General features: G+C 69.6%; 58 protein-coding genes (2 of these 58 cut by a window edge). 27 read left to right on the top strand and 31 right to left on the bottom strand.

Annotation, left to right across the window (positions count from 1 at the left end; translation table 11 throughout):
* On the top strand, window positions 1-407 hold the 3' end of the coding sequence (locus WG923_RS21200; protein ID WP_340352985.1) for an ABC transporter permease. Its footprint begins 427 nt before the window's first position; 407 of the gene's 834 nt are visible here — the last part of the coding sequence; its start codon lies beyond the left edge, outside the window; its stop codon occupies window positions 405-407.
* Here WG923_RS21200 and WG923_RS21195 read toward each other — a convergent pair.
* The 4 genes from WG923_RS21195 to gloB form a co-directional block, all read right to left on the bottom strand.
* A complete protein-coding gene (locus WG923_RS21195) occupies window positions 404-853 on the bottom strand; it encodes a thrombospondin type 3 repeat-containing protein (RefSeq protein WP_340352984.1) in 450 nt (149 codons plus the stop codon). The genes WG923_RS21200 and WG923_RS21195 overlap by 4 nt on opposite strands.
* A 155-nt stretch (window positions 854-1,008) precedes the next feature.
* Window positions 1,009-1,467 carry a thrombospondin type 3 repeat-containing protein gene (locus WG923_RS21190; protein ID WP_340352983.1) on the bottom strand — a complete coding sequence of 153 codons (459 nt, stop codon included), beginning with the start codon at window positions 1,465-1,467 and terminating at the stop codon, window positions 1,009-1,011.
* Window positions 1,468-1,622: 155 nt separating this feature from the next.
* Window positions 1,623-3,188 (bottom strand): transglycosylase SLT domain-containing protein, encoded by a 1,566-nt coding sequence (locus WG923_RS21185; protein WP_340352982.1) that lies wholly within the window; start codon window positions 3,186-3,188, stop codon window positions 1,623-1,625.
* Window positions 3,185-3,958: a hydroxyacylglutathione hydrolase gene (gene gloB, locus WG923_RS21180; protein ID WP_340352981.1), complete on the bottom strand. Its 774-nt coding sequence runs from the start codon at window positions 3,956-3,958 to the stop codon at window positions 3,185-3,187. Before gloB ends, WG923_RS21185 begins: the two co-directional genes overlap by 4 nt.
* Between gloB and WG923_RS21175 the strand changes: the two genes are divergently transcribed.
* The 6 genes from WG923_RS21175 (at window position 3,957) to WG923_RS21150 (ending at window position 11,441) form a co-directional block, all read left to right on the top strand.
* Window positions 3,957-4,745 carry a class I SAM-dependent methyltransferase gene (locus WG923_RS21175; RefSeq protein ID WP_340352980.1) on the top strand — a complete coding sequence of 263 codons (789 nt, stop codon included), beginning with the start codon at window positions 3,957-3,959 and terminating at the stop codon, window positions 4,743-4,745. The two genes, gloB and WG923_RS21175, sit on opposite strands and share 2 nt — an antisense overlap.
* A complete protein-coding gene (gene rnhA / locus WG923_RS21170) occupies window positions 4,742-5,188 on the top strand; it encodes a ribonuclease HI (RefSeq protein WP_340352979.1) in 447 nt (148 codons plus the stop codon). Before WG923_RS21175 ends, rnhA begins: the two co-directional genes overlap by 4 nt.
* A gap of 174 nt (window positions 5,189-5,362) precedes the next feature.
* Window positions 5,363-6,724 (top strand): efflux RND transporter periplasmic adaptor subunit, encoded by a 1,362-nt coding sequence (locus tag WG923_RS21165; RefSeq protein WP_340352978.1) that lies wholly within the window; start codon window positions 5,363-5,365, stop codon window positions 6,722-6,724.
* A gap of 16 nt (window positions 6,725-6,740) precedes the next feature.
* Window positions 6,741-9,893 (top strand): efflux RND transporter permease subunit, encoded by a 3,153-nt coding sequence (locus WG923_RS21160; protein ID WP_340352977.1) that lies wholly within the window; start codon window positions 6,741-6,743, stop codon window positions 9,891-9,893.
* 179 nt (window positions 9,894-10,072) lie between these two features.
* Window positions 10,073-10,357: a MoaD/ThiS family protein gene (locus WG923_RS21155; protein WP_340352976.1), complete on the top strand. Its 285-nt coding sequence runs from the start codon at window positions 10,073-10,075 to the stop codon at window positions 10,355-10,357.
* Window position 10,358: 1 nt separating this feature from the next.
* Complete coding sequence (locus WG923_RS21150) at window positions 10,359-11,441, top strand: WD40/YVTN/BNR-like repeat-containing protein (protein WP_340352975.1); 1,083 nt, start codon at window positions 10,359-10,361, stop codon at window positions 11,439-11,441.
* 29 nt (window positions 11,442-11,470) lie between these two features.
* Here the strand turns inward: WG923_RS21150 and WG923_RS21145 are convergent, their stop codons facing one another.
* The 4 genes from WG923_RS21145 to moaA all read right to left on the bottom strand — a co-directional run bounded on the left by WG923_RS21145 (window position 11,471) and on the right by moaA (window position 15,014).
* Window positions 11,471-11,833, bottom strand: coding sequence for a hypothetical protein (locus tag WG923_RS21145; protein ID WP_340352974.1), 363 nt, complete (start codon window positions 11,831-11,833; stop codon window positions 11,471-11,473).
* A gap of 142 nt (window positions 11,834-11,975) precedes the next feature.
* Window positions 11,976-13,244: a molybdopterin molybdotransferase MoeA gene (moeA, locus tag WG923_RS21140; RefSeq protein ID WP_340352973.1), complete on the bottom strand. Its 1,269-nt coding sequence runs from the start codon at window positions 13,242-13,244 to the stop codon at window positions 11,976-11,978.
* Window positions 13,241-13,855: a molybdenum cofactor guanylyltransferase MobA gene (gene mobA / locus WG923_RS21135; protein ID WP_340352972.1), complete on the bottom strand. Its 615-nt coding sequence runs from the start codon at window positions 13,853-13,855 to the stop codon at window positions 13,241-13,243. Before mobA ends, moeA begins: the two co-directional genes overlap by 4 nt.
* Before the next feature lie 43 nt (window positions 13,856-13,898).
* Window positions 13,899-15,014: a GTP 3',8-cyclase MoaA gene (moaA, locus tag WG923_RS21130; protein ID WP_340352971.1), complete on the bottom strand. Its 1,116-nt coding sequence runs from the start codon at window positions 15,012-15,014 to the stop codon at window positions 13,899-13,901.
* Between the two features lie 246 nt (window positions 15,015-15,260).
* On the opposite strand from moaA, the gene WG923_RS21125 reads away from it, so the two are divergent.
* From WG923_RS21125 to WG923_RS21115, 3 genes are read left to right on the top strand one after another with little or no spacing between them, the layout of a single operon-like run.
* Window positions 15,261-15,971 carry a hypothetical protein gene (locus WG923_RS21125; RefSeq protein WP_340352970.1) on the top strand — a complete coding sequence of 237 codons (711 nt, stop codon included), beginning with the start codon at window positions 15,261-15,263 and terminating at the stop codon, window positions 15,969-15,971.
* A gap of 2 nt (window positions 15,972-15,973) precedes the next feature.
* The gene (locus WG923_RS21120) at window positions 15,974-17,146 is read left to right on the top strand and encodes a M48 family metalloprotease (protein ID WP_340352969.1); all 1,173 of its coding nucleotides are present in this window, start codon (window positions 15,974-15,976) and stop codon (window positions 17,144-17,146) included.
* On the top strand, window positions 17,143-17,763 hold the full coding sequence (locus WG923_RS21115) for a hypothetical protein (RefSeq protein WP_340352968.1): 621 nt from the start codon (window positions 17,143-17,145) through the stop codon (window positions 17,761-17,763). The genes WG923_RS21120 and WG923_RS21115 overlap by 4 nt, the downstream gene beginning before the upstream one ends.
* Before the next feature lie 15 nt (window positions 17,764-17,778).
* Here WG923_RS21115 and WG923_RS21110 read toward each other — a convergent pair whose 3' ends face one another.
* The 5 genes from WG923_RS21110 to WG923_RS21090 form a co-directional block, all read right to left on the bottom strand.
* Entirely contained in the window at window positions 17,779-18,357 is a 579-nt protein-coding gene (locus WG923_RS21110; RefSeq protein ID WP_340352967.1) for a hypothetical protein, read from the bottom strand.
* Between the two features lie 2 nt (window positions 18,358-18,359).
* Complete coding sequence (locus WG923_RS21105) at window positions 18,360-19,544, bottom strand: M48 family metalloprotease (protein ID WP_340352966.1); 1,185 nt, start codon at window positions 19,542-19,544, stop codon at window positions 18,360-18,362.
* Window positions 19,541-20,272, bottom strand: coding sequence for a hypothetical protein (locus WG923_RS21100; protein ID WP_340352965.1), 732 nt, complete (start codon window positions 20,270-20,272; stop codon window positions 19,541-19,543). The genes WG923_RS21105 and WG923_RS21100 overlap by 4 nt, the downstream gene beginning before the upstream one ends.
* Window positions 20,273-20,389: 117 nt before the next feature.
* Window positions 20,390-21,823 (bottom strand): aldehyde dehydrogenase family protein, encoded by a 1,434-nt coding sequence (locus WG923_RS21095; protein ID WP_340352964.1) that lies wholly within the window; start codon window positions 21,821-21,823, stop codon window positions 20,390-20,392.
* Window positions 21,824-21,863: 40 nt separating this feature from the next.
* Entirely contained in the window at window positions 21,864-22,682 is an 819-nt protein-coding gene (locus WG923_RS21090; protein WP_340352963.1) for a metal-dependent hydrolase, read from the bottom strand.
* Between the two features lie 66 nt (window positions 22,683-22,748).
* Between WG923_RS21090 and WG923_RS21085 the strand changes: the two genes are divergently transcribed.
* Window positions 22,749-23,333 (top strand): TetR/AcrR family transcriptional regulator, encoded by a 585-nt coding sequence (locus WG923_RS21085; protein ID WP_340352962.1) that lies wholly within the window; start codon window positions 22,749-22,751, stop codon window positions 23,331-23,333.
* A gap of 103 nt (window positions 23,334-23,436) precedes the next feature.
* Here the strand turns inward: WG923_RS21085 and WG923_RS21080 are convergent, their stop codons facing one another.
* Window positions 23,437-25,503 carry a sodium-translocating pyrophosphatase gene (locus tag WG923_RS21080; RefSeq protein WP_340352961.1) on the bottom strand — a complete coding sequence of 689 codons (2,067 nt, stop codon included), beginning with the start codon at window positions 25,501-25,503 and terminating at the stop codon, window positions 23,437-23,439.
* A gap of 232 nt (window positions 25,504-25,735) precedes the next feature.
* On the opposite strand from WG923_RS21080, the gene ppa reads away from it, so the two are divergent.
* Window positions 25,736-26,278 carry an inorganic diphosphatase gene (gene ppa, locus WG923_RS21075; protein ID WP_340352960.1) on the top strand — a complete coding sequence of 181 codons (543 nt, stop codon included), beginning with the start codon at window positions 25,736-25,738 and terminating at the stop codon, window positions 26,276-26,278.
* A gap of 128 nt (window positions 26,279-26,406) precedes the next feature.
* Here the strand turns inward: ppa and WG923_RS21070 are convergent, their stop codons facing one another.
* A complete protein-coding gene (locus WG923_RS21070; RefSeq protein ID WP_340352959.1) occupies window positions 26,407-27,687 on the bottom strand; it encodes a GNAT family N-acetyltransferase in 1,281 nt (426 codons plus the stop codon).
* Between WG923_RS21070 and WG923_RS21065 the strand changes: the two genes are divergently transcribed.
* From WG923_RS21065 to WG923_RS21055, 3 genes are read left to right on the top strand one after another with little or no spacing between them, the layout of a single operon-like run.
* On the top strand, window positions 27,674-29,338 hold the full coding sequence (locus tag WG923_RS21065) for an NAD+ synthase (protein WP_340352958.1): 1,665 nt from the start codon (window positions 27,674-27,676) through the stop codon (window positions 29,336-29,338). The two genes, WG923_RS21070 and WG923_RS21065, sit on opposite strands and share 14 nt — an antisense overlap.
* A 15-nt stretch (window positions 29,339-29,353) precedes the next feature.
* Window positions 29,354-29,692, top strand: a complete 339-nt coding sequence (locus WG923_RS21060) for a P-II family nitrogen regulator (RefSeq protein ID WP_340352957.1) — start codon at window positions 29,354-29,356, stop codon at window positions 29,690-29,692.
* Between the two features lie 13 nt (window positions 29,693-29,705).
* Window positions 29,706-30,206: a hypothetical protein gene (locus tag WG923_RS21055; RefSeq protein WP_340352956.1), complete on the top strand. Its 501-nt coding sequence runs from the start codon at window positions 29,706-29,708 to the stop codon at window positions 30,204-30,206.
* A gap of 4 nt (window positions 30,207-30,210) precedes the next feature.
* Here WG923_RS21055 and WG923_RS21050 read toward each other — a convergent pair whose 3' ends face one another.
* The 6 genes from WG923_RS21050 to WG923_RS21025 are packed head-to-tail and all read right to left on the bottom strand — an operon-like array spanning window position 30,211 to window position 33,485.
* The gene (locus WG923_RS21050) at window positions 30,211-30,798 is read right to left on the bottom strand and encodes an LOG family protein (RefSeq protein WP_340352955.1); all 588 of its coding nucleotides are present in this window, start codon (window positions 30,796-30,798) and stop codon (window positions 30,211-30,213) included.
* Window positions 30,795-31,199 (bottom strand): diacylglycerol kinase, encoded by a 405-nt coding sequence (locus tag WG923_RS21045; protein ID WP_340352954.1) that lies wholly within the window; start codon window positions 31,197-31,199, stop codon window positions 30,795-30,797. The genes WG923_RS21050 and WG923_RS21045 overlap by 4 nt, the downstream gene beginning before the upstream one ends.
* A gap of 34 nt (window positions 31,200-31,233) precedes the next feature.
* Entirely contained in the window at window positions 31,234-31,728 is a 495-nt protein-coding gene (locus WG923_RS21040) for an RDD family protein (protein ID WP_340352953.1), read from the bottom strand.
* The gene (locus tag WG923_RS21035) at window positions 31,725-32,489 is read right to left on the bottom strand and encodes a DUF3106 domain-containing protein (RefSeq protein ID WP_340352952.1); all 765 of its coding nucleotides are present in this window, start codon (window positions 32,487-32,489) and stop codon (window positions 31,725-31,727) included. The genes WG923_RS21040 and WG923_RS21035 overlap by 4 nt, the downstream gene beginning before the upstream one ends.
* Window positions 32,490-32,502: 13 nt before the next feature.
* Window positions 32,503-32,922 (bottom strand): DUF3619 family protein, encoded by a 420-nt coding sequence (locus WG923_RS21030; protein WP_340352951.1) that lies wholly within the window; start codon window positions 32,920-32,922, stop codon window positions 32,503-32,505.
* Window positions 32,919-33,485 (bottom strand): RNA polymerase sigma factor, encoded by a 567-nt coding sequence (locus WG923_RS21025; RefSeq protein ID WP_340352950.1) that lies wholly within the window; start codon window positions 33,483-33,485, stop codon window positions 32,919-32,921. Before WG923_RS21025 ends, WG923_RS21030 begins: the two co-directional genes overlap by 4 nt.
* A gap of 278 nt (window positions 33,486-33,763) precedes the next feature.
* Between WG923_RS21025 and WG923_RS21020 the strand changes: the two genes are divergently transcribed.
* From WG923_RS21020 to pbpG, 7 genes are all read left to right on the top strand, one after another.
* A complete protein-coding gene (locus WG923_RS21020; RefSeq protein WP_340352949.1) occupies window positions 33,764-35,539 on the top strand; it encodes an acetolactate synthase 3 catalytic subunit in 1,776 nt (591 codons plus the stop codon).
* 218 nt (window positions 35,540-35,757) lie between these two features.
* Window positions 35,758-36,249, top strand: a complete 492-nt coding sequence (gene ilvN / locus WG923_RS21015) for an acetolactate synthase small subunit (protein ID WP_201687909.1) — start codon at window positions 35,758-35,760, stop codon at window positions 36,247-36,249.
* A gap of 42 nt (window positions 36,250-36,291) precedes the next feature.
* Complete coding sequence (ilvC, locus tag WG923_RS21010) at window positions 36,292-37,308, top strand: ketol-acid reductoisomerase (protein WP_340352948.1); 1,017 nt, start codon at window positions 36,292-36,294, stop codon at window positions 37,306-37,308.
* A 225-nt stretch (window positions 37,309-37,533) separates the two neighbouring features.
* Window positions 37,534-38,346, top strand: a complete 813-nt coding sequence (gene pssA / locus WG923_RS21005) for a CDP-diacylglycerol--serine O-phosphatidyltransferase (protein ID WP_340352947.1) — start codon at window positions 37,534-37,536, stop codon at window positions 38,344-38,346.
* Between the two features lie 207 nt (window positions 38,347-38,553).
* A complete protein-coding gene (gene leuA, locus WG923_RS21000) occupies window positions 38,554-40,245 on the top strand; it encodes a 2-isopropylmalate synthase (RefSeq protein WP_340353011.1) in 1,692 nt (563 codons plus the stop codon).
* Complete coding sequence (locus tag WG923_RS20995; protein WP_340352946.1) at window positions 40,230-41,780, top strand: 2-isopropylmalate synthase; 1,551 nt, start codon at window positions 40,230-40,232, stop codon at window positions 41,778-41,780. The genes leuA and WG923_RS20995 overlap by 16 nt, the downstream gene beginning before the upstream one ends.
* Before the next feature lie 348 nt (window positions 41,781-42,128).
* On the top strand, window positions 42,129-43,175 hold the full coding sequence (gene pbpG / locus WG923_RS20990) for a D-alanyl-D-alanine endopeptidase (RefSeq protein WP_340353010.1): 1,047 nt from the start codon (window positions 42,129-42,131) through the stop codon (window positions 43,173-43,175).
* Between the two features lie 138 nt (window positions 43,176-43,313).
* On the opposite strand, the gene WG923_RS20985 is transcribed toward pbpG, so the two are convergent.
* The 3 genes from WG923_RS20985 to aat are packed head-to-tail and all read right to left on the bottom strand — an operon-like array spanning window position 43,314 to window position 45,727.
* Window positions 43,314-44,111, bottom strand: coding sequence for an IclR family transcriptional regulator (locus tag WG923_RS20985; protein ID WP_340352945.1), 798 nt, complete (start codon window positions 44,109-44,111; stop codon window positions 43,314-43,316).
* Between the two features lie 51 nt (window positions 44,112-44,162).
* Window positions 44,163-44,984 carry an arginyltransferase gene (locus tag WG923_RS20980; protein ID WP_340352944.1) on the bottom strand — a complete coding sequence of 274 codons (822 nt, stop codon included), beginning with the start codon at window positions 44,982-44,984 and terminating at the stop codon, window positions 44,163-44,165.
* Complete coding sequence (aat, locus tag WG923_RS20975; RefSeq protein ID WP_340353009.1) at window positions 44,981-45,727, bottom strand: leucyl/phenylalanyl-tRNA--protein transferase; 747 nt, start codon at window positions 45,725-45,727, stop codon at window positions 44,981-44,983. Before aat ends, WG923_RS20980 begins: the two co-directional genes overlap by 4 nt.
* A 167-nt stretch (window positions 45,728-45,894) precedes the next feature.
* On the opposite strand from aat, the gene WG923_RS20970 reads away from it, so the two are divergent.
* The gene (locus WG923_RS20970; protein ID WP_340352943.1) at window positions 45,895-46,203 is read left to right on the top strand and encodes a PilZ domain-containing protein; all 309 of its coding nucleotides are present in this window, start codon (window positions 45,895-45,897) and stop codon (window positions 46,201-46,203) included.
* Between the two features lie 15 nt (window positions 46,204-46,218).
* Here WG923_RS20970 and WG923_RS20965 read toward each other — a convergent pair whose 3' ends face one another.
* The gene (locus tag WG923_RS20965; RefSeq protein ID WP_340352942.1) at window positions 46,219-46,605 is read right to left on the bottom strand and encodes a PilZ domain-containing protein; all 387 of its coding nucleotides are present in this window, start codon (window positions 46,603-46,605) and stop codon (window positions 46,219-46,221) included.
* Window positions 46,606-46,801: 196 nt separating this feature from the next.
* Between WG923_RS20965 and WG923_RS20960 the strand changes: the two genes are divergently transcribed.
* From WG923_RS20960 to WG923_RS20945, 4 genes are all read left to right on the top strand, one after another.
* Complete coding sequence (locus WG923_RS20960) at window positions 46,802-46,972, top strand: hypothetical protein (protein WP_340352941.1); 171 nt, start codon at window positions 46,802-46,804, stop codon at window positions 46,970-46,972.
* A gap of 171 nt (window positions 46,973-47,143) precedes the next feature.
* Complete coding sequence (locus tag WG923_RS20955) at window positions 47,144-47,344, top strand: hypothetical protein (RefSeq protein WP_340352940.1); 201 nt, start codon at window positions 47,144-47,146, stop codon at window positions 47,342-47,344.
* Between the two features lie 139 nt (window positions 47,345-47,483).
* On the top strand, window positions 47,484-48,716 hold the full coding sequence (locus WG923_RS20950; RefSeq protein WP_340352939.1) for an ABC transporter substrate-binding protein: 1,233 nt from the start codon (window positions 47,484-47,486) through the stop codon (window positions 48,714-48,716).
* Between the two features lie 89 nt (window positions 48,717-48,805).
* On the top strand, window positions 48,806-49,195 hold the full coding sequence (locus WG923_RS20945; RefSeq protein ID WP_340352938.1) for a 4a-hydroxytetrahydrobiopterin dehydratase: 390 nt from the start codon (window positions 48,806-48,808) through the stop codon (window positions 49,193-49,195).
* On the opposite strand, the gene WG923_RS20940 is transcribed toward WG923_RS20945, so the two are convergent.
* The 6 genes in view from WG923_RS20940 to WG923_RS20915 are tightly spaced (at most 23 nt apart) and all read right to left on the bottom strand, a layout consistent with a single transcriptional unit that may run on beyond the window.
* The gene (locus tag WG923_RS20940) at window positions 49,173-50,081 is read right to left on the bottom strand and encodes an MxaL protein (RefSeq protein WP_340352937.1); all 909 of its coding nucleotides are present in this window, start codon (window positions 50,079-50,081) and stop codon (window positions 49,173-49,175) included. The genes WG923_RS20945 and WG923_RS20940 overlap by 23 nt on opposite strands.
* The gene (locus WG923_RS20935) at window positions 50,078-50,617 is read right to left on the bottom strand and encodes an MxaK protein (protein WP_340352936.1); all 540 of its coding nucleotides are present in this window, start codon (window positions 50,615-50,617) and stop codon (window positions 50,078-50,080) included. The genes WG923_RS20940 and WG923_RS20935 overlap by 4 nt, the downstream gene beginning before the upstream one ends.
* Window positions 50,614-51,630: a vWA domain-containing protein gene (locus tag WG923_RS20930; RefSeq protein WP_340352935.1), complete on the bottom strand. Its 1,017-nt coding sequence runs from the start codon at window positions 51,628-51,630 to the stop codon at window positions 50,614-50,616. Before WG923_RS20930 ends, WG923_RS20935 begins: the two co-directional genes overlap by 4 nt.
* Window positions 51,627-52,484, bottom strand: a complete 858-nt coding sequence (locus tag WG923_RS20925) for a calcium incorporation protein MxaA (RefSeq protein ID WP_340352934.1) — start codon at window positions 52,482-52,484, stop codon at window positions 51,627-51,629. Before WG923_RS20925 ends, WG923_RS20930 begins: the two co-directional genes overlap by 4 nt.
* A complete protein-coding gene (locus tag WG923_RS20920) occupies window positions 52,481-53,332 on the bottom strand; it encodes a DUF58 domain-containing protein (protein WP_340352933.1) in 852 nt (283 codons plus the stop codon). The genes WG923_RS20925 and WG923_RS20920 overlap by 4 nt, the downstream gene beginning before the upstream one ends.
* 23 nt (window positions 53,333-53,355) lie before the next feature.
* Window positions 53,356-54,081, bottom strand: the 3' portion of a protein-coding gene (locus WG923_RS20915; RefSeq protein WP_340352932.1) for an AAA family ATPase. 300 nt of this gene lie beyond the right edge of the window; 726 of the gene's 1,026 nt are visible here — the last part of the coding sequence; its start codon lies beyond the right edge, outside the window — the gene reads right to left on this strand; its stop codon occupies window positions 53,356-53,358.

Raw genomic sequence — 54,081 nt, 5'->3', positions numbered from 1 at the left:
TGGCGCTGGCGGTCACGCTGGTGTTCTTCATCGTGTTCTTCAACGTGTACCAGGGCGTGCGGGAAGTCAGCCCGGTGGTGCTGGCGAACGCGCGCATGCTGGGGGCCAGCCGCAGGCAGTTGCTGCGCACGGTCTACCTGCCCAGCGCGACGAGCTGGGTCTTCTCCAGCCTGCACACCTCGGTGGGGCTGGCCTTCGTCGGTGCGGTGGTGGGGGAATACCTCGGTTCGGCGCGCGGCGTGGGCTACCTGATCCTGCAGGCCGAGGGAACGTTCGACGTCAACACGGTGTTCGCCGGGATCGTGGTGCTCACGGCCTTCGCCCTGCTGCTCGATGCGCTGGTGGGGCGCATCGAGCGGCGGCTGATGAAGTGGCAGCCGCGTCAGGGCGAGACCGAAAGGCTCTAGGACCGCAGCGGGTTGTTCGGGAAACGGTCGCGGTTGTTGCGGATGCCGTCGCCGTCGCGATCGCGGTCGTTGCGGTTGCGGATGCCGTCGCGATCCAGGTCGCCGTTGGGGCCCATGCGGGCGACGTGCCGTACGTTCGGCACGTTCGGGTTCGGGTCGCGCGCGTTCGGGATGCCGTCGCCGTCGCGGTCGCGGTCGCTGCGGTCCGCGATGCCGTCATGGTCCATGTCGTGGCCGCGCACCCAGCGCGTCTGGTTGAACACGTTCGGATTCGGGTCGCTCCGGTTGGCGAAGCCGTCGCCGTCGCGGTCGTTGTCGTAGCGGTTCTGGATGCCGTCGCGGTCCAGGTCGCCCCTGGGGCTCAGGGACTGCGCCGCGTGGGAGGCGGCACCGAAGGTCATCAGCGAAGCGGCCACGAGGGCGCCCATCAAGGTCTTGTTGCGCATGCGAAAACTCCTTCTTTCGATGACTCCACATTGCGCCCTCCGGCGCCCGCGTCCAAGGGGCAAGGTCCCGTTAAGTGCGTGGGAGCCGTCCTAAGCAAAAGGTGTGACCCCAACGAAAAGAGGCCCCTGGGGGCCTCTCGACGGGGGACCGAGCCTCAGCTGCGGCGCGGGTTGTACGGGCGACGATCACGGCGGTTCGGCACGCCGTCGCCGTCGATGTCGCGGTCGTAGCGGTTCGCGATCCCGTCGCGGTCGAAGTCGCCCTCCGGATGGTTGCGCGCGTACTGCCGGTTCTCGCGTTCGACCATGCGGCGTTCCCAGCTGTTGCCCACCAGCACCCAGCTGCCGTCGGCGCGCTGCACCCAGCGCGGCTCGCGGTACTCGTAGCCCGCGCGGTCGCGGACCCAGTGGCCCTCCATCCAGGCGTATTCGTTGCCGCGCCACTCGTAGTGGCCGGGCGCCCACACCCAGCCTTCGCGCGCGGCGGGAACGACTTCGTGGCGCGGCGGTGGCGGGGCGACGGACACGACGGCGCTGTACTGCGCCTGCGCCGCGGCGCCGAAGCCCATGAGCGCGGCGGCGAAGGCCGCGGCAAGAAGCGACTTGCTTTGCATGTGGAGACTCCCTTGGTTGATGGAATCCCCACACTGTCGCGGCGGTGCGGCGGCCGCGGCATCAGAGCGCGGCGGCAACAACCGTCGGAGTCGTCCTGCGAGAGGACAGGGCGGTTACATCGTGACGCGGGCGCTTTACCCGCGTCGCACCTGGCTCAGCGGCGCTTCTTCTTCGCCACCGCCGGCCGATGGGCCGCCCCGCGCGTGCTTGCCTTCACGGGCGCGCCGCGGGTGGAGGTCCGCACGACGGCCTTGCCCGGAACGCGCACCGCGGCGCGCGCCACCGCGCGCACGGGCAGGTGCAGCACCACCGGCTGGCCCGGCTTGAAGGCGGCCGAGGCAGCGATGTGGTTCCACTCCGCGACCTGCGCGGGGCTGAGCTTGTAGCGGCGCGCCATGGTGGCGACGGAATCGCGCCGGCCGGCCTTCACCACCGTGCGGCGGGTGACGATCTCGGGCGCGAGGCTCAGCTGCGCGTTGTCGGCCACGTGCACGGCCACGTCCTTCTGGCTGGCGCTGCCGCGCGGCACGATCAGCACCGAGCCGGCCTTGATCAACATGCGCGGCGGGATGCTGTTGACGGCGCGCAGGTCGCCTTCGTTCATGCCCACGCGGCGCGAGGCTTCGGCGGCGCTCATCGTCGCGGGCGCCGTCCAGGCCGTCCAGGTGGCGTACTTGCCTTCGCTGTGGGCTTCGAAGTTGCGCTTGAAGACGGTGGCGTTGTCCCAGGGCAGCAGGATCTGCGGCGTGCCGGCCGCGAGGATCACCGGCCGATTGAGCTGCGGGTTGAGCGCCTTGAAGTCCTCCAGTTTCACGTCGGCCAGGCGCGCGGCCAGTTCGACGTCCATGTCCCGCTGCAGCGTGACGGTCTGGAAGTAGGGGTGGTTGTTGATCAGGGGCAGTTCGGCGCTGAACCGCTCCGGGCTGGCGACGATGTTCTTGACCGCCTGCAGCTTCGGGACGTAGTTGCGCGTCTCGTCCGGCATCTTCAGGTCGGTGTAGGCGGTGCCGAGGCCCGCACGCTGGTTGCGCTGGATGGCGCGGCTCACGTTGCCTTCGCCCCAGTTGTACGCGGCCAGCGCCAGGTGCCAGTCGCCGAACATGCCGTGCAGCTTCTGCAGGTAGTCCAGCGCGGCGCGGGTGGACTCCAGCACCGAGCGGCGGTCGTCGCGGAACACGTTCTGCTTCAGGTCGAAGTTCTTGCCGGTGGCGGGCATGAACTGCCACATGCCGGCGGCGCGCGCGCTGGAGACGGCCTGCGGGTTGAAGGCGCTCTCGATGAAGGGCAGCAGCGCCAGCTCGGTGGGCATGTTGCGGCGCTCGAGTTCCTCGACGATGTGGAACAGGTACTTGCGCGAGCGGTCCGTCATGCGCTGCAGGTAGTCCGGCCGGGTCGAATACCACTGCTCCTGCTGCCGCACGAGGTCGCTTTCGAGGTTCGGCATCTTGAAGCCGGCGCGGATGCGCGACCACAGTTCCGGGGGCGGCTCGAGCGAGGCCACGGGCAGCGAGCTCAGGTCCGAGCCCTTGAGCGCCGACAGGTCCCCGGAGGGGATTACCGCCGGCAGCGGCGGCGCGGCCTCGGTCGCCTTGGCGACTCGGGCGGGCTGTTCCTTCTTCGCCGCGCCGGCGTCGAGGGTGTCGACTGGCGCCGGTCCGTTCGTGGTGGCGCAGCCGGCAAGAGCCAGCATGGCGGTGAGGGCGAGCAGCTTGTACGTCATCTGAACCCGTTCTTCCATTGGCGCAGGGTCGCGAACACCGCGACCTGGTCTGCTTCGTCCGCCCCGTCGTGATCGTGGGCGGCCCGCGCGACGGCCGGAATGCCGGTGCGCAGGAAAGGATTGATGCTGCGCTCCAGCGCGATGGTCGAAGGCAGCGTGGGCTCGCCATGCGAGCGCCGTTGCTCGCATTGTTGCCGGTAATGGTCCAGCTGCGCGTTTCCAGGCTCGACCGCTGTGGCAAATTTCAGGTTTGAGAGGGTGTATTCGTGTGTACAACACACGCGGGTGGCCCCGGGCAGGGCCGCGAGCTTGTCCAGGGAGTCCAGCATCTGCGCCGGCGTGCCTTCGAACAGGCGCCCGCAGCCGCCGGAAAAGAGCGTGTCGCCGCAGAACAGGAGCGGCGCGCCGTCCATGTCTTTACAGAAGTACGCGATGTGGCCGGCCGTGTGGCCGGGGACATCGAGCACCTCGAACACGAGCCCCAGCGCCTCGATGCGGTCGCCTTGCGCGAGGCGCTGCAGCGGCTGCGGGATGCGCTCGCGCGCCGGGCCGAACACCCGCGCGCCGGTGGCATCGCGCAGGGCGTCGAGGCCGCCGATGTGATCCGGGTGGTGATGCGTGACTAGAATCGCCTCCAGTTGCAGGCCGCTCGCCGTGAGGAATTCCCGCACGGGGTCGGCGTCGCCCGGGTCGACGACCAGCGCCCGCTGTCCGTCGTGCAGCAGCCACAGGTAGTTGTCCTGGAAGGCGGGCAGCGGAATCAAGTTCATGAGCGACGCGATTATAGGAATGCACGAGTGGTTCGAAACCCCGCCCGGCAGGTATCTGCTGGCGTGGGAGCGGGCCGAGTTCGACCGCGCCGTGGCGGACATCTTCGGCTACCACGCGCTGCAGGTCGGGCTGCCCGAGCTCGATGCGCTGCAGGCCAATCGCATGCCGCACAAGTGGCTGGCGCTCAGCGAAGCGCAGGCCGTGAAGGCCCCGGTGAAGCCGGACATCGTCACCAGCTTCAGCGCGCTGCCGTTCGAGGCGAACAGCCTCGACCTCGTGGTGCTGCCGCATTCGCTGGAACTGAACGTCGATCCGCACGCCACCCTGCGCGAGGTGGAGCGCGTGCTGGTGCCGGAGGGCAAGGTCGTGATCTGCTGCATCAATCCCGCCAGCCTCTGGGGCCTGCGCCAGCGGCGCGCGCACGTCTACCGGCGCCTGGGCTTCGGCGAGCTGTACCTGCCCGACGCGGGCGACTTCATCGGCTACTGGCGCCTGCGCGACTGGCTGCGCCTCCTGAGTTTCGAGGTCGAGACCAGCAGCTTCGGCTGCTGGCGCCCGGCGTTCTCCAGCGAGAAATGGCTGGAGCGCTTTTCCTGGCTGGACGCGGTGGGGGAGCGCTCGTGGCCGATCTTCGGCGCGGTGTACTTCATCGTCGCCGTCAAGCGCGTGCGCGGCGTGACGCTCATCTCCCCGGCGTGGAAGCGCGCCAAGCGCCCGGCGACGGCGCCGGTGCCCGTCGCCAACCGCAGCCGGCGCGAGCGGCAGGAACCGACCCTCATCGAATGAACCAGATCGAGATCTACACGGACGGGGCCTGCAAGGGCAACCCCGGGCCGGGCGGCTGGGGCGTGCTCCTGCGCTCCGGGGACAACCAGAAGGAGCTGTACGGCGGCGAGCCCAGCACCACCAACAACCGGATGGAGCTGATGGCGGTGATCCAGGCGCTCGAAGCGCTGAAGCGGCCGTGCGCGGTGACGCTCTACCTGGACAGCCAGTACGTGCTGAAAGGCATCACCGAGTGGCTTCCGGGCTGGAAGGCCAAGGGCTGGAAGACCGCCAGCAAGCAGCCGGTGAAGAACCAGGAGCTGTGGCAGCGCCTCGATGAACTGGTCACCAAGAGCGGCCACAAGGTCGATTGGCGCTGGGTGCGCGGCCACAACGGCCATCCGGGCAACGAGCGCGCCGATGCGCTGGCGAACCTCGGCGTGCTGAGCGTCCAGAAGCGCTGACCGCGGGTCGCGCGCTTTGTAAAGCGGCGGTAAAACGTCCGAACGGAGCGCCGGCGAGACGGGTCTCAGGGGTGGTGCCGATGCTGAGCCGCACACCTGCTGTTACATTGGCGCGATGACCGCCCGCGGGCGGCAGCGCTCGCGCGCAGCAGCATTTTCCACGGATCAGTTTACATGGCATTGAAGTCCCTCCATACCGCGGTCGCGGCGGTCGTGATCGCGGCGGCGTCGGGTGCCGCCTGGTGGTACCAGCAGCCGCACCGGGCCAAGGACGCCACCGGCGAAGCCACCATGCGCGACGCGGCGACGCCCGCGCGGGCGGCCGCGAGCGGCGCGGGCCGGGCGCCTTCCGTGGAAGTCGCGCGCGTGGAGACGCAACGCATCAGCGACGACGCGCAGGCGGTGGGCAGCCTGCGCTCGCGCCAGAGCGTGATCCTGCGGCCGGAAGTGTCGGGCCGCATCACCCAGCTCAATTTCCGCGACGCCGACCGGGTGCGCCGGGGCCAGGTCCTGGTGCAGCTCGACGACCAGCTGCCGCGCGCCCAGGTGCAGCAGGCCGAGGCCGAACTCTCCATCGCCCGCGCCAACCACAAGCGCAACGAGGAACTGGTGGAACAGAAGTTCATCGCGCAGCGCGCGGTGGACGAAAGCGCGGCCAACCTGCAGGTGGCCGAAGCCAAGCTGGCGCTGGCCAGGGCCACGCTGGCGCGCCTGAAGATCGTCGCGCCCTTCGACGGCATCGCGGGCATCCGCAACATCAGCGTGGGCGACTACCTGAAGGACGGCGCGGACATCGTGAACATCGAGGACCTCGACGCGATGTACGTCGACTTCCGCCTGCCGGAGCGCTACCAGACCAAGGTGCGGCCGGGGCAGGTCGCGCTGGTCGACTTCGACGCGCTGCCGGGGCGCCGCTTCAGCGCGCTGATCCACGCCGTGGACCCGCTGCTGGACGCCAACGGCCGCTCGGTGGGGGTGCGCGGCTGCATCGACAACCGCGCCCTCGAACTGCGCCCCGGCATGTTCGCCCGCGTGACGCCGGTGTTCGGCGTGCGCGACGACGCCCGCATCATCCCCGAGGAGGCGATCGTGCCGCAGGGCGGCCGCCAGTACGTGTACCGGCTCGCGCCCGGCCCCGATGCCGGGACGCGGCTGGCGCAGCGCGTGGAGGTCAAGGTCGGCATCCGCCAGCCCGGCAAGGTGGAGATCACCGAGGGCCTGAATGCGGGCGACATGGTCGTCACCGCGGGCCAGCAGCGCATCAAGGAAGACGGCACGCCGGTGCGCGTCGTCGACCTCGCGGGCCGCGGCGGCAACGGCGCGGCCCAGATCGCCGCCGCCGGCGGCGCGGCCGACCCACGCAGCGCCCCGCCCGCTTTCGACATGGTGCCTGCGCGGCCCGGCAATCCCTGCGGCAACATCGCGCTGGCCACGCCGGCGAAGCCCGCGGCCCGCCCGCATCCCCCCGCCGCGCCCGCCCGCCCGGCCGCGCCGCTGCCGCGACCGGAGGCCAAGCGCGCCTCCGTCGCGGGTTGAAGGCCAGGAGCTTTCGATGCAACTGCCCGAGATAGCGATCCGCCGCCCGGTCTTCGCGACCGTGCTGTCGCTGCTGGTGCTGCTGGTCGGCCTGGTCAGCTTCGGCCGGCTGGCCGTGCGCGAGTATCCGAAGATCGACGAGCCGGTGGTCACGGTGAGCGTGAAGTACGCCGGTGCCTCCGCCGAGGTGATCGAGTCGCAGGTGACCAAGCCGCTGGAGGACTCGATCGCCGGCATCGACGCGGTGGACGTGATCACCTCGATCAGCCGCCCGGAGCAGAGCCAGATCTCGGTGCGCTTCCGGCTCGAGAAGGACGCCGATGCGGCGGCCGCGGAGGTGCGCGACCGCACCTCGCGCGTGCGCAACCGCCTGCCGCAGGCCGTCGACGAGCCGGTGATCGCCAAGGTCGAAGCCGACGCCTTCCCGGTGATCTGGCTGGCCTACACCAGCGACAGCCGCAGCGCGCTGGAGATCAACGACCTCGTCAACCGCATCGTCAAGCCGCGGCTGCAGACGGTCACGGGCGTGGCCGACGTGCGCATCTTCGGCGAGCGCAAGTACGCCATGCGCGTCTGGCTCGACCCGGACAAGCTCGCCGGCTACCGCGTGACCACGCAGGACGTGGAGGACGCGATCCGGCGCAGCAACCTCGAGCTGCCGGCCGGCCGCATCGAGTCGCAGCAGCGCGAGTTCAGCGTCACCTCGCAGACCGACCTGTTCCGCCCGGCCCAGTTCGGCGAGATCGTGATCCGCAACGTCAACGGCTTCCCGGTGAAGGTGCGCGACGTGGCGCGCGTGGAGGAGGCCCCGGCCGACGAGCGCAGCGGCATGCGCCTGAACGGCCGCACGGCCATCGGCACCGGCGTGATCCGCCAGGCCACGGCCAACCCGCTGACGCTGGCGCAGGGCGTGCGCGAGATGATCCCGCGCCTGAAGGCCGACCTGCCGCCGGACATCAACATCGACGTGGCGAACGACAACTCGCTGTTCATCGACCGCTCGGTGCGCAACGTCTACCGCACCATCGCCGAGGCCATCGGCCTGGTGGCGCTGGTGATCTTCGTGTTCCTGCGCACCATCCGGGCCTCGATCATCCCGATCGTCACCATCCCGGTGTCGCTGATCGGCACCTTCGCGATGATGGCGCTGGCCGGCTTCACCATCAACACGCTGACGCTGCTGGCGCTGGTGCTGGCCATCGGCCTGGTGGTGGACGACGCCATCGTCATGCTGGAGAACATCTTCCGGCACATCGAGGAGGGGCTGGACCCGTTCTCGGCGGCGATCAAGGGCGCGCGCGAGATCGGCTTCGCGGTGATCACGATGACGCTGACGCTGGTGGCCGTGTACGCGCCGCTGGCCTTCACGCCCGGCCGCACCGGCCGGCTGTTCGTCGAATTCGCGCTGGCCCTGGCCGGCTCGGTGCTGGTCTCGGGCTTCGTGGCGCTGACGCTCACGCCGATGATGTGCTCCAAGCTGCTGCGCCACAACCCGAACCCCACCTGGTTCGACGCGCACATGGAGCGCTGGCTGACGGCGCTGCAGAACGGCTATGCGCGCGCGCTGCGCTGGGTGGTGACGGCGCGCTGGCGGCCGGCGGCCGGCGCGCCGCGCGGCCTGCGGGGCGCGCTGCTGCAGGCGCGCTGGCTGGTCATCGTGGTCATGTTCACCAGCGCCGTGCTGATCGCGCTGGTCTGGCCGTCGATGAAGTCGGAGCTGTCGCCGCTGGAGGACCGCGGCACCATCCTGGCGAGCATCAACGCGCCCGACGGTTCCACGCTCGAATTCACCGACCGCTATGCGCGCGCGCTGGAGCGCATGGGCCAGCAGTATCCGGAATTCGACCGCATCTTCGCCAGCCTGGGCAACCCCACCGTGTCGCAGGGCAGCGTCGTCTACCGCACCATCGACTGGGACGAGCGCAAGCGCACCACGCTGGAGATCGCGCGCGAGCTGGGCCCCAAGTTCAACTCGCTGCCGGGCGTGAACGCCTTCGCGATCACGCCGCCGTCGCTGGGGCAGGGCTTCCGCGAGCGGCCGCTGAACTTCGTGATCCAGACGTCCGACAGCTACGAGAACCTGAACCGCGTGGTGCGCCAGATGCTCGACGAGATCGCGAAGAATCCGGGCATCCAGGGCGTGGATGTCGACCTGCGCCTGAACAAGCCGGAGCTGCGCATCGAAGTGGATCGCGCCAAGGCCGCCGACCTCGGCGTGAGCGTGGAAGTGGTGGCGCGCGCCCTCGAGACCATGCTGGGTGGCCGGCAGGTCACGCGCTACAAGCGCGACGCCGAGCAGTACGACGTGATCGTGCAGACGCAGGCGAGCGGGCGCACCACGCCGGAGGCGATCGACACGATCTACGTGCGCGGGCGCAACGACACCATGATCCCGCTGTCGACCCTGGTGAAGACGCACGAGAGCGTGAGCCCGCGCGAGCTGAACCACTTCGGCCAGCGGCGCGCGGCGGCGATCACCGGCAACCTGTCGGCGGACTATTCGCTGGGGCAGGCGCTCAAGTTCATGGATGACACCGCCTCGCGGGTGCTCAAGCCCGGCTACACCACGGAGCTCAACGGCACCTCGCGCGAGTTCCGCAATTCGCAGGGCGCCCTGGCCATCGTGTTCGTGCTGGCGCTGCTGTTCATCTTCCTGGTGCTGTCGGCGCAGTTCGAGAGCTTCGTCGATCCGCTGGTGATCATGCTGTCGGTGCCGCTGTCGATGATCGGCGCGCTGCTGGCGCTCAAGTGGAGCGGCGGGTCGCTCAACGTGTATTCGCAGATCGGCCTGATCACGCTGGTGGGCCTGATCACCAAGCACGGCATCCTGATCGTGGAGTTCGCCAACCAGTTACGCGAGCAGGGCATGGAGATGGTCGACGCGCTGGTGAAGGCCGCCTCGCAGCGCCTGCGCCCGATCCTGATGACCACCGGCGCGATGGTGCTGGGCGCGGTGCCGCTGGCCTTCGCGCACGGGGCCGGCGCCGAGAGCCGCACGCAGATCGGCTGGGTGATCGTGGGCGGCATGTCGCTCGGCACGCTGTTGACGGTGTTCGTCGTGCCGACCATGTACACCCTGTTCGCCCGCGCCGAAGTGCCGGGCGCGAACAAGCGCGAGGCGAAGGACCGCGCGCACGGGCATGTGCATCCGGACCTGGTCGCGAAGTAGCGAGAAGACCAGACGGCCGGACGCAGAAGGCGCAAAGGGTACGCAGAGGACGCAAAAGAGAAAAAGGGACATTCATCAAGTGGATGTCCTTTTGCGTCCTCTGCGTACCCTTCGCGTCCTCTGCGTCCGGCTGTCCGCCTTCGTACCCGGTATTGACGCCCCCATGACGCCGATGTGCAATGGCTGCCTTCGCCATGCCCACCGTCGAATTCGCTCCCGCGCTCACCCGCCACGTCGCCTGCCCGAAGCAGCAGGTGCGGGCCGACACGCTCGGCGCGGCGCTCGAGGCGGCGTTCCGCGCCGCGCCGGCGCTCCAGGGCTACGTGCTCGACGAGCAGGGCGCCGTGCGCAAGCACGTGGCCGTCTTCCTCAACGGCGACATGCTGCCGCGCGACACGGCCCTGGCGCGCGCGGTTGCCGCCGAGGACCGCGTGATGGTGATCCAGGCGCTCACCGGAGGCTGACATGCAGGACATCCAGGTCGCGACCCGCAAGGGCCTCTTCACCGTGCGCCGCGGCGCCGGCTGGCGCATAGGGCCGCCGCAGTTCCCGGGCGAACCGGTGACGCAGGTCGTGGTCGACCGCGGCGACGGCAACTGGTATGCCGCGCTGCGCCTCGGCCACTTCGGCGTGAAGCTCAAGCGCAGCACGGACCGCGGGGAGAGCTGGCAGGACGTCACGGCGCCCGCCTTCCCGCCCAAGCCCACGGAGGGACCGCTGAAGGACGACACGACGCCCTGGACGGTGGACATGGTCTGGAGCCTCGAAGCGGGTGGCGGGCGGCTCTGGGCCGGTGCGCTGCCGGCCGGCCTGTTCGTCTCGCAGGACCACGGGGAGAGCTGGCAGCTCGTCGAAAGCCTGTGGACGCGGCCGGAGCGGCGCGAGTGGTTCGGCGGCGGCTACGACCACGCGGGCATCCATTCGATCGTGGTGGATCCGCGCGATCCCGCCCACCTGACGCTGGCGGTGTCGTGCGGCGGGGTCTGGCAGACCCGCGACGCGGGTGCGAGCTGGGCGAACACCTCGGAGGGCTTCGACGCCGGGGCCTACATGCCGCCGGAGCGGCGCTTCGACGGCAACATCCAGGACGTGCACCGCATCGCCGCCTGCCCCGCGCAGCCGGACGTGCTGTGGGCGCAGCATCACGGCGGCATCTACCGCAGCGCCGACGGCGGGCGCAGCTGGCGATCGCTGGGCACGCCGGCGCCCAGCGCGTTCGGGTTCGTGGTGGCGGCGCATCCGCGCGATCCGCAGCGCGCCTGGTTCGTGCCCGCGCATTCCGACCAGCAGCGCATGCCGGCGCAAGGACGCATGGTGGTCAACGAGACGCGAGACGGCGGCGCCAGCTTCCGCACGCACGGCGAGGGGCTGCCGGCAAGCGACGCCTATCACCTCGTCTACCGCCACGCACTGGCCTGCGCCGACGACGGCGAGACGCTGGCGATGGGCTCGACGACGGGCGGGCTGTGGGTCAGCGAGGACGGCGGTGCGCGCTGGCAGTGCCTGTCGCGCGACCTGCCGCCGATCGCGGCCGTGCGCTTCGCCTAGCGCTCAGGGCGCTGCGCTTCGCCGGTTGCTCAGTGCACGTCGGGCTCGAAGGCCCGGATCCGGTTGCAGGCTTCGCGCGGCGCCTGGAGCGCCGAGAGGTCGCACACGGTGTTGGCCATGCCGCGGCAGTGGCCCGCTGCCTGCACCCAGACGGCGCGGATGGAGGCGTTGGGTGCGTCCTTGCGGACCTCGTAGCGCTTGGCATGGGCGATCGCCGTGACGCAGGTCCCGACATAGGTGTGGGCGGTCGAACTCCGGTGGCCCATGGCCTTCAGGAGGTCGAGGGACTCCCGCGCGACTTCCTGCGCGGGTGCGCCGCTGCCGAAGCCGGCGAAAGCGGCGCCGCAAAGGGCAAGGAGGGCCAGCGCGCCCCAGAGGAGTTTCTTAAACATGGTTTCCGACGACACAGGTCGTTACATTACTCGGAACCATGGGCCGAGGCCATCCCCCGAACGAGGTAGATGGTGCCTTTCGAGGCGGGACAAACCCTAGGAGCGTGTGCGGCGCCGACTCCTGGGCGGTGGCCACGCGCCCCTAGATGGTGCCCTCGAACATCATCACGTCGACCGGGTCGCCGGCCGCGACGTTGCCCTGGGCGTGGTGCAGGACGATCAGCCCGTTGGCCTGCACCATCGAGCTGAGCACGCCCGAGCCCTGGTTGCCGGTCGTGCGCACCTGCAGCGCGCCGTCGCCAGCGCGCGTGACGATGCCGCGCTGGTACTCGGTGCGCCCCGGCTTCTTGCGCATTGCCTCGGCGCTGCGGGCCTTCAGGTAGACGGGGGCCGTGGCGCGCGCGCCCATCATGCGCAGCAGGGCAGGGCGGACGAAAGCCAGGAACGTCACCATCACGGCCACCGGATTGCCCGGCAGACCGAACAGCGCCGCGTCCGCGATCCGGCCGACGGCCATCGGCCGCCCGGGGCGCATCGCGATCTTCCAGAACGCGACGTCGCCCAGCTTCTTCATCATGGCCTTGGTGAAGTCGGCCTCGCCGACGCTCACGCCGCCGCTGGTGATGATGGCGTCCGCGCGCGCCGCGGCTTCGCGGAAGGCCTGCTCCAGCAGCGCCGGCTCGTCACGGACGACCCCGAGGTCGATCACCTCGCAGCCCAGGCGCGTGAGCAGCCCGTGCACCGTGTAGCGGTTGCTGTCGTACACCGCGCCTTCGCGCGGGGGCTCGCCCAGGCTCAGGATCTCGTCGCCCGTGGAAAAGTACGCCACGCGCAAGCGCCGGAACACTTCCACGCGGGCGATGCCGAGGCTGGCGACCAGGCCGCAGGCCGCCGGCCCCAGGCGCTCGCCCGCGGCCAGCGCGGGGCGGCCTTCCATCAGGTCCTCGCCCTTGTGTCGGCGGTTGTCGCCCGGCTGCAGCAGGCCCGCGGGCACCTCGATGCGGCCGTCGGGCAGCGTCTTCGTGAACTCCTGCGGCACGACGGTGTCGAGGCCCGCCGGCATGATCGCGCCGGTCATGATCTTCACGCACTGGCCGGGGCCGGCCTGTCCCTGCCAGGCCTTGCCGGCCAGCGCCGTGCCCGCGACCTGCAGCTGCAGCGGCGCGGCACCCAGTTGCGCGCCGGCGAAGGCGAACCCGTCCATCGCGGAGTTGTCGTGCGGCGGCACGCTGATGGGCGAGACGAGGTCGCGCGCCAGCACGCGGCCGAGGGCTTCGAACACGCCCACGCTCTCGGTCTGCGCCACCGGCGTCACCAGCCGCGCGAGGAATTCGCCGACGGCGTCGGCGCTCAGCGCCTGCGGGTCGTAGCCTTGCAGCTGCGCCGCGATCTGCTCGATCGACAAGCTCACGGCGATTGCTCGAGCCGGTGCAGCTCGGCCAGCGTGTTGGCGTTGAAGAAGGCCGACGGGTCGTCGCCCGGCCGGTCGAAGGGCACCACCACGGTCTTGTGCTGGCCGGTCCAGGCGTCGATCTTGCGGCCGCCGCCCTGCGTGAAGCGCACCAGGTCTTCCATCAGCTCGTGGCGCATCAGCGAGAACACGGGCTGCGTGCGCACCGTCCCGTCCTCTTCCCCTGCCGCCGCCATGGCGATCTCGGCGTCCTCGCGTTCCAGCGCTTCGGCCAGGCGGGCGACGAAGTCCTGCGGGAACAGCGGTGTGTCGCAGGGCACCGTCACCAGGTACTCGGTCTCGCAGCGCTCCAGCCCGGTGAGGAAGCCCGCCAGCGGGCCGGCGTAGTCGCCGATGCCGTCGGGCCAGACCGGCACGCCGAAGGATTCGTACGCCGAGAGGTTGCGGTTGGCGTTGATCATCACCTCGCCCACCTGCGGCGCCAGGCGCAGCATCGTGTGCAGCGCGAGCGGCATGCCGCGGAAGTTCTGCAGGCCCTTGTCGACCCCGCCCATGCGCGTGCCGCGGCCGCCCGCGAGGACCAGGCCGGTGATGGCGTTCTTCTCGATCATGGCGGCGATGTTACCCGCCGGGCGCGGGTGGGAGCCCGGGTAACTATCCGCCGATGTAGCTCATTTCGACCCGGCGCCGGCCGCTGCCCTCGTCGGCGGCCATGGTGCCGCGCAGCTCGGAATAGCGGTCGTCGCGGCCCTGCCAGATGTGGCCGATGGCGGAGGCCAGTTCCTCGTCGGTCGCGTTGCCGCGCAGCAGCGAGCGCAGGTCGTAGCCGTTGCCGGCGAACAGGCACAGGTAGAGCTTGCCCTCGGTGGACAGGCGGGCGCGGTTGCAGTCGCCGCAGAAGGCCTGCGTGACGCTGCTGATGAAGCCCACTTCCCCGGCGTCATCGGCGTAGCCCCAGCGCTCGGCCGTCTCGCCCGGCGCGTTCGGGTCGAGCGGCACCAGCGGGAATTCGGTGGCGAGCCGGGCGCGCACTTCGGCCGAGGGCATCACTTCGTCCATGCGCCAGCCGTTGGTGGCGCCCACGTCCATGTACTCGATGAAGCGCAGCACGATGCCGGTGCCGCGGAAATGGCGCGCCATCGGCAGGATCTCGTGCTCGTTGGTGCCGCGCTTGACGACCATGTTGACCTTCACGGGCCCCAGGCCCGCCTCGCGCGCGGCGGCGATGCCTTCCAGCACCTCGGCGACGGGGAAGTCGACGTCGTTCATGCGGCGGAACACGGCGTCGTCCAGGCCGTCGAGGCTGACCGTCACGCGCTGCAGGCCGGCGTCCTTGAGCGCGCGCGCCTTGCGCGCGAGCAGGGAGCCGTTGGTGGTGAGCGTCAGTTCGGGCGGCGTGCCGTCCACGGTGCGCAGGCCGGCCAGCTGTTCGACCAGGATCTCGATGTTCTTGCGCAGCAGCGGCTCGCCGCCGGTGAGGCGGATCTTGTGCACGCCGTGGGCGAGGAACTGGCGGGCCAGGCGCGTGATCTCCTCGAAGCTCAGCAGCGACGCATGCGGCAGGTACTGGTAGTTCTTGTCGAACACCTCCTTGGGCATGCAGTAGCTGCAGCGGAAATTGCAGCGGTCCGTGACGCTGATGCGCAGGTCGCGCAGGGGGCGCCCGCGCGCATCCGCCACCAGGCCGGTGGCGGGGACCGGCCGCGCGGGCAGCACGGCGCGCAGCGCCGCCAGGCGCTGGTCGACCAGCGGGATCACGCGTTCAGCCATGCCCCCATTGTGAGGCTGGCCGCATACCCGACCAAGTCCCCGGTTTCCCCTGCCTTTTCCCCGCTCGCAAACCCTTGTGGGCGAAAAGGCACGGGCGCGTGAAAACTGGGCGAGGCTGGGCAGTTTTGCGCCGGGCGGCCTGCGGGCACTGGACCTCGCGCCGGCGCTGCATACAGTCGCACTGTTGCCGTTTTCCGGTGCGGGTTTTTTCGGGTTCCCGCCCGGTCCCAGAGGCAGGAGTACCACATGCCCCCTTGGCTTTCCCACATCACCCGACCCTTGCTGGTGGCCACGCTGCTGCTGGCGGGGGCGGCCTGGGCCGACGAAGCGTCCAGGCACCTGGCCCCGGGTTTTTCCACGCGCGCCGCCGGCTCGAAGCTGGTGGTCGTGCCCGCCGACATGGAGCTGTATTCGATCAGCGCCGGCGGCGTGGTCGAACCGCGCGCCGACTGGACGGAGGCGGCCCAGAAGAACTTCGTGCAGGCCCTGGACACGCAGGGCAAGCTGCTCGGGCCCGACGTGGCCCGGATGGAGCCCGCCGCGGCCGACGAACTGGCGGAGGTCCTCAGCCTGGAGCGGGCGGTGGCCAGCGCCATCGCCATGCACCACCGCAACGGCGACATGAAGCTCCAGACCAAGGGCGACAAGCTCGACTGGTCGCTGGGCGATGCGGTCAAGCCCCTGAAGGAGCGCACCGGCGCCGACTACGCGCTCTTCACCTGGGTGCGCGACACCTATGCCAGCGGCGAGCGCAAGGCCGCCATGCTGGCCATGGCCCTGATCGGGGCGATCAGCCTGGGCGGCGAGCAGGTGGGCCACGCCTCGCTGGTGGACCTGAACACCGGCCGCGTGGTGTGGTTCAACGAGATCAGCCGCATGCGCGGCGACCTGCGCGAGCCCGAGCCCGCCAGGGAGACGGTCGACGCCCTGCTCAAGGACTTTCCGGTGCTGAAATGAACATGAACGATCGACGCGCATTCCTGCGTTCCGCCTGCCGCCATTGCGTCGGCCTGGGCGCGTTCGGCGGCCTGTCCGCCCTGGCGGCGGACCTCTCCCTGGTGAAGGTGCCGCAGCGCTTCGGCCGGCCGGCGGCCGACACCGACGAAGGCGGCCTGTGGGGCCTGATGGACCGCGAGGAGCAGCGCGTGCGGCGCAGCCCCGTCACGATCCACGACAAGGCCTTCCGGCAGTACGTGCAGGACCTGGTGTGCAAGCTGGCGGGCGACTTCTGCCCCGACGTGCGCGTGTACCCGGTGCGGGTGCCGCACTTCAATGCCTGGATGGCCCCCAACGGCATGATGGTCGTGTGGAGCGGCCTGATGCTGCGCGCCGAGAACGAGGCGCAGCTGGCCGCCGTGCTGGGCCACGAGCTCGGTCACTACATGGAGCGCCACACCGTGGAACAGCTGCGGGCGCAGAAGGAGCACGCGGTGCTCAGCACGCTGGTCGGCCTGGTCGGCGGCGTCGGGACCTTCCTGGGGCAGATCGGCCTGTCGGCCAGCATGTTCGCCTTCTCGCGCGACCACGAGAGCCGCGCCGACCGCATCGGCGTGCGCCTGATGAAGCACGCGGGCTACGACGGGCGCGAAGCGGCGAACGTCTGGGACAACCTGCTGCAGGAACTCAAGGTCACCGGCGGCAAGGACGCCGGCAAGAGCGGCGACATGTTCGACACCCACCCGACCAGCGCGGGACGGCGCGACGAGCTCCTGGCCCTGGCCGGCAGCGACGGCGGCGACAAGGGCGAGGCGCGCTACCGCCAGGCGATCGCGCCGCTGCGCCTGGGCTGGCTGCAGGACGAGATCAAGCGCGGGCAGTACGAGGAAAGCCTGGTTCTGTTCGATCGCATGCTGGCGCGCGATCCGCAGGACGCGGAGGCCCTGTACGCGCGCGGCGAGGTCTACCGCCTGCGGGAGGACGGCGGCGACACCGAACGCGCACTGGCCGACCTGGACCGCGCCAGCCGCCTGCCGAAGCCGCCGGCCGAGGCCTTCCGCTCGCTGGGCCTGGTGCACAAGCAGCGCAACGAACCCGTGGCCGCGGCCCAGGCCTTCCAGAGCTATCTCGCGCAGGCGCCGCAGGCCGGCGACGCGGCGATGGTGCGCTCGTACCTCACGGAGCTCAGGCCATGAAGCGCCTGTCGATGCTGCTGGCGGCCGTGCTGCTCGCGGCCTGCACCTCGATGGCCAAGGTGGAAGGCGAGCAGGTCGTGGGCGAGCGCCTGGTCGTCAACGTGCCGGGCGCCTGGAACCGGGTGGTCGACCGCTCGGAGCAGCCGCCCTACGAGAGCTGGACGCAGCAAGGCATCCCGCTGGACCACCTGCGCCTGTGGAGCGGCGTGCGTCCCGGGCAGCCGCTGCTGACGAAATGGGCGACGTACTCCCGCGCCGCCGACGCGAAGGATCCGCGCGTGCCGACCTTCCGCACCGGCCTCACGCCGGAGAAGCTGGTGCGGCTGTTCGAGGAGGTGTACGCCACCTCGGGCACGGTGAACATCACGAAGGTGGAACCGACGCTGTTCGCGGGCCAGAAGGGCGTGCGCTTCGAGTTCACGCTGGCGCGCCGCTCCGACGACCTGGACCTGCGCGGGGTGGCCTGGGTGGCCGTGCGGCCCGACCCGGTGTGGGGCGAGGAGCTGTACGCCGCCAGCTTCGTCGCGCCGAAGCTGTCGTTCTACGAGCGGCTGCTGCCGATGGCCGAAGCGGTGGTGAAGTCGGCGCGGGTGCGCACGGCGGCGGCGCGCTCCTAGCGCCTGCCCCGGCGGCTACTTGAACATCGCCGTCTTCACGACCGCCTCCGCCTTCGGCGCCAGGCGCTTGAAGAAGGCGAGGTCCGGCGCGTGGTACGTGGCCGCATAGAGCTCCCCGTTGCGCTCGGCGGCCCAGCCCAGGCCGCGCACCTGCAGGTCGGTCTTCTTCGCGATCACCAGGAACTCGAAACGCACCCCCTGGGCGCCGGCGAAGGTGCCCGGCTCGATCCGCGTGATCTTCACCTGCGAGCCGTCGGCGGCGTACATGATCTCGAACAGGCTTACCAGCTGGTCGGGCGTCATCTTCCCCGTGAAGGTCGGTGCGCGCGCCGCCTTCTGCCCCGACGGTGCCGGCGGCAGCACCATGATCGGCTTGCCCGCCTGGACGCCGGCCCACAGGCGCAGCTGGTCGAGGGACGCGCCCTCCTGCGTCCAGACCTCGTAGGGCTGGCCCGGATAGCTGAGCCTGTTCCAGGCCTCGGGCAGCTTGACCGCCAGCTTGTCGCGCACGACCTGGTCGCCTTCGACCTTGACGATGGGCGCCGCACAGCCGGCCACGAGCGCGACCAGCAGGATGGCAAGAAACTTCTTCATGGTCATTTCACTTCCGTAAGGTAAGACTTGATGAGGCCGGCATCGCCGGCCTCCGGTGCCAGGGTCAGGTACTTCTCGAACGCCGCATTGGCGGCGGCGGCATCCTGCCGCCTGCGTTGCAGCAGGCCCAGGGAACGGAACAGTTCGGGCGGCGCCTTCGCGAGTCCGGCGCCCTGCTGCAGGTCGGCCAGCGCCGGGGCGACATCCTCGTCCTGGCCGCGCTGGCGCAGCGCCTCGCCGCGCGCATAGAGGAACTCGGGGTCCGCCGGGCGCAGCTTCAGCTTGCGGTTGAACAGCTCGAGGCTCTCCTCGAACTGGCCGCGGCGCAGCTCCTCCTGCAGCCAGTCCAGCCGATGCGGCGCCATCACGCGATCGAGTTCCTCGGCGCCCAGCTTGCCGCCGCCGTCGCCGGCGATCTTCAGCAACGCGTCGCGGCGATCGCCGGCGGGCGGGTGCGAGGCGAACATGACGCTGCGCGTGCCGACGTCCTCGCCGCCGCGGACCTTCAGCTCCGCCAGCAGGTCGTCCCAGATCTGCGCAGCCTGCCGGCCGTCGTAACCGGCATTGCGCAGCAGGCGCATGCCGACCTCGTCGGCGCGCGTTTCCTGGTCGCGCGAAAAGCCCATGGCACTGGCCGCGACGCCCAGGGCGGCCAGCGCGCCGGGCAGGCCGAACAGCGCCAGCGCCGTCACGGCCGCGGCCTTGTTCTTCAGGTCGCGCAGGCGCTCCGCCGTGTGCCGCTCGAGGTAGTGCCCCAGCTCGTGGCCCAGCACCGCGGCCAGCTGCGCCTCGTTGTCCACCCGCAGCAGCAGCCCGGACCAGACCTGCATCGAGCCGTTCGGTGCCATCGAGGCATTGAATTGCGCCGTGCGCACGACGTACACGCGCACGTCCTCGCAGTGTTCGCCGCCCAGGCGGCACACCACATCGCGCAGGTACGCGGTGAGCACGGGATCGCGCACGACCAGCGGGCTGCGCCGCAGGCGGGTCTCCTCGCGGTCCATCATCGACCAGAGGCCGCCTTCGTCGGTGTCGAGCGCCGGCCGGGCGAAGCGCGGGGGCGACTTCCACTCCGGCGGCGCCTGCGCGAACGCCGCGGGGGCGAGTCCCAGCGCACCGAACCCGGCGCAATGCCGGCAGGCGGAGCGCAGGAAGGCGCGCCGACCCGCCAGGTCGGCGGCGCTCATCGGAGGGCCGGGAAGGTCTTGAGCAGCGCGTCGACGGTCTCTTCCGCCGCCTTGGGTTCGCGCAGGTCGCCGGAGGCCCGCGCGAGGTTGTTGAACCACACGATGCGGCCGGTCTTCAGGTCCACCAGCGAGGCATAGCCGATCTGCTGGCCGCCGGCGGGGACGATGGCCATGCCGAATGCCGCGCCGACGATCATGGTCGCCACCATCGCGGCCTTGCGTTCGGCGCTGGCGTAGCTGTCGCGCACCCAGAAGAAGAGGGCGTAGTCGGCGCCGGTGCGATCGTGCAGCGGCTTCACGGCCTCGCCGAGCGTCCAGTCCAGGGCATCGTTCTTGGTGGGCAGGGGCGGCATCTTCATCATGTGGTGCGCGAACACCGCCTCGGCCACGGTGCCGTGCAGCGCATTGAGCTGCCCGAGTTCGTCGAGCTCGGCTTCCTTGAGTTCCTGGGTGTTGCGGCCGACGATTTCGGTGCGCGCCGTCAGGGCCGCGCGGAAGTACTTCTGCGCGGCGTCCGTCCAGTCGGCGCGGGGTTCGAGCACGCCGCCGCCGCTCATCGAGAACAGCTCCATGTCCGCCGGGACGATCACCAGCCTGGAACTGATGGCGCGGGTGGTGAAGCCGGGCGCGAGGTTGCGCGAGGGCGCCTGCGCCTGGGCCGTGCCCGCGAGGGAGGCCAGGACGAACAAGGACACCGCGAAAGCGGCGCGGATACGACGACCGTGCATCTTGACTCCAAATAAACCGTTGGAAACGATTCTAGGAGCGCGCCTTCACGATCCCGGTGAAGTCGGTCACATCCGTGCGCTTCTCTCTTGCGAGCGTGCGCTTCCCGCCACAGGGCTTCAGCCGTGCTTGATGGCCACCGTCTTCAAGGTGGTGAACCCGTACAGCGCCTCGAAGCCCTTCTCGCGCCCGTAGCCGGAGGACTTCACGCCGCCGAAGGGCAGTTCCACGCCGCCGCCGGCGCCGTAGTTGTTGATGAACACCTGGCCGCTCTTCACGCGGCGCGCCATGCGCAGCTGGCGCGCGCCGTCGCGCGTCCAGACGCCGGCCACCAGCCCGAAGTGCGTGGCATTGGCGAGTTCCACCGCATGGTCCTCGTCGCGGAAGCTCATGGCCGCGAGCACCGGGCCGAACACTTCCTCCTGCGCCAGCCGGTGCGTCACCGGCACGTCGCGCAGCAGCGTGGGGGCCTGGTAGAAGCCGGACTCGGGCGCCTCGTCGACCACCGTCCCCTGCGCCACCATCGGGATGCCGGCGTGCTGCGCGTCGGACAGGAAGTCCCACACGCGCTGCTGCTGGGTGGCGCGGATCAGGGGCCCCACGTCGAGGTCCATGGCCGCGGGGCCGACGCGCAGCTTCGTGAAGGCCTCGCCCAGGCGCTCCAGCAGCGGCTCGTAGAGGCTCTGTTCGACCAGCAGGCGCGAGCCGGCGGAGCAGGTCTGGCCGGCGTTCTGCACGATCGCGTTGATCACCACGGGCAGGGCCGCGTCGAGGTCCGCATCGGCGAACACGATCTGCGGGCTCTTGCCCCCGAGCTCCAGCGTCACCGGGCAATGCCGCTCGGCCGCTACCTGCTGGATGATCGTGCCCACGCTGGGACTGCCGGTGAAGCTGATGTGGTCCACGCCGGGGTGGCGCGCCAGCGCATCTCCCACTTCATGGCCGTAGCCCGTGACGATGTTGATCGCGCCGGGCGGGAAGCCCACTTCCGCGGCGAGCTGTGCCACGCGCAGCAGCGACAGGCAGGCGTCCTCGGAGGGCTTGACCACGCAGCAGTTGCCCGCCGCGAGCGCGCCGCCGACGCTGCGGCCGAAGATCTGCATCGGGTAGTTCCAGGGGATCACGTGGCCGGTCACGCCGTGCGGCTCGCGCCACGTCAGCACCGTGTAGCCTTCCTGGTAGGGCAGGGTCTCGCCGTGCAGCTTGTCGCAGGCGCCGGCGTAGAACTCGAAGTAGCGCGCCAGCGCCACCGCGTCGGCGCGGGCCTGCTTGGTCGGCTTGCCGCAATCGCGCTGCTCGAGGGCGGCCAGTTCGTCCACCCGCTCCGAGACCTTGAGCGACAGGCGCATCAGCAGGCGGCCGCGCTCCGCGGCACTGAGCTTGCTCCAGGGGCCTTCGAAGCACTGGCGCGCGGCCTTCACCGCCGCGGCGATGTCTTCGGCCGTGCCGCGCTGGATGGTGTCGAAAGTCTGGCCGTCGGAGGGGTCGATGACCGGCAGGGTGCGCTCGGAGGAGGAACGCACGGGCGCATTGGCGATGAAATGGGACTGCATGGCGCGATTGTGCGCCAGCCCCCCAAACCGACGAAAGCGCTCAACCGCCGACCGGCACGTACTGGTCGGCGTGCTCCGCCAGCCACCGGCGCGAGGCGCCCGAATCGTGCTGGCTGGGGTGGAAGTCGGGGCGGAAGTATTCACGCCACGGGCGGTACGTCAGGCGCACCAGGCCGCGCTGGCCGAACAGGAAGCTGGCGGCGCTGCGCCAGGTGCTCCACTTCCAGAGCGTGCCGTCGTGGTGCAGGTTCAGCAGCGTCTGGCGCAGGCTCTCGCGCAGGAAGAAGAAGGTGATGCGCTTCATCCAGCGCAGGCGCCATTCCTGGTTGCCGCCCAGCGCCACGTACAGGTCGAAGGCGACGCACTTGTGCTCGGACTCCTCGGCGCTGTGCCACAGCCAGAGGGTGGCCAGCCGCGGATCCTGCTCGCCCAGCAGGTCGGCGTTGTGCAGCATGTAGTCGGCGATCAGGGCAGTGAAGTGCTCGTTGGCGGCCGTCACGGCCAGCCAGTGGCGCACGTCCTGGTTTTCGAACTGCTTGAGCTGCTCGCGCGCGCGCGGCTCCCATTCGTTGACGAGGCCGAGCTGATCGAGCTGCGCGTTGTAGAGCGAGTGCAGGCGGCGGTGCGTGGCCTCCTGGCCGATGAACCCCTGCACCTCGGGGCCGAACTTCGCCTGCTGGTCGGCAGTCATGGCCTTGAAGCCGTCGCGCACCGAGTCGATGAAGAACTGCTCGCCGACCGGAAAACTCATCGACAGTGCGTTGAACAGCGCCGTGCGGAAGGCATCGCCCGCGCACCAGTGGCGCGCGATGGGGGCCTGCATGTCGACGAGGAGGCGTCGGACGACGAGATCGGTCATGATTCGGAGTGGAAAAGTACCGCGCTGAGCGCCCCTGCGCGGTACCATTCCGTACCGGATCGTCGCATGCAAGACTGGGCCCTGTCAACGTCGCAGGAACATCGCGGCCGCCTGTTGCGGGGCATGGCCGCGGCCGTGGCGGTGAAGGGCTATGCCGACACCACGATCGCGGACATCGTGCGCGAGGCGAGCGTCTCGCGGCGCACCTTCTACGAACACTTCCACGACAAGGCCGAATGCCTGATCGCGCTGTACGAGGCCGCGAGCCGCAACGCGCTGCGCGTGCTGCGCGAGGCGATCGACCCGGCGCATGGCTGGGAGGAGCAGGTGGAGCGCGCGATCCGCGCGTACCTCGAATGCCTGGCGAGCAACCCGCTGCTGCTGCGCACGCTGTTCGTGGAGATGCTGGGGCTGGGCAGCGAAGGCCTGGAGGTTCGGCGCAAGATGCAGCGCGAGATGGCGGACTTCCTGCTGCAGCTGGTGAACGCCGGCACCTCGCGCGAGGCGGCGATGGCGCCCGAGATCGCGATGGCCGTGATCGGCGGCATGCACGAACTGGTGCTGCAGGCGATCGAGGACGGCAGGCTGGAGGAACTGCCGGCGCTGACGGCGACGGCGACGCGGCTGCTCAATGCGGTGACGCGGCCCTAGTCTTTCGTCGCCCCCGCGCAGGGCGGGGGCCCAGGAAGACAAAAGCGGCCGATGGCCGCTTCTGCTTGGAAAGCCCTGGATCCCCGCCTGCGCGGGATGACGGTCAGGAGTGGAACTTCACCACCAGCGGCACGATCAGCAGCGCCACGATGTTGATGATCTTGATCAGCGGGTTCACGGCGGGGCCGGCCGTGTCCTTGTAGGGGTCGCCCACGGTGTCGCCGGTCACGGCCGCCTTGTGCGCTTCGGAGCCCTTGCCGCCGTGGTGGCCGTCTTCGATGTACTTCTTGGCGTTGTCCCAGGCGCCGCCGCCCGTGCACATGGAGATCGCGACGAACAGGCCCGTCACGATGGTTCCCATCAGCAGGCCGCCCAGCGCCTTCGGGCCGAGCGCGAGGCCGACCACGATCGGCACCACCACCGGCAGCAGCGAGGGGATCATCATTTCCTTGATCGCCGCCTTGGTCAGCATGTCGACCGCCACGCCGTATTCGGGCTTGGCCGTGCCTTCCATGATGCCCTTGATCTCGCGGAACTGGCGGCGCACTTCCACCACCACCGAGCCGGCCGCGCGGCCGACCGCTTCCATCGCCATGGCGCCGAACAGGTAGGGGATCAGGCCGCCGATGAACAGGCCCACGATCACCATCGGGTCGGACAGGTCGAAGCTCACCTGGCGGCCGTAGGTCTCCAGCTTGTGCGTGTAGTCGGCGAACAGCACCAGCGCGGCGAGGCCGGCGGAGCCGATGGCGTAGCCCTTGGTCACGGCCTTGGTGGTGTTGCCCACCGCGTCCAGCGGGTCGGTGATGTCGCGCACGGAGGCGGGCATCTCCGACATCTCGGCGATGCCGCCGGCGTTGTCGGTGATCGGGCCGTAGGCGTCCAGGGCGACCACGATGCCGGCCATGGACAGCATGGAGGTCGCGGCGATGGCGATGCCGTACAGGCCGGCCAGGTAGTACGCGACCAGGATCGCGATGCAGACGAACATCACGGGCCAGGCGGTCGAGCGCATCGACACGCCGAGGCCGGCGATGATGTTGGTGCCGTGGCCGGTGGTGGAGGCCTGCGCCACGTGCTGCACCGGCGCGTACTGCGTGCCGGTGTAGTACTCGGTGATCCACACCAGCGCGCCGGTGAGCGCCAGGCCCACGACGCAGGTGCCGAACAGGCGGAGCTGGCTGCCGGAGGCGGTGACCGCGTTGTCCGGGATCAGCCACACGGTCACGCCGTAGAAGGCGATCAGCGACAGCACGCCGGCCACGATCAGGCCCTTGTACAGCGCCGGCATCACGTTCTTCATGCCGGGCGAGGCCTTGACGAAGAAGCAGCCGATGATCGAGGCGATGATCGACACGGCGCCCAGCGCCAGCGGGTACAGCACCGCGTTCACCGGCGCGGTGGCGACGAGCAGCGCGCCCAGCACCATCGTGGCGATCAGCGTCACGGCGTAGGTCTCGAACAAGTCGGCGGCCATGCCGGCGCAGTCACCCACGTTGTCGCCCACGTTGTCGGCGATCACGGCGGGGTTGCGCGGATCGTCCTCGGGGATGCCGGCTTCCACCTTGCCCACCAGGTCGGCGCCGACGTCGGCGCCCTTGGTGAAGATGCCGCCGCCCAGACGCGCGAAGATCGAGATCAGCGAGGCGCCGAAGGCGAAGCCGATCAGCGGCGTGAGCAGGGTGCCCAGCTTGCGGTCCGGCGTGAGCTGGCCGTTGCCCATGAGGAACCAGGTGAAGGCCGTCACCCCCAGCAGGCCCAGGCCCACCACCAGCATGCCGGTGATGGCGCCGCCGCGGAAGGCGACGTCCAGCGCCGGGCCGATGCCGCGGGTGGCCGCCTGCGCGGTGCGCACGTTGGCGCGCACCGAGACGTTCATCCCGATGAAGCCGCAGGCCCCCGACAGCACCGCCCCGATGATGAAGCCCACGGCGGTCTGCCCGTCGAGGAAGACGCCGATCAGGATGGCGAGCACCACGCCGACGATCGCGATCGTGCGGTATTGGCGGGCCAGGTAGGCCGCTGCGCCGGCCTGGATGGCCGCCGCGATCTCCTGCATGCGGGGGTTGCCCGCGTCCTGGGAAAGGATCCAGCTGCGGGCCCAGAAGCCGTAGACCACGGCTGCCAGACCGCAGACGAGCGCCAGTATCAGCGCCGAGTTGCCAGTCATCAAGTTTCTCCTGTCGTGTCGCTTCGGTCTTCGAGGGGGCTCCAACGCCGCGGAGCCCCCGCTGCGTTGCTTCCTCGTGACTCCCGCGCGAGAGGGGAGGGCGATTGGCCAACGCGCGAAATATACCTGTGAAGCCTTTACATAGAAATGTCGGCGTCAGGAGAGAGTGGCAGCATTGACTAAAATCAGGGTTTCCCCCGAGCGCGCCCTCCTTCCTTCACCTAAGCAAGCCATGTCCCTGGACCAAGTCACTCCCGGCAAGAACGTTCCCGAAGCCTTCAACGTGATCATCGAGATCCCGATGAACGCCGACCCCGTGAAGTACGAGGTGGACAAGGAGACCGGCGCCATCTTCGTCGACCGCTTCATGAGCACGGCGATGCACTACCCCACCAACTACGGCTACGTGCCCAAGACCATCGCCGGCGACGGCGACCCGGTCGACGTGCTGGTCGTCACCCCGGTGCCGCTGATCCCGGGCGTGGTGGTGCCGTGCCGCGCGATCGGCGTGCTCAAGATGCAGGACGAAGCCGGCGACGACGCCAAGGTGCTGGCGGTGCCGATCGACAAGGTGCTGTCCATCTACACCCAGTGGCAGCAGCCGGAGGACCTGAACCCGCTGCGCCTGAAGACCATCGCGCACTTCTTCGAGCACTACAAGGACCTGGAGCCCGGCAAGTGGGTGAAGGTGCTGGGGTGGGAAGGCCCGGAGTCGGCGAAGAAGGAAGTGCTGGACGGGATCGAGGCGTACCGGAAGGAACATCCGAAGGGCTGAGGCCCGTCCCTCGCAACGAAGGCGCCGCATCCCGGCGCCTTTTTCGCAGGCTGGCGGTGACGCGCGTCAGCGCAGGAACCCCAGCGCTTCGCGCATCGCTGGGGTTTCGCGTTCGCTCCACCACCAGCCTACGAATCCGCCTCCCGCTCGCCCGTGACTGCGTGCCGGAACGGCGATCTCTCCTCGAGGTGCTCCATGTAGCTCTCGATCCCGCGCCCCTCGCGCGCCAGGAACTGCTCCACCGCATCCGCGAAGGCCGGATGCGCCAGCCAGTGGGCGCTGGTCGTCTTCACCGGCATCAGCGCGCGGGCCATCTTGTGCTCGCCCTGCGCCCCGCCTTCGAAGCGCGTGAAGCCGTGCGCGATGCACCAGGCGAGCGGCTGGTAGTAGCAGGCCTCGAAGTGCAGGCAGTCGACCCGCTCCAGCGCGCCCCAGTAGCGTCCGTACGCCACGCCGTCGGCCAGGCCGATCAGGCTGCAGGCGATCGGCTTGCCGCGCCGCTCGGCGACGAACAGCAGCCAGTTCTCCGGCATGTGCGCGGCCATGCGGGCGAAGAAGTCGCGCGTGAGGTACGGCGCGTTGCCGTGCTCCAGGTACGTGCGCTCGTAGCAGCGGTAGAAGAAGTCCCAGTCCTTCGCGGTGATCTCCGTGCCCTGCGCAGGCCGGAACACCACGCCGGCCTCGGCCACCTTGCGGCGCTCCTGCCGGATCTTCTTGCGCTTTTCCTGCGTGAGGCTGGCGAGGAAGGCGTCGAAGTCGGCGTAGCCTGCGGTTTCGCCGCCGGGCCGTCCCAAGGCGAAACCAGCCCCCTCGGGCGGCAGCGCGGACACGCCAGTGCCGCGCGTGGGGGCGTTATTCAACCAGTGGAATTGAACGGTATGCCGCAGCATGAGGCCGGCCTCGCGACACGCGGCGATATCGTCGTCGTCCGCGAACAGCAGGTGCCATGACGACAGCTTGTTCTTGCGGCACAGCGCGAGCACTGCTTGCACGAGGGCCGAACGCGACTGCGCATTGCGCGCCAGCAGCCGCGGCCCCGGCACGGGCGTGAAGGGCACCGCGGTGAGTCCCTTGGGGTAGTAGCGCAGCCGGTGCTGCTCGTACGCGTTGGCCCAGGCCCAGTCGAACACGTACTCGCCGTAGGAATGGCTCTTGAGGTACAAGGGACACGCCGCCTGCAGCTCGCCGTCGCGCCACAGCGTGACGAACTGCGGCGTCCAGCCCGTGTCGCGCGCGCCGCTGCCGCTGTCGTGCAGCGCGGCCAGGTACTCGTGCCGCATGAAGGGCGAACCGCCCGCCAGCGCGAGCAGCGCGTTCCACGCGCCAGCCTCGATCTCCGAGGGGGCGCGCAGGACCCGGGTGACATAATCGTTCGAGAAGTCCGGCACGTTCGAAATGACCCTCACCATCTGTACTGCCCAGCTCAACGTCATCGTCGGCGACATGGCGGGCAACGCGCAAAAGATCATCGCCGCGGCGCGCACGGCCTACGAGCGCGGCGCGCGCCTGGTGCTCACGCCGGAGCTCTCGATCTGCGGCTACCCGCCGGAAGACCTGCTGCTGCGGCCCGCGTTCATCGCTGCCTGCGATGATGCCGTGAAAACCGTGGCCCGCGAGCTCGCGGGGTTGAAGGGCCTGCACGTCATCGTCGGCCATCCGCGCGGCGGGGACATCCGCAGCAAGTCGGTGCAGGTGCACATGCGCTGGAACTCGGCCAGCGTGCTGTGCGAAGGCCGGACGATCGAGACCTACAACAAGCGCGAACTGCCGAACTACCAGGTCTTCGACGAATACCGCTATTTCACGCGCGGGCAGGGCACCTGCGTGTTCCAGGTCGAGGGCGTGAACGTGGGCGTGCTGATCTGCGAGGACGCCTGGTTCGAGGAGCCGGCGCAGCTCGCCCTCGCTTCGGGCGCCCAGCTGCTGGTGGTGCCGAACGCCTCGCCCTTCCACGTCGGCAAGAGCAGCGAGCGCATCGCGCGCATGGCCGAGCGGGCGCAGAACGTGAACCTGCCGCTGATCTACGCGCACTCGGTCGGCGGCCAGGACGAAGTGATCTTCGACGGCGGCTCCTTCGCCGTCAACGCGGACGGCTCGCTCGCCGCCCGCGCGCCCGCCTTCGTGGAGGACCTGTTCTACGTCACCGCCACGCCCGGCACCACCTCGTGGCGGCTGTCCGGCCCCAATGTCGGCGACCTGGGCGACGACGAGGAACTGTGGCACGCGCTGGTGATGGGCGTGCGCGACTACATAGGCAAGAACGGCTTCCCCGGCGTGCTGCTGGGGCTGTCGGGCGGCATCGATTCGGCGCTGGTGCTCGCCGTCGCCGTCGATGCCCTTGGCAAGGACAAGGTCCGCTCGATCATGATGCCTTCTCCGTACACGGCGGAGATCTCCTGGCTCGACGCCGCGGAGATGTGCCAGCGCCTGGGCGTGCGCTACGACGAGATCTCGATCAAGCCGATGTTCGAGTCCTTCCTGCAGTCGCTTTCGAAGGAGTTCGCGGGCCTGCCGGAGGACACGACCGAGGAGAACATCCAGGCGCGCATCCGCGGCGTGCTGCTGATGGCCCTGTCGAACAAGTTCGGCAGCATCGTGCTGACCACCGGCAACAAGAGCGAGATGGCCACCGGCTACTGCACGCTCTACGGCGACATGGCCGGCGGCTTCGCCGTGATCAAGGACGTGTTCAAGACCGTGGTGTTCCGCCTGGCGCGCTGGCGCAACGCCAACGATCCCTACCGGACCGGCGCCAACCCGATCCCGGAACGGATCATCACGCGGCCTCCGAGCGCCGAACTGCGCGCCGGCCAGGTGGACCAGGACAGCCTGCCGCCCTACGACATCCTGGACGGCATCCTTTCGCGCTACATGGAGAACGACCAGAGCATCGACGACATCGTGGCGGCCGGCTTCGACCGCGCGACGGTGGAGCGCGTCGCCCGCCTGATCCGCATCAACGAGTACAAGCGGCGCCAGTCCCCGGTGGGGATCCGCGTCTCGCACCGCGGTTTCGGCAAGGACTGGCGGTATCCTATTACCGGCAAGTTCCGAGCATAGAAGGAGAGAGAGTCCATGAAGCAGATCACCGCCATCGTCAAGCCTTTCAAGCTGGAGGAGGTGCGCGAAGGGCTGGCGGAGTGCGGCGTCACCGGCCTGACCGTCACCGAGGTCAAGGGCTTCGGCCGCCAGAAGGGCCATACCGAGCTGTACCGCGGCGCCGAGTACGTGGTCGACTTCCTGCCCAAGGTCAAGATCGAGGTGGTGGTGAAGGACGAGGAAGTCGAACGCTGCGTCGACGCCATCATCACCGCGGCGCGCACCGGCAAGATCGGCGACGGCAAGATCTTCGTCACCAGCGTGGAGCGCGTGGTGCGCATCCGCACCGGCGAGATCGACGAGTCCGCGGTCTGAAGCCGCTGCGGCGATGCCCCTGACACTGGCCGATTTCGCCAGCCGCTGCCACGCCATCCTGGCGCGCGACGGCGGGCCCGCGGGCCGCGCCGAAGTCGCGGCGCTGCTGCGCGAGGCGCTGCGCGACGAGGCCTTCGTGGCGGCGCAGTTCGGCCCCGATGCGCCCGAGCGCCGCATCGTCTACGAGGACCCGCAGCTCGGTTTCTGCATCCTGGCGCACGAGTACCGGGGCGCAAAGGAAAGCCCGCCGCACGACCACGCCTCGTCATGGGCCATCTATGGCCAGGCGCAGGGCGAGACGGCGATGAGCGACTGGGACCTGCTCGAGGCTGCCACGACTGAGCAGCCGGGGCGGGTGCGCAAGGTGCGCGACTACGTGCTGCGGCCGGGCGACGCGCACGTGTACAACGAGGGCGACCTGCATTCGCCGAGCCGCGCCGGGCCGACGCGACTGATCCGGATCGAGGGGACGAACCTCGAGAAGGTGCGGCGCTTGAAGTACCGGCCGGCCTGAGCTTTCAGATCTCCGACGTATCCACCCCCCGCGGGCTCGTCCGCGCGGTCTCCACGAGCTTGTGCAGCAGCGGCTCGAGCTCCGCGTCGATGGTCAGCAGGTCCATCTGCCACTCGCTCATGAAGCCGCTGTGCACGCTCTGCTGCAGGAACTGCAGCAGCGGCTGGTAGTAGCCTCCGAGGTCGAACAGCCCCACCGGCTTGCGGTGGAAACCGAGCTGCTTCCACGTCCAGGCCTCGAAGAATTCCTCGAAGGTGCCGATGCCGCCCGGCAGCGCCAGGAAGGCGTCCGCGTGTTCGGCCATCAGGCTCTTGCGCTGGTGCATGTTCTCCACGATGTGCAGCTCGGTGCAATCGCGCTTGGCCCATTCGCGCTCCACCATCGAGTGCGGGATCACGCCCACCACGCGCGCGCCGGCGTCCAGCGCGGCGTCGGCCATGACCCCCATCAGCCCGTTGTTGCCGCCGCCGTACACCAGCTGACCGCCGTGGCGGCCGATCCAGCGCCCGACGTCGGCGGCGGCGGTGGCGAAGCGCGGCTCGGCGCCGACGCGCGAGCCGCAATAGACGCAGATGGAGAACGCAGGTTTCATGCGGAGAAGAAGCGCACCAGTGCCGTGAGCCACACGCCCGCGGCGAAGACGAGGGACAGGAACACCGCGGCGCTGCCCATGTCCTTGGCGCGTTTGGACAGCGGGTGCCGTTCGGGCCCGATGCGGTCGATGGCGGCCTCGACGGCGGTGTTGAGGAGTTCCACGATCAGCACCAGCAGCACCGAGCCGGCCAGCAGGGCCACCTCCACCCAGCTGCCGGTGATGAAGAAGGCCAGCGGCAGCATCACGAAGGCGAGGCAGGCTTCCAGCCGGAAGGCCGCTTCCTCCCAGCCGGCGCGCAGGCCGGCCATCGAATAGCCCGTGGCGTGCCACACGCGGGCGAAGCCGGTGCGGCCCTTCTGCTCGTTCACGAACTCGGGCAGGGCATCGCGGTGGGACATGCCCGCATTGTCGCCGACCGGCCGGCGCCCCTTCTCAGGCGGCATCGACCAGGCGCGTGCCGGCCCAGGCGTCGTGCCAGAACTGGCGTTGCGGATGCAGGCGGCTCAGCGCGGCCCAGCACAGGACCCAGCCGATGAAGGCGGCGGTGACGGGCTTCCAGTCCGACAGGTGCTGCCGGGCGAAGACGGCGATCGGCGGCAGGACCCACACGGAGCACAGCACGTAGCGGAGCGCCGCGCGAGCGGGCGTGAGGGGCTGGCCCTGCGCGTCCACGATGCGCATGCGCCACGTCTGCATGGGAAGGGTGCGGCCCTTGGTCCACGACCAGGTGAAATAGACGCCGAGCACGAAAGCGATCACCGCCCCCAGTGCCTGCCGCCCGTAGAGGGCGTTGCGCATCTGGGTGACGACGGAGAACACGAAGGCCGTGACCATCGCGATGCCCAGGGCCAGGAACGCCTCGTAGAACAGGGACGCGAGGCGGCGCCGCAGGCTGGGCGCGGCCAGGGCGGAAGCGGGCGGGCTCAAGGCTGGACCGGCGCCAGGGGCTGCGGCAGCAGGGTGTTGGTGTCCACCTGGCCGGGCACCACGGCGATCTTCGCGGCGCCGCTCTCCGCCTTCTTCGGCTTGGGGATGCGCGCCAGCTTCTGCTGCGGCACCGGCTGCACCGCCACCGCGGTGGGCGGCGGCGGCGGCTTGGCCGCGGCGGCGCCGGCGGCGAGCTTGCGCTTTTCCTCCGGCGACAGGTTCTGGTAGGCCTCCCACTTGGCGCGCTTGTCGTCGGTCTTGATCTTCTGGCTCTCGGCGAAGTTCAGGCGGGCGAGCGTGCGCTGCTGCGGCGACAGGGCGGCCCATTCCGCCATGCGGCTGTGCAGGCGGGCCTGCTCGCCGGGTGGCATGGTGGGGTAGTTCTGCGAGAGGGCCAGCCACTTGCGCTTGTGCGCTTCGCCCAGTACGCGCCAGGTGCCGGACAGCGGCGCCAGCGACAGTTGCTGCTGCTGCGTCAGTTCGGCCCAGGTGGGGCTGGATTCGGGGCGGGGCGCCGGTGCGTTGCGCACCGGGGCAGGGCGGATCGGCGCGCGGGTGGAGACCGAGGGCTTGTTCGCCTGGGCCAATGGGGCCGCGGGCGCGACCGTCGCGGGCGCCGGCGCGTTCACCGGCGCGTTCACCGAGGGCGGGACGGGATTCTGTTGGGCGAGCGCCACATCCGCCGCCACGGCAGCCAGCGCCAGGCCCGCGGCAGCGAGGCCGGAGGCGATGGTCAGGCGGGGGCGGGCGGGGCGGCTCATCGTCCGGGTCGGTTCATTCGCCGCGCCCGGACTGCTTGAGGAACTGCACGAATCCCGGGTCGGCGTAGGCGGCCGGCGGCAGGTCGTCGGTCAGCAGGGCCGTATCGACCTCGGCCAGCTCGCTGGCGCGGCGGTCCGTCTGGATGGTGTGGATCAACACCAGGCCGCCTGCCAGCACGAGGAGCGGCAGGACGGAGCCGATGCGGTTCAGCCAGTTGCGCTCGAGCGCCAGCGTCGCCGAGGCGCCACGGCCCACGACGACCGGCGCGGCGGCCGGCTTCTTGCGGGCCTCGAGGGCGCGCACGCGCGCCGCCCGCAGGCGTTCCCGGGCCTCGTACGTCAGCTCCTCGGAGCCGGACGACAGGCGCATGGCGACCGCGCGGCCGAACTGGTCCGCCTGGCGGTGGGCGAGCAGTGAGTCCGTGTTGGTCATAGTTGGATCCCTTTTGCCTTCAGTGCCTTGCTGAGGGCCGCGACCGCACGGGAGCAGTGCGTCTTGACACTGCCTTCCGAGCAGCCCATGGCGGCAGCGGTTTCTGCAACATCCATGTCCTCCCAGTAACGCATCAAGAAGGCTTCGCGTTGACGGGCGGGCAGCTCCATGATCTCCGTCTCGATCTCCCGCAAGATCTGGGCCCGGCGGGTGGCATCTTCGGCGCTTTCGACCTGCTGAGACTGGTCCGCGGAGGAATAAGTTTCCAGCAGGTCGAAATCCCCGTCGTCGGAGGCGGATTCGAAGTCGCTCAGGTTGGAGAAGAGGGCATTGCGGGTCTTCTGCCGCCGAAAGAAGTCCAGGGTGCAGTTCGACAGGATCCGCTGGAACAGCATGGGCAGTTCCGCGGGCGGTTTGTCGCCATAGTGCTCCGCCAGCTTCATCATGCTGTCCTGCACGATGTCCAGTGCCGCCTCCTCCTCGCGCACGTGGTAGACGGTGCGCTTGAAGGCGCGTTTCTCCACGCTCTGGAGGAAGTCCGAGAGTTCGCGTTCGGTGGCCAAGGAGTCCCGGGTGCGGCGGTAAGGCTTCGGTTTGTGTTTGTCGCGCCCAGGCAGCAGGCGCCGCTGGACAGCCGGAAATTATGGCACCTGGCCCGCTGCCCTTGGCCGCTCGTCTGTTGCAGTGCGATAATCGCGGCGCAAGTCACAGGCAAACGAGTCCTGGTCCGGCGGTGCGACGCGCCCGCCCATGGCCCGGTGCTCCAAGTCCCGACGCGGCCCCACAAGGGCTGGTGAAGGGGCACCCCAAGGTTCGTAGTTCGAAACCCGAAAGGTTGATCATGGAAATCACAAGGACGGAGCTGAGCTCCGCGGCCGCCGCCTCGGCAGGCCAGACCCCCGACCTCCGCGGCGCCGAAATCCTCGTCAAGTGCCTCCAGGCCGAGAACGTGAAATACGTCTGGGGCTATCCGGGCGGCGCGGTGCTGCACATCTACGACGCGTTCTACAAGCAGGACACGATCCAGCACGTCCTGGTGCGCCATGAACAGGCCGCCGTGCACGCCGCCGACGGCTATGCCCGCGCGACCGGCGACGTCGGCGTGGCGCTGGTGACCTCCGGCCCCGGCGTGACCAATGCCGTCACCGGCATCGCCACCGCGTACATGGATTCGATCCCGATGGTGATCGTGACCGGCCAGGTGCCCACCGCCGCCATCGGCATGGACGCCTTCCAGGAATGCGACACCGTCGGCATCACCCGCCCGATCGTCAAGCACAACTTCCTGGTCAAGGACGTGCGCGACCTGGCGGAGGTGATGAAGAAGGCCTTCCACATCGCCCGCAGCGGCCGTCCCGGCCCGGTGGTGGTGGACATCCCGAAGGACGTCTCCTTCAACAAGACCGCGTACACCGGCTATCCGGACAAGGTGGAGATGCGCTCGTACAAGCCCGTCTCCAAAGGCCACAGCGGCCAGATCCGCAAGGCGGTGCAGCTGCTGCTGGGGGCCAAGCGCCCCTACATCTACACCGGCGGCGGCGTGGTCCTGGGCAACGCGACGCAGGAGCTGCGCACGCTGGCCGACATGCTCGGCTTCCCGGTCACCAACACGCTGATGGGCCTGGGATCCATGCCCGGCACCGACCCGAAGTTCCTCGGCATGCTGGGCATGCACGGCACCTACGAGGCCAACAACGCGATGCAGAACTGCGACGTGCTGCTGGCCGTGGGCGCGCGCTTCGACGACCGCGTGATCGGCAACCCCAAGCACTTCGGCTCGCACGAACGCAAGATCATCCACATCGACGTGGATCCCTCCAGCATCTCCAAGCGCGTGCGCGTGGACATCCCGATCGTGGGCGACGTCAAGGAAGTGCTGAACGACCTGATCGCGCAGATCCGGGAAGCGGGCATCAAGCCCGATCCCGCGGCGCTGGGCGGCTGGTGGGAGACCATCGAGGGCTGGCGCAAGCGCGACTGCCTGCGCTACGACCGCGGCAACCGCGACGTGATCAAGCCGCAGCACGTGATCGAGACGCTGTGGAACATGACGAAGGACGTGGAGACCTACATCACGTCCGACGTCGGCCAGCACCAGATGTGGGCCGCGCAGTTCTACAAGTTCCCCGAGCCGCGCCGCTGGATCAACTCGGGCGGCCTGGGCACGATGGGCGTGGGCATCCCGTACGCCATGGGCATCAAGCTGGCCAAGCCCGAGTCCGAGGTGTACTGCATCACCGGCGAAGGCTCGGTGCAGATGTGCATCCAGGAGCTCTCGACCTGCCTGCAGTACAACACGCCGATCAAGATCGTCTCGCTGAACAACCGCTACCTCGGCATGGTGCGGCAGTGGCAGCAGCTCGATTACGAGGGCCGCTACTCGCACAGCTACATGGACGCGCTGCCCAACTTCGTGAAGCTGGCCGAGGCCTATGGCCACGTGGGCATGCTGATCGAGCGCCCGCAGGACGTCGAACCGGCCCTGCGTGAAGCCCGCAAGCTGAAGGACCGCACGGTGTTCATGGACTTCCGTACCGACCCGACCGAAAACGTCTGGCCGATGGTGAAGGCGGGGCAGGGCATCACGGAGATGCTGCTCGGGTCGGAAGACCTGTAAAACCAAACTGCCGGACGCAGAGGACGCAAAGGGTACGCAGAGGACGCGAAAGAGACCAGGAAGAAGACCTCGAAGGTTTTCTTTTGCGTCCTCTGCGTACCCTTCGCGTCCTCTGCGTCCGGTAGTCCGGTTTTCGACCAACCCGAAGACGAATCTATTGGCTGCCAAGCCCGCCGCTTACCGGCGACGGGGGAGGGCACCGAAAAGAGGAATCAGACATGAAGCACATCATTGCCGTGCTGCTCGAGAACGAGCCCGGCGCCCTCTCGCGGGTCGTGGCCCTGTTCTCGGCCCGCGGCTACAACATCGAATCGCTCACGGTGGCGCCGACGGAAGATCCGTCGCTGTCGCGCATGACGATCACCACCGCCGGCTCGGACGACGTGATCGAGCAGATCACCAAGCACCTGAACCGGCTGATCGAGGTGGTCAAGGTCGTCGACCTCACCGAGGGCAGCTACACCGAGCGCGAGCTCATGATGGTGAAGGTGCGCGCGGTGGGCAAGGAGCGCGAGGAGATGAAGCGCATGGCGGACATCTTCCGCGGCCGCATCATCGACGTGACCGACAAGAGCTACACCATCGAACTCACGGGCGACCAGTCCAAGAACGACGCTTTCCTGGTCGCCATCGACCGCAGCGCGATCCTGGAGACGGTGCGCACCGGCGCCAGCGGCATCGGCCGCGGCGAACGCATCCTCAGGGTCTGACCCGCACCACCCCCCACAGCAACGAATTTTTCTGGAGAGACCATGAAGGTTTATTACGACAAGGACTGTGACCTCAGCCTGATCAAGGGCAAGACGGTCGCCATCATCGGCTACGGCTCGCAAGGCCACGCGCACGCGCAGAACCTCAACGACAGCGGCGTCAAGGTCATCGTGGGCCTGCGCAAGGGCGGCGCCTCCTGGCCGAAGGTCGAGAAGGCCGGCCTGAAGGTCGCCGAGGTCAGCGAGGCCGTCAAGTCCGCCGACGTCGTGATGATCCTGCTGCCCGACGAGCAGATCGCCACGGTCTACAAGAACGACGTCGAGCCGAACATCAAGCAGGGCGCCTCGCTGGCGTTCGCCCACGGCTTCAACGTGCACTACGGCCAGGTCGTGCCCCGCGCCGACCTCGACGTGTGGATGGTGGCGCCCAAGGCCCCCGGCCACACCGTGCGCAGCACCTACACGCAAGGCGGCGGCGTGCCGCACCTGGTGGCCGTGCATTCCGACAAGTCGGGCCGCGCGCGCGACCTGGCGCTGTCGTACGCGATGGCCAACGGCGGCGGCAAGGCCGGCATCATCGAGACCAACTTCCGCGAAGAGACCGAGACCGACCTGTTCGGCGAGCAGGCCGTGCTGTGCGGCGGCACCGTGGAACTGATCAAGGCCGGCTACGACACGCTGGTGGAAGCCGGCTACGCGCCCGAGATGGCGTACTTCGAGTGCCTGCACGAGCTCAAGCTGATCGTGGACCTGATCTACGAAGGCGGCATCGCGAACATGAACTACTCGATCTCCAACAACGCGGAGTACGGCGAGTACGTCACGGGCCCGAAGATCGTCACCGACGAAACGCGCAAGGCCATGAAGCAGGCCCTGAAGGACATCCAGACCGGCGAATACGCCAAGAGCTTCATCCTGGAAAACCGCGCCGGCGCCCCGACCCTGCAGTCGCGCCGCCGCCTGAACGCCGAGAGCTCCATCGAGGTGGTGGGCGAGCAGCTGCGCGCGATGATGCCCTGGATCAAGAAGAACAAGCTGGTGGACCAGAGCCGCAACTGACGGGCGTCGCGGCCTGCGGCCGCAAGCCCGCCATCCCCGCGCAGGCGGTGATCCGGAGAAGCCGCCCTCGGGCGGCTTTTCCCTTTCAAAGCCCTGGATGCCCGCCTGGCATGCTACGTACGGCTACGCCGCCCCCGGCGGCTCGGTCGCGGGCATGACGGCGCGGGTACGCGCGCGACGCACAGCGTTGTATTTCCACCCCAACGCCGCCTTACACTCTCGCCCATGCACGACGGACACGAAGACGACCTCTCGGCGGAAGGGGTGGTGGTGCGCAAGCGGCGCAAGGGCATCTACATCCTGCCCAACCTGTTCACGCTGGCGGCGCTGTTCGGCGGCTTCTACGCCGTCGTGATGGCGATGAACGGCCGCTTCGACCTCGCCGCGGCCGGCGTGTTCTGCGCGATGGTGCTGGACAGCCTCGACGGCCGCGTCGCCCGCATGACCAACACGCAAAGCGCCTTCGGCGAGCAGATGGACTCGCTGTCCGACATGGTCTCCTTCGGCGCCGCGCCGGCGCTGATCGCCTACGAGTGGGCCCTCAAGGGCCTGGGCCGATGGGGCTGGATCGCCGCCTTCGTCTACTGCGCCTGCGCGGCGCTGCGGCTGGCGCGCTTCAACGTCAACACGGGGGTGGTCGACAAGCGCTACTTCCAGGGCCTGCCGTCGCCGGCGGCCGCGGCGCTGGTCACCGGCTTCATCTGGCTGATGACGGAGTACGAGGTCAAGGGCTACCAGGTGGCCTGGGTGATGTTCGGCGTGGCGCTCTACGCGGGCCTCACCATGGTGACCAACGTGCCCTTCTACAGCTTCAAGGACATCCAGATGAAGAAGAGCGTGCCCTTTGTGGTGATCGTGCTGATCGCCCTGGGCATCGCCGTCATCAACATCTATCCGCCCGCGGTGCTGTTCGCGATCTTCGTCGTCTACGGGGTCTCCGGCTACGCGCTGTACTTCTGGCGCAAGTCGCGCGGCGAGCGCGCGAGCATGATCGCGACGTCGACCGACGAGCCCGAAGAGAGCGGATTGCACCGATAGAAAACCCTGATGGGGACGGCCGCAAGGCCTGTGCTAAAGTCGACGACATGAACCGTATCGCGCTGGCCCTACTACTCATCCCCCACGGGCGGAGACGGTAGCGCGCGCGCATTCCCGGACTGACGGCCCGTTTGCACCTGCAGCGGGCCGTTTTTCATTGGGGCTGCGGGTTCCACTCCCCACATCGAAGCGAGAACACCGATGGCCATGCTGAAGAACCCCGCAACCAAGTACCGCCCCTTCGCGCCCGTGCGCCTGAGCGACCGCACCTGGCCCGACGCGGTGCTGGCGAAGCCGCCCGTGTGGTGCAGCGTGGACCTGCGCGATGGCAACCAGGCCCTGATCGAGCCCATGGACATCCCGCGCAAGCTGCGCATGTTCGAGACGCTGGTGGCGATCGGCTTCAAGGAGATCGAGGTCGGCTTCCCCTCGGCCTCGCAGGTCGAGTACGACTTCGTGCGCAAGCTGATCGACGAGGACCTGATCCCCGACGACGTCACGATCCAGGTGCTCACGCAGGCGCGCGAGCCGCTGATCCGCCGCACCTTCGAGGCGCTGCAGGGCGCCAGGCGCGCCATCGTGCACCTGTACAACGCCACTGCGCCGGTGATGCGCAAGGTGGTGCTGGGGCTCGACGAGGACGGCATCGTCGAACTCGCGACCTCGCAGGCGAGGCTGTTCGTGGAACTCGCCGCGCAGCAGCCCGCCACCGACTGGGTGTTCCAGTACTCGCCCGAGATGTTCTCCGGCACCGAACTGGCCTTCGCCAAGCGAGTGGTCGATGCGGTGACCGAGGTGTGGCAGCCCACGCCCGCGCGCAAGTGCATCGTCAACCTGCCGTCGACGGTGGAGCATTCCACGCCCAACATCTTCGCCGACATGATCGAGTGGATGCACCGGCACCTCGCGCGCCGGGATGCCATCGTGCTGTCTGTGCACCCGCACAACGACCGCGGCACCGGCACGGCCGCCGGCGAATTCGCCGTGATGGCCGGCGCCGACCGGCTCGAGGGTTGCCTGTTCGGCAACGGCGAGCGCACCGGCAACCTGGATCTCGTCAACGTGGCCCTGAACCTGTACAGCCAGGGCGTGGACCCGGGGCTGGACTTCTCCGACATCGACGAGGTCCGCCGCATCGTCGAGCACTGCAACCAGCTGCCGGTGCATCCGCGCCACCCCTACGTCGGCGACCTGGTCTACACCTCCTTTTCCGGCTCGCACCAGGATGCGATCAAGAAGGCCTTCGTCGCGCGCAAGGAAGGCGAGATCTGGGACATGCCCTACCTGCCGATCGACCCCAAGGACCTGGGGCGCAGCTACGAGGCCGTGATCCGCGTCAACAGCCAGTCCGGCAAGGGCGGCATCTCCTACCTGCTGGAGGCGGAGTACGGCCTGGAGCTGCCGCGCCGCCTGCAGATCGAGTTCAGCCAGGTGGTGCAGGGCGTGATGGACGCCAGCGGCAAGGAGCTGTCGGCGCAGGACCTGTGGACGCTGTTCCGCAACGAATACCGCGTCGGCCGCGCGGAGGTGGCGCACCAGGTGCTGGAGTCGGGCGCGCCCGGCGAGCGGGTCACGCTGGAGGCGGACGTGCGCATGGACAGCGGCCGGGCGCTCTCGGTCACCGGGGCCGGCAACGGCCCGATCGATGCCTTCGTGGAAGGGCTGAGCCTCGCGCTCGGCGAACCGGTCCGCGTGCTGGACTACCATGAGCATGCGATCGCCTCGGGCGCCGACGCGCGCGCCGTCGCCTACCTGGAGCTGCGGGTCGGCGACCGCACGCTGTTCGGCGTCGGCATGGACGCGAACATCGTCTCGGCCTCGCTCAAGGCGATCGTCTCGGGCCTGCAGCGCGCCGGCCTCGCGACCGAACAAGAGGAATCCACATGGCAGACCAACTGATCATCTTCGACACGACGCTGCGCGACGGCGAGCAATCGCCGGGCGCCTCCATGACCAGGGACGAAAAGCTGCGCATCGCGCGCCAGCTCGAGCGCCTGCGCGTGGACGTGATCGAGGCGGGCTTTCCCGCCAGCTCCAACGGCGACTTCGAGTGCGTGCAGGCGATCGCCCACGCGATCAAGGACTCGACGGTGTGCGGGCTGGCGCGGGCCAACGACCGCGACGTCTCGCGCGCGGCCGAGGCGCTCAAGGGCGCGGCCCGCGGGCGCATCCACACCTTCATCGCGACCTCCCCGCTGCACATGGAAAAGAAGCTGCGGATGACGCCGGACCAGGTGCTGGAGCAGGCGAAGCAGTCGGTGCGCTTCGCGCGCAACCTGTGCGCCGACATCGAGTTCTCGCCCGAGGACGGCTACCGCAGCGAGGTCGATTTCCTCTGCCGCGTGCTGGAGACGGTGATCAAGGAAGGCGCGACCACGATCAACGTGCCCGACACGGTGGGCTACGCCGTGCCGGAGCTGTACGGCCAGTTCATCAAGACCCTGCGCGAGCGCATCCCCAATTCCGACAAGGCGATCTGGTCGGTGCACTGCCACAACGACCTCGGCATGGCGGTGGCGAACTCGCTGGCCGGCGTGAAGCTCGGCGGGGCACGCCAGGTCGAGTGCACGATCAACGGGCTGGGCGAGCGCGCGGGCAACTGCTCGCTGGAAGAGGTCGTGATGGCCGTGAAGACGCGCAAGGACTACTTCGGCCTCGAGGTGAACATCGCCACCGAGCACATCGTGGCGGCCAGCCGCATGGTGAGCCAGACCACGGGCTTCGTGGTGCAGCCGAACAAGGCCGTGGTGGGCGCCAACGCCTTCGCGCACGCGAGCGGCATCCACCAGGACGGCGTGCTCAAGGCGCGCGACACCTACGAGATCATGCGGGCCGAGGACGTCGGCTGGACGACCAACAAGATCGTGCTGGGCAAGCTGTCGGGGCGCAACGCGTTCAAGGCGCGGCTGCAGGAGCTGGGCGTGCAGATGGAGAGCGAGGCCGACGTCAACACGGCCTTCGCCCGGTTCAAGGAACTGGCCGACCGCAAGAGCGAGATCTTCGACGAGGACATCCTCGCGCTGGTGAGCGACGAGGCCATGACGCACGAGCAGGAGACGTACCGCCTGGTGTCGCTGCGCCAGCACAGCGAGACCGGCGAGCGCCCGCATGCCGAGGTGGTGTTCACGGTCGACGGCCGCGAGGTGCGGGGCGAGTCGGACGGCAACGGGCCGGTCGATGCGTCGCTCAAGGCGATCGAGACGCACGTGAAGAGCGGCGCCGAGATGGTGCTGTACTCGGTCAACGCGATCAGCGGCTCGACGGAGAGCCAGGGCGAAGTCACGGTGCGGCTGTCGAACTCCGGCCGCATCGTCAATGGCGTCGGCGCCGATCCCGATATCGTCGTCGCCTCGGCCAAGGCCTACCTGAGCGCCCTGAACAAGCTGCACAGCAAGGTCGACAAGGTCCCCGCGCAAGGCGGCGGGCCGCTGTGACCCGCTGAGTCGGGGCGAAAAACAAGACAGCCGAACGCAGAGGGCGCGAAGGATACGCAGAGGACGCAGAGAAAACCCAAGGAAAGTTCTCGGGTTTCGTCTGCGTCCTCTGTGCTCTCTCTGCGCCCTCTGCGTTCGGCTGTCTTGTTTTTCGCTGTCCTCCCCGTCCACCCCCGAAAAACGACCGCCTGACCCCGGGTTATCCCCCACTGCAGAGCCACACCGTGAGGTTATGTTCCTAAGTCATTGATTTTTGTAAACATTACCCCAACAGGCCAGCTGCAGAAGTACACTTCGTCCCGTGGTGTCAGTTGTGTCCTACACCTACAGTCGTTGCTGGAGTAACCGATCTTGAACCGCTTCGCCCACGCGATCGCCCTCAGCCTCCTGGCCCTGTGGCTGGCGCCCGTCGCCGCCGACGCCGCGCCCCACAAGCGCTCGGCCAAGAAGGAAGCCCACGTCAGCATCGTCAAGCGGGCCCGGGTGGCCAAGACCTTCGCGGTCGGCCGCCAGCATCTCGTGGCCAGGCAGAGCCGCTCGGTCGTCAGGCTGGCGGTGCCCTCCAAGCCCTCCTTCGGCCAGATGGCGGGCCTGCATGCCACGCAGGACGACCTCGACCTGCGCTCCAGCGTCGCCCTGGTGATCGACCAGGATTCCAACGAGATCCTGCTGCGCAAGAACGAATCCGCCGTGCTGCCGATCGCCTCCATCACCAAGCTGATGACGGGCCTGGTGATCAGCGAGGCCAAGCTGCCGATGGACGAGATGATCGCCATCAGCCAGGACGACGTGGACACCGAGAAGTTCACGGGTTCGCGGCTGCGCGTGGGCGCCACGCTCACGCGCGGCGAGCTGATGCAGCTGGCCCTGATGTCCAGCGAGAACCGTGCTGCCCATGCGCTGGGCCGCACCTATCCGGGCGGCTTGAACGCGTTCGTCGAGGCCATGAACAGCCGCGCCAAGCTGCTGGGGATGGGCGACACGAAGTACGTGGAGCCGACCGGCCTGTCGAGCCGCAACCAGTCGAGCGCACAGGACCTGGCGCGCCTGGTCGCCTTCGCCTCCAACGACCCGATGCTGCGCGAGCTGACGACCACGCCGGAGCGGCAGGTCGAAGTCGGCAACCGCACGATGCAGTTCCACACGACCAACCGGCTGGTGAAGAACCCCGCGTGGGAGATCGGCCTGCAGAAGACCGGCTACATCGCGGAGGCGGGCCAGTGCCTGGTGATGCAGGCCAAGGTGGCCGGCCGCAAGCTGATCATGGTGTTCCTGGACTCCGCCGGCAAGTTGAGCCGCATCGCCGACGCCGAGCGCGTGCGCAAGTGGGTCGAGACCCATTCGCCCAACGGCATCCCGAGCGGCAACACGCTCATCCGGCAGGTCAACGGGTAACAACCGAAGACGGACAGCCGGACGCAGAGGGCGCAAAGGGTACGCAGAGGACGCAAAAAAGACAAAGAAACCTTTGAAGGTTTTCTTTGCGTCCTCTGCGTACCCTTCGCGTCCTCTGCGTCCGGCTGTTCGGTTTTCTCAGGCCGCCATCCGCTCCGTCGGCGGCTTGTAGCCCAGGGCCGCGGAGATCTCCGCCGCGGTGGTCTGCAGCTTCGACAGCCAGCTCTCGTCCAGGCGATCCGCCGGGGCGGAGATCGACAGGCCGGCCACCAGGCGCGACTGGTCGTCGTAGATGCCGGCGGCCATGCAGCGCACGCCCAGTTCCAGCTCCTCGTTGTCGCGCGCGAGGCCGTACTGCCGCGCCTTGGCCAGCTCGCGTTCCAGCGCCGGCAACTGCGTGATGCTGTTCTTGGTGTGGCCGGCCAGCCCGGTGCGCGTGGCGTAGGCGCGCACGCGCTGCGGGTCGTCCGCGGCCAGGAACAGCTTGCCGGTGGAGGTCAGGTGCAGCGGCGCGCGGCCGCCGATGGCGCGCACCACCTGCATGCCCGAGCGCTCGCTGTAGGCACGCTCGACGTAGACGATCTCGTCGCCCTGGCGCACGCTCAGGTTCACCGGCTGCTGGATCTGCTTGTGCAGCTCGCGCATGGGCGTCAGCGCCGCATCGCGCACGTTCAGCCGGGCCTTCACCAGGTTGCCCAGTTCCAGCAGGCGCATGCCGAGCCGGTAGCTGCCGGCCTCGGGCCGGTCGACGAAGCGGCCGGTGGCCAGGTCGTTGAGGATGCGGTGCGTGGTCGACGGGTGCAGGCCCGTCTTCTCGCTGATTTCCTTGAGGGAGATGGCTTCTTCCCGCGAGGCCAGCACGTCGATGAGCGAAAACATGCGCTCGATCACCTGGATGGTGGGCGTGGCGGGAGCCTGGGAGTCGGTTTTTCTCATGGGGACCGTAGTATGCCCCCGTATTTTATCTGGTGAAACCGGGAGCGGGCTCTAGCGGGATTTGTCCCGGCGCAAAGGTCGCGGCGGCGCGACGGGGCGGGGCACCACCGCCGCGGGCAGGGGCGGCAGCGGGGAGCCGTCGCCGCGCTTCCATTCGCCGTCCACGAGGATCTCGTGCGGGTGGAAGCGCGACTTGTAGTTCATCTTCGGGCTCTCCTGGATCCAGTAGCCCAGGTACACGTGCGGCAGCTTCAGGCGCCGGGCCTGGTCGATCTGCCACAGCACGCTGTAGGTGCCGTAGCTGGCCGTCGGGTCCGGCTCGTAGAAGGTGTAGACGGCGGAGATGCCGTCGTTGAGCACGTCGAGGATGGACACCATGCGCAGCGGGCCGATGCTGCCATCCGGCTGCTTCTCGCGAAATTCCACCAGCCGCGAGTTCACCCGGCTTTGCAGCAGGAACTGCGTGTACTGGTCGATGCTGTCGTGGTCCATGCCGCCGCCCGCGTGCCGCCCTGTCTGGTAGCGCAGGTACAGGTGGTAGTGCTCGGGCACGAAGCACAGCTTGAGCACGCGCGCCTGCAGGTTGTCGTGCCGCGTCCAGGCCCGGCGATGGCTGCGGCTCGGATGGAAATCGTCGACCCGCACGCGCAGCGGCACGCAGGCGCGGCAGCCGTCGCAGTAGGGCCGGTACGTGAACATGCCGCTGCGGCGGAAGCCGCTGGTGACGAGGTCCGAGTAGGCGTCGTTGTGGATCAGGTGGCTGGGGGTCGCGACCTGGGAACGGGCCTGCTTGCCCGGCAGATAGCTGCACGGATACGGCGCCGTGGCGTAGAACTGCAGCGTCTGGAGCGGAAGGTCCTTGAGGTGCGTCACGCGGGGGTCGGGTGCGGCAAGACTGCGTTCCAGTATACGGGCTCGAATTGCCATGGAGCGGTGCCGCGACGGGCCTGCACGGCCACTTGTTGCACAAATTCCGCGCGCGGGATCTCGCGCGCCCCGAGCGAGGCCAGGTGGCGCGTGTTCTGCTGGCAGTCGATCACGCCCACGCCCACGTTGCGGCACCAGGCCACCAGGGCCGCCAGGGCGATCTTGGAGGCGTCCGGCACGCGCGTGAACATCGACTCGCCGAAGACCGCATGGCCGATCACCACGCAGTACAGCCCGCCCACCAGGCGGCCGTCCATCCACGTCTCCACGCTGTGCGCGAAGCCGGCGCGGTGGAAGGCCTGGTAGGCCTGCACCATCGCCGGCACGATCCAGGTGCCGGACTGGCCGGGGCGGTCGCTGGTGGCGCACGCGTGGATCACCGCGTCGAAGTCGCTGTCGAAGCGGATCTCGCACCGGGGGTCGGCCACGAACTTCGCCAGCGTCTTGCGGAACGACCGGTGCAGCCGGAACTCCGCGGTGGACAGGACCATGCGCGGGTCGGTGCTCCACCACAGGATCGGCTGGCCCTCGCTGAACCAGGGAAAGATGCCGTTCGCGTACGCGCGCTGCAGGCTGTCCACGTCCAGCGCGCCCCCGGCCGCCAGCAGTCCGGGCGCCGGCTGCCGCTGATCCCAGGCCTGCGCCGGATCGGGGAAGGGGTCGCCGGGTTGAAGCCAGGGCAGGTGCATCGAAGGGTTGGTGGCGTCCACGCGGGAGATGATTGTGCCCGCCCAGCGGCGAGCGCGCGTTCTTCCGTGCCGGCCGCCTCCGACATCTGCATGGGGGCGCAGGCCTACGCGGGCACGCGCCGCGCGCGCCTACGTTCCCCGGACAGCAGCAAACCCGCAGGATCCGCATGGCCCGAACCGCCGCTCCCGAGCAGCGTGCCGCCGTCCGCTTCGATGCCAGCCTCCCGGTGGCCATCCAGGGCGCCAGCGGCGAGACGCACAACATCAGCGCGCACGGCGTGTACTTCGAAACCGATCTCCCGCAGCGCGTGGGCGAGCTGGTCAACTTCAGCCTGGAGTACACGCTGCACGGGCGGCGCCATCGCCTGGTGTGCGAAGGCAAGGTCGTGCGGGTGGACCGGCAGGGCGACCGGCTGGGCGTGGCCGCGCGCCTGGTGGCGCCGTTCTTCGACGGCACCGAGGAAGTCTCGCTGTAGCAGGCGCCCAGGCTCCTAGTCGGCGCGGGGCAAATGCGGCCGCGGCACGCCCGGCCCGGGCGGGGCCGCGTCCCCCACCGTCAGCGGCACGAGTTCCGGCCGCGGCAGCAGGCGGGCGCCGATGCGAAAGCCGCCCTCGGCCGGCTCGCTGCGCACCACCTCCGCCTCGCAGCGCAGGGGGTATTGGTGGCCGTCCAGGAGGTACTCGATGACGACCTGCACGCGCGCGCCGGCCTCGTAGGCCCGGTCGGAAAGGAAGGACAGTCCGCTGGCGCTCAAGTCCTGGGTGGTGGCGGGTGCGCCGTCCACGCTGACCGGCATGGCCGCACCGAAGCGCTCGGCCTCGCGCCGCTCGCTGCGGGAGCGCAGCGGAACCGGGATGGTGACTCCGTCGGCAGGCATGGGACTTCGTTCCTCGCGTGAATCCCGACCGTAGCCGTGGACGTGCACCGGTTTGTAGGCCGGCGCCGGGCCCGCGCGTCGGACGCGACGGCTTCCTGCACGGCTTCCAGGGTGACTACGCGCGCCGAAGGCGAATTCCGACAGGGCTCGCACCGGGCGCAATCCAGCATCCCGTTCGTTGCGTCAAGGAGCCGCCATGCCGAACGACCGCCGCGAAGCACGCGCAGAGACCCTCCAGGTCCTGCTGCCCTGGGGGATGCCGATGTCCGATCGCGACGACGGCCTGCCCGGCGCGGCGTTCTGGCTCGCCGGCGGCGCCTCGCTGCTGCTCTGGACCGCGGTGGCCCTGCTGCTCACGGCCGTGTGAGGCGGCCCATCCGCCGCGGCCGGCGCGGTGGCCAGGGGCCGGCGGCAAGGGGCGGGAAGCGGCCGGGAGCGGGGGGAAACGGCGCAAATCCTCACGCGGGTGCGTGAAAAAACCACGATCTGCGCCGCCTGTCTGTGCCACACTCGAGGTGATCTTCCCGCCTTCGTGTCCATGCGCCGTCCCGCCGTCCCCGATTCCCATGGCCGCCTGCAGCCGGCCGGCCGCCGCTGGGGTTTCGGCGCGCACAGCGTTCTGCCTTACCTGAGCTTCGCGCTGCAGGCGCGTCCCGGGCAGGAGAGCGACGAATCCATCCGCAATCCGGTGTTCCCGCAGATGGAAAGCACCTTGCCGGTCCTGCGCCGCCCGCACTGAGCGGCCGCCTCCTCTTCCGTCTTTTTCCTAAGCCAGCCTGACCAGGCAGAGGCGAATTCCCTACAACGTAGGGCGTGCCCCGTTGTGCGCCCCCTCCCCGGGATGTAACTTCATGTAATCACATCGGAGGAGGATTGCAATGAAGCGAGTCATCCCCGCGGCTGCCCTGCTGGCAGCTGCCCTGTCGGTTCCAGCCTGGGCCCAGAACGCGCAGCCGATCCGCATCGGGCTGATCTTCCCCCTCACCGGCGGCTCGGCCGACATGGGCAACAGCGCGCGCATCGGCGCCGAGGTGGCCGTCAACGAGATCAACCAGGTCGGCGGCTACCTCGGACGGCAGCTGCAGCTGGTGGTGCGCGACGACAAGGCCGACAACGACACCGGCCTGAAGCACGCGCAGGAGCTGGTTCAGAAGGAAAAGGTCACGGCCACCGTGGGCTTCTGCAATACCGGCGTGGCGATGAAGGCGCTGGACGTGTTCCAGGCGAACAAGAGCGTGCTGATGGTGACCTGCGCCACCGGCACCGCGATCACCGCGAAGTACCCCGCCGCCGACAGCTACATCTTCCGCACCTCGGCGCGCGACCAGCTGCAGACGCAGTTCCTGGTCGACGAGATCGTCAAGCGCGGCCTGAACAAGGTGGCGCTGCTGGTCGACACCACCGGCTACGGCGATGCCGGCCTGAAGGACCTGGAGGCGGCGCTGGGCCGCGCCAACCTGAAGCCCCACGCGGTGGCGCGCTTCAAGGTGGGCGTGAAGTCGCTCGACGAGGAGATGAGGCAGCTCAAGGCCTCCGGCGCCGATGCGCTGATCGGGTGGACCGTGGGCCCCGAGGAGGGCGTGATCTCCGCCAGCCGCGTCAACGCGGGCTGGAAGGTGCCGCAGTTCGGGCCCTGGGGCCTGTCGCATGCGTCGGCGTTCAGCACCTCCGGCGGCAAGGTGGACGGCGCGGCGATGGTGCAGACCGTGCTGCCGAACCCCTTCATGGAGCGCAACAGCAGCTTCCTGCGCGGCTACGCGAAGATCAGCAAGGAGGCGCCGATCGGCTCGATGATGTCGGCGGCGCAGACCTACGACGCGGTGCACCTGCTGCTGCGCGCGATGTTCGACTCCAAGGGCGACCTGAGCGGGCCGGCTCTGAAGAAGGCGCTGGAGAACCCCTCCGGCATCTATCGCGGCGTGGTGAGCGTGTACGAGCGCGCCTTCTCGCCGGCCGACCACGACGCCATCAGCGGCAACATGCTGTGGCTCGGCACCTGGCGCAACAACGAGCGCGGCTACTACTACAAGGACGACGAGCGCAAGGCGAGCATCATCCGGCGCAAGGAGCAGCCGGCCGCCACCGCGGCGGCCGCCGCCGCGGCGAAGTAACCGCGACGCGCCGAAGGACAAGGCCCGCGCGAGCGGGCCTTTGCGCTTGCGCGGGCATGATCTTCATGCCTGTTCGCATGGAGGCTCGCATGGCTCAATGGCGCAAGGGTTCCCCCGACGAGGTCTACTCCGAAGAGGAGATCAGGCAGCGTCTCGCGGCCGAACTGCCGGCCTGGTACTACGAGGACGGCTGGATCCGCCGCAAGTACAAGACCACCGGCTGGAAGGCCACGCTGATGGTCGTCAACACCGTGGGCCACCTCGCCGAGGCCGCGTGGCACCACCCGGACCTCGCGGTGTCGTACGCGTTCGTGGTGGTCAAGCTCGTGAACCACGCGGCCAAGGGCGTCACCGACAAGGACTTCGCGCTCGCGCGCAAGATCGAGGACGTGGTGCTGTGGCGTCCCGGCGGCGAGGAGGGCTCCCCGCTCGAAGGCACGCCGGAGGACCCGCGCTTCAAGTACCTGAAGTACGACTGAGGCGCGGCAGCCGCCCGCCGAAGGCATCCGGGCGGAAGTACACGCACAGCAGCAGCAGCGCGATGGCCGCGGGGATCGCGCGCAGGTCGGTGGCCACGCGCGCCGGCCGGGCGAGCCGCGGGTCGCGCATCAGCCGGGGGAGTTCCGCCGGATCGCGCAGGGCGCTGTAGCCCAGGCCGGTCTGCGCGGCGAGTGCGCGCAGGTGCGGCTCGCGCAGTTCCGACAGGTGTTCGCGCGAGCGCGGCTGGCCCTCGGCCAGGTTGCGCTGCATCACGTCCGCGGCGCGCCACCAGCCGATGCGGTTGCCTTCGCCATCGGTGCGGGGGATCGGCTGGGGCACGCTGCCGCCCACGCCCAGCAGCCAGCCGCGCACCTGCCCCGGCTGCACGTCGTCGAACCGCGGGAAGGCCGTGATCGGCGGCGACTCGTGGCCGTCGGTCACGAACAGCACGGCCGGCTGGCCACCCAGTTCCCTGGCCGCCCGCAGCGCCCAGAACACGCCCTTGGCCACCTCGCTCGCGTTGCCCCAGCGGATGCGGCCGTCGATTTCCGCCAGCGTGGCGAGCAGGTCGTTGTAGTTGTCGCAGACCTCGATCGGCGCCAGCAGCAGCAGCGTGCGGTATTCGGTGAACGCGGCCCAGCCCACGCGCGAGCCGCAGGGCAGCTCGCGCAGGGCGCGGCGCGCCGCCTCGCGCGCGAACGCGAGCCGGCTCGCGGGCACACCGTCGATCTGCGCGTCCTCGACGTCCATGCTCTGCGTGATGTCGAAGACGACGACGGTGTCGGCCACGTTGCGCGCGAGCGGCACCGGCGGCAGGACGAGCGCGATGAACAGCAGCAGCGTGGCGGCGGCGAGCAGCGTCAGGTCGCGCGGCGCGAGCTTCATGGCAGGTCGGTGCGCATCAGGGGCGCGGTGGTGATGGCGCGTTCGCGCTCGACCGGCGGGGGCTCCTCGTCGCCGGGCCGGTCGTCGATTTCGGGGGCGAGGCCCAGCGCCCGCTCGAGGTTGTAGCGCGCATCCCAGTCGGAGGGATCGTCCCGCAGCGCGTCGCGGAAACTCTGCTTGGCCAGTTCCACCAGCGGCAGCGCATCGTTCACGTGTTCGGGGCCGTTCTTCAGCGCCTCGTGCAGGTGCAGGTTGCCCAGGTTGTACAGCACCGCCTGCCGCAGCGGCCCGTGGCCGCCTTGCAGCAGCGCCTTGTGCGCCGCCAGCGCCGCCTCGTAGCGGCCCGCGGTCGACAGCGCGAGCGCCTGGGCGAAGCGCGCCTCGGCGAAGCCGCTGCCGGCCGCGGCGGCATCGGCCCGCGCGATCGCCTGGTTGATGCGCACCGCCTGCACCAGCCGCATCGCCTGCCAGGCCGCCGGCAGCGCCAGCGCGATGCTGGCGGCGGCGAAGGCCAGGTGCACGGTGCGGCGCTTCATGACCAGCCTCGCAGCGTGACGGCGCGCAGCGTGAAGAGCAGGGCACAGCAGGCGATCGCCGCCGCCAGCGCGGCGCCGCTGAAATCGCGTCGCGGCACGCGCTCGCTGAAGTCCAGCGGGAAGTTCTGCTGCCGGCCCACGTCGGCCACGGCGCGCGCCACGCTCTCGGGGTCGTCGGCCTCGTAGGCGCGGTAGCCGCCGGGCAGGGTCTGGAAGAAGCGGTGCAGCGCGATCTCGGGCACCGCCTCGCCCGCTTCCCCGGGCGTGTCGAGCTTCTGGCTGTTGACCGAGCGCAGGTAGATCCAGGCCAGCGAGACGCGATTGCGCAATGCCGCGGCGTGGATGCGCTTGCGGGTGGCCGCGTCGAGCCGGGCGCCGCCATCGGAGACCAGCAGCACGATGCGGCTGCCGGTGTAGGCGCGCTGGTCGTACTCCGCGATCGCCGCGAGCAGCGCGCGCCCGACGTCGGTGTCCGACAGGCCGCGGCCGACGCCGCCGGCCGTGATGCCCGCCTGCACCACCGCATCGTGCTGCGTGAAGCGCACGACGCGGATCGGATGGGTGCTGAAGAACATCAGCGAGAAGCGGTCGTCCGGCCGCTCGCCGACGAAGCGGGCCAGCAGTTCGCGCGCGACCTTGCCCTTGGGCTCGCCGCGCGATGCGGCCTGGTAGCGCAGGTTCAGCGGGTCGATGCTGCGCCAGTCGGCGGGCAGCATGCGTTCGTCCATGCTGCGGCTGCGGTCGATCAGCAGCACGATCTCGGCGCCGCGCCCGGTGCGCGGCACGAAGGTTTCGGGACGCATCGGCGCCGCGATGGCCAGCACGATGGCGATCATGGCGGCCATGGCCAGCAGCCGCCAGGCGCGCCCGAGCGCCGCGCCGGCGCGGTCGGGCGGCAGCCAGCCCAGATGCGGGAAGACGAGCGCCTGCCTGCGCCGCGGCAGCAGCGGCAGCACGGCCAGCGGCAGCAGCACCAGCGCCCAGGGATGCGCGAACTCGAGGATGCCGTTCATGGCGCGTGCCGGCGTTCGAGCCGACTGAGGTCCCGGCACAGGGCCTGCGGCGACACCGCATCGGCGGGCAGGCCCTGGCCGAAGAACAGCTGGGCGGATTGGGCGTAGAAGCCCTCGACCTGCGGCCGCAGCGGCTGCAGGTGCGGCGCGCGCTCGAACAGCGCATCGAGCGAGCCCGGATGCAGCACGCGCCCCGCGGTGCGGTCGAAGGCCTGGTGCAGCGCCAGGTAGGCCGCGGGCGTGGCCGGCTGCTGGCCGCGCAGCGCCCTCAGCGCATGGGCGAAGGGCAGGGTGGTGCGGGCCCGCCACGCGCTCCAGCCGGAATACGCGAGCCAGGCGGCGACGCAGGTGGCCAGCGCCGCCAGCCAGAGCATCAGGGTGCGTTGCATCGCCAGCGTGTCGATCACCGGCGCGGCGCGGTCGGGGCGCAGCGGCAGCGGCTCGCCCGCGCGGGCCGGCGGGGTCAGCGGCCCGACGCTGAGGGCGGCGGGCGCCACCCGCAGCGGCGCCGCGCCGGCGCTGCCGGGGAGTTCCCAGGCCGGCACGGCAATGGTGGCGAGGCTGCGCGGCGCGTTGACCACCTGGTATTCCACCACCAGCCAGCGCGACCCGTCGGCGGCGGCCTCGACGCGCGCCGCCCTGCGCTCCAGCCAGGCGCTGACGCGCGCCGGCGGCGGCAGCGTTGCCGGCTCGAAAGGGCGTCCGTCCCGAGCGAGCAGCACCAGTTGCACCGCGATGTCGCCCACCGTGTAGCCGAAGCCGCGCGGCTGGCGCACCACGGCTTCGCCCGGGGCTGCGAGCGCCGCACCGGCCAGCATGGCGCCGGCGAGCAGCAGCGCGCGCACGGGCCTCATGCCTGGCCCTCGCACAGGTGGTCCGTCAGCGCCTGCGCGTCGAAGGCGCCCTGCAGGTAGAAGGGCCGCACGCCGTGGGCGCCGAACAGCCGGTCGAGCTCCGCGCGCCGGGCGGCGACGGCCTCGCGCCAGCGCGTGCGCAGCGCCGGCCGCAGCCACACGGTGCGGCCGCGGCCGCTCTCCGCATCCCTGAGCATCGCGAGACCATCGCGCGCGGGCGGCTCGACCTCGGAGGGGTCCCACACCACGATCGGGACGACCCACGCCGGCAGCAGCATGTCGAGCACGTCGTCCAGCCCCGCGAGCGGCCAGTGGAAGTCCGACACGAGGAACACGATGCCGCTGCGGCCGGCCAGCAGCGTGGCCGCCTCGCGCAGGCCTTCGATGCCGCCGGCGCCGCCTTCGCTTTGCTGCAGCATGTCGGCCAGCATCTCGCCCATGCCGCGATGCCGCCAGGCGCCCACGCGCAGCTCGGGGCGTTCGCGCCGGTCGAAGGCCACCATGCCGACCGCGTCGCCGACGCGAAAGGCGCTGTGCCCCAGCGCGCGCACGAAGCCGGCCGCCACCTCCAGCTTGCCCGGGGCGCCGAAACGCATCGAGGCCGAGACGTCCACCAGCAGGCGCACGGTCATCGCCGCGCGCTGGCGGTTCACGCGCACCAGCCAGTCCGCCTGCAGGCTGGCGATGCTGGCGCGCAGGTCCAGCCGGCGCGGATCGGGGCGCGCGTACAGGCTCAGGTGGGTGACGAACTCCAGCCCGGCGCCCAGCCCGCTGCCGGCATGGGTGCCGGTACGCTGGCCGGCCACGCGGTGCGGGGAGCGGTAGCGGAACTCCGGCACGGCGGTCATGGTGTCGCTCGCCCGGGAAAGGATCAGCGCGGGGTCGGCACGCGCTGCAACAACTGCGCCGTGAGCGCATCGGCGATCTGCGCGTGCCGCATCTCGTACAGCGGCGAGAAGAACACGCGGTGCCCCATGACGGCGGGGAACACCGCGGCGATGTCGTCGGGCGTCACGTGCGCGCGGCCGGCCAGCCAGGCCACCACGCGCGCGGCGCGCACCAGGGCCATCATGCCGCGCGGGCTGGCGCCGGAGAGCATCAGGCGGTCCATCTCCACGCCCTCGATGCGCACGTCGAAGCGCTGCGGCGCGTGCGTGGCGTCCCACAGGTCCATCACGTAGCGCTGCAGCGCCTCGCTGACCATGACGCTTTCCTGCACCAGCACGGCGATGTCGTTCAGCTCGCGCCAGGGCACGATGCCCGGCTCCACCCGCTCGAGCAGGGCCTCCGTGTCGTGGAAGGCGGGATCGAAGACGATGGCCCGGCGCGCGGACTCCTCGGCGGGCGCAGCCATCCTCAGCTCGAACATGAAGCGGTCGCGCGCGGCGGCCGGGAGTTCGAAGGTCTCCTCGCGTTCGAGCCGGTTGCGGTCGGCGAACACCGTCATGTGCGGGAAGCGGAACTCGCGGTTGAAGGCCGTCACCGTGCGTTCGGCCATCGCCCGCAGCAGCAGCGCCTGCACCTGCGGGCGCGCGCGGTTGATCTCGTTGAAGAAGAAGGTGGCCAGGGCGTCCTCGTGCCGCAGCAGCGGGCCCGG

This window comes from Ramlibacter sp. AN1133 (assembly GCF_037890035.1).
Taxonomy (GTDB): Bacteria; Pseudomonadota; Gammaproteobacteria; order Burkholderiales; family Burkholderiaceae_C; genus Ramlibacter.
Note: the sequence above shows the minus strand (reverse complement) of the source record. Positions and strands in the feature narration are given on the sequence as shown.

Bases quoted from the DNA above. Each gene is read 5' to 3' on its own strand.
- WG923_RS21120 (WP_340352969.1), top strand. From the start codon at position 15,974: ATGAACGATCGACGCGCATTCCTGCGTTCCGCCTGCCGCCATTGCGTC.
- leuA (WP_340353011.1), top strand. From the start codon at position 38,554: ATGCTGAAGAACCCCGCAACCAAGTACCGCCCCTTCGCGCCCGTGCGC.
- gloB (WP_340352981.1), bottom strand. From the start codon at position 3,958: ATGAACTTGATTCCGCTGCCCGCCTTCCAGGACAACTACCTGTGGCTG.
- WG923_RS21035 (WP_340352952.1), bottom strand. From the start codon at position 32,489: ATGAGCCGCCCCGCCCGCCCCCGCCTGACCATCGCCTCCGGCCTCGCT.
- WG923_RS21110 (WP_340352967.1), bottom strand. From the start codon at position 18,357: ATGAAGAAGTTTCTTGCCATCCTGCTGGTCGCGCTCGTGGCCGGCTGT.
- WG923_RS20950 (WP_340352939.1), top strand. From the start codon at position 47,484: ATGAAGCGAGTCATCCCCGCGGCTGCCCTGCTGGCAGCTGCCCTGTCG.
- WG923_RS20955 (WP_340352940.1), top strand. From the start codon at position 47,144: ATGCGCCGTCCCGCCGTCCCCGATTCCCATGGCCGCCTGCAGCCGGCC.
- WG923_RS21030 (WP_340352951.1), bottom strand. From the start codon at position 32,922: ATGACCAACACGGACTCACTGCTCGCCCACCGCCAGGCGGACCAGTTC.
- WG923_RS21100 (WP_340352965.1), bottom strand. From the start codon at position 20,272: ATGCACGGTCGTCGTATCCGCGCCGCTTTCGCGGTGTCCTTGTTCGTC.
- WG923_RS21145 (WP_340352974.1), bottom strand. From the start codon at position 11,833: ATGTTTAAGAAACTCCTCTGGGGCGCGCTGGCCCTCCTTGCCCTTTGC.
- WG923_RS21090 (WP_340352963.1), bottom strand. From the start codon at position 22,682: ATGACCGATCTCGTCGTCCGACGCCTCCTCGTCGACATGCAGGCCCCC.
- ppa (WP_340352960.1), top strand. From the start codon at position 25,736: ATGTCCCTGGACCAAGTCACTCCCGGCAAGAACGTTCCCGAAGCCTTC.
- WG923_RS21190 (WP_340352983.1), bottom strand. From the start codon at position 1,467: ATGCAAAGCAAGTCGCTTCTTGCCGCGGCCTTCGCCGCCGCGCTCATG.
- WG923_RS21050 (WP_340352955.1), bottom strand. From the start codon at position 30,798: ATGAAACCTGCGTTCTCCATCTGCGTCTATTGCGGCTCGCGCGTCGGC.
- WG923_RS21070 (WP_340352959.1), bottom strand. From the start codon at position 27,687: ATGGTGAGGGTCATTTCGAACGTGCCGGACTTCTCGAACGATTATGTC.
- WG923_RS21055 (WP_340352956.1), top strand. From the start codon at position 29,706: ATGCCCCTGACACTGGCCGATTTCGCCAGCCGCTGCCACGCCATCCTG.
- mobA (WP_340352972.1), bottom strand. From the start codon at position 13,855: ATGATCGAGAAGAACGCCATCACCGGCCTGGTCCTCGCGGGCGGCCGC.
- WG923_RS21125 (WP_340352970.1), top strand. From the start codon at position 15,261: ATGCCCCCTTGGCTTTCCCACATCACCCGACCCTTGCTGGTGGCCACG.
- WG923_RS20935 (WP_340352936.1), bottom strand. From the start codon at position 50,617: ATGAAGCGCCGCACCGTGCACCTGGCCTTCGCCGCCGCCAGCATCGCG.
- WG923_RS21085 (WP_340352962.1), top strand. From the start codon at position 22,749: ATGCAAGACTGGGCCCTGTCAACGTCGCAGGAACATCGCGGCCGCCTG.
- ilvN (WP_201687909.1), top strand. From the start codon at position 35,758: ATGAAGCACATCATTGCCGTGCTGCTCGAGAACGAGCCCGGCGCCCTC.
- WG923_RS21105 (WP_340352966.1), bottom strand. From the start codon at position 19,544: ATGAGCGCCGCCGACCTGGCGGGTCGGCGCGCCTTCCTGCGCTCCGCC.
- WG923_RS20930 (WP_340352935.1), bottom strand. From the start codon at position 51,630: ATGAACGGCATCCTCGAGTTCGCGCATCCCTGGGCGCTGGTGCTGCTG.
- WG923_RS20940 (WP_340352937.1), bottom strand. From the start codon at position 50,081: ATGAAGCTCGCGCCGCGCGACCTGACGCTGCTCGCCGCCGCCACGCTG.
- WG923_RS21060 (WP_340352957.1), top strand. From the start codon at position 29,354: ATGAAGCAGATCACCGCCATCGTCAAGCCTTTCAAGCTGGAGGAGGTG.
- WG923_RS21150 (WP_340352975.1), top strand. From the start codon at position 10,359: ATGCAGGACATCCAGGTCGCGACCCGCAAGGGCCTCTTCACCGTGCGC.
- WG923_RS21175 (WP_340352980.1), top strand. From the start codon at position 3,957: ATGAGCGACGCGATTATAGGAATGCACGAGTGGTTCGAAACCCCGCCC.
- WG923_RS21045 (WP_340352954.1), bottom strand. From the start codon at position 31,199: ATGTCCCACCGCGATGCCCTGCCCGAGTTCGTGAACGAGCAGAAGGGC.
- WG923_RS21095 (WP_340352964.1), bottom strand. From the start codon at position 21,823: ATGCAGTCCCATTTCATCGCCAATGCGCCCGTGCGTTCCTCCTCCGAG.
- pssA (WP_340352947.1), top strand. From the start codon at position 37,534: ATGCACGACGGACACGAAGACGACCTCTCGGCGGAAGGGGTGGTGGTG.
- WG923_RS21080 (WP_340352961.1), bottom strand. From the start codon at position 25,503: ATGACTGGCAACTCGGCGCTGATACTGGCGCTCGTCTGCGGTCTGGCA.
- WG923_RS20960 (WP_340352941.1), top strand. From the start codon at position 46,802: ATGCCGAACGACCGCCGCGAAGCACGCGCAGAGACCCTCCAGGTCCTG.
- moaA (WP_340352971.1), bottom strand. From the start codon at position 15,014: ATGGCTGAACGCGTGATCCCGCTGGTCGACCAGCGCCTGGCGGCGCTG.
- WG923_RS21185 (WP_340352982.1), bottom strand. From the start codon at position 3,188: ATGACGTACAAGCTGCTCGCCCTCACCGCCATGCTGGCTCTTGCCGGC.
- WG923_RS21160 (WP_340352977.1), top strand. From the start codon at position 6,741: ATGCAACTGCCCGAGATAGCGATCCGCCGCCCGGTCTTCGCGACCGTG.
- WG923_RS20970 (WP_340352943.1), top strand. From the start codon at position 45,895: ATGGCCCGAACCGCCGCTCCCGAGCAGCGTGCCGCCGTCCGCTTCGAT.
- WG923_RS21165 (WP_340352978.1), top strand. From the start codon at position 5,363: ATGGCATTGAAGTCCCTCCATACCGCGGTCGCGGCGGTCGTGATCGCG.
- WG923_RS21155 (WP_340352976.1), top strand. From the start codon at position 10,073: ATGGCTGCCTTCGCCATGCCCACCGTCGAATTCGCTCCCGCGCTCACC.
- WG923_RS20920 (WP_340352933.1), bottom strand. From the start codon at position 53,332: ATGACCGCCGTGCCGGAGTTCCGCTACCGCTCCCCGCACCGCGTGGCC.
- WG923_RS20925 (WP_340352934.1), bottom strand. From the start codon at position 52,484: ATGAGGCCCGTGCGCGCGCTGCTGCTCGCCGGCGCCATGCTGGCCGGT.
- WG923_RS20945 (WP_340352938.1), top strand. From the start codon at position 48,806: ATGGCTCAATGGCGCAAGGGTTCCCCCGACGAGGTCTACTCCGAAGAG.
- WG923_RS20965 (WP_340352942.1), bottom strand. From the start codon at position 46,605: ATGCCTGCCGACGGAGTCACCATCCCGGTTCCGCTGCGCTCCCGCAGC.
- WG923_RS20985 (WP_340352945.1), bottom strand. From the start codon at position 44,111: ATGAGAAAAACCGACTCCCAGGCTCCCGCCACGCCCACCATCCAGGTG.
- WG923_RS21065 (WP_340352958.1), top strand. From the start codon at position 27,674: ATGACCCTCACCATCTGTACTGCCCAGCTCAACGTCATCGTCGGCGAC.
- aat (WP_340353009.1), bottom strand. From the start codon at position 45,727: ATGCACCTGCCCTGGCTTCAACCCGGCGACCCCTTCCCCGATCCGGCG.
- ilvC (WP_340352948.1), top strand. From the start codon at position 36,292: ATGAAGGTTTATTACGACAAGGACTGTGACCTCAGCCTGATCAAGGGC.
- WG923_RS21020 (WP_340352949.1), top strand. From the start codon at position 33,764: ATGGAAATCACAAGGACGGAGCTGAGCTCCGCGGCCGCCGCCTCGGCA.
- WG923_RS20995 (WP_340352946.1), top strand. From the start codon at position 40,230: ATGGCAGACCAACTGATCATCTTCGACACGACGCTGCGCGACGGCGAG.
- rnhA (WP_340352979.1), top strand. From the start codon at position 4,742: ATGAACCAGATCGAGATCTACACGGACGGGGCCTGCAAGGGCAACCCC.
- WG923_RS21195 (WP_340352984.1), bottom strand. From the start codon at position 853: ATGCGCAACAAGACCTTGATGGGCGCCCTCGTGGCCGCTTCGCTGATG.
- WG923_RS21115 (WP_340352968.1), top strand. From the start codon at position 17,143: ATGAAGCGCCTGTCGATGCTGCTGGCGGCCGTGCTGCTCGCGGCCTGC.